The following is a 57,671-nucleotide window of genomic DNA, read 5'->3' as shown; positions in this document are numbered from 1 at the left end:
ATGTTGCTCCAACAAATCATTTTTGATTTTTAAGAAATCTACTTGTCTCCGATCTTTGTCGGTATTTAAGATGTGATCGATTAGATTGTAGCTGATAATAACGATTAGAATGATAATATATAAAATCGTAGACCAATTGATCGTTGTTTGATAGATACCTAATGCCGTTTGGATGTAAATCAAGCAATGGATAATGGCTACCAAGACGATCCAAGGTGTACAAGCTACATAAAAACGGTTATTCTTATATGCTTCGCCAATGCATGCAAGTGAAGTGACTAAAGTGCTTATAACACTAGCAATATTAGCAATCGGCATTAATTCAGGAAGTTCTGCAGGAGTAAAAGTTGCATAAAGCAGAACGCCGATAAAAATCAAAAGTTGGAACGTACAAAAAATTCCGTACCATTTTTTATAGTAAAACATTCGGCTCCAATAGTAGCAGATGATGAAAGCTGACGTTAAGATAATAAATAAATGAGATAAAAAAGAATGAACGAATGGTTCAAAAAGAATACCACTTAAAATATCTTCTGATACAGCTTCAAATCCTAATGCCAAAGCAAAGCAACTTAAGAGAATAAGTGAGTATTCAAGACGTTTTTGTTTATACATCAAGTAGATCGTATAGAAAAAGGTCCCTATAGCGATAAAAACAGCGATTATCATCGTCAATACTTGCGGCACTGATTGTGAATAAATAAAACTAATCAATGGTCCAGTTGTTCCTAGATAAACTTTCGGTGGCAGTCCAGCATAGTTCTGATAAGGAGATGAGACTGTAAGGGTCAATTTTTTTCCGATATAATTTGCTGGTAAATCTATCACAGCCAATGAGAGTCCGGGATTGCTTTCTTCCTGATAATCTTTCCGTTGGTATAAAATCTTTTCGCCTAGATATACAGTAATCCATTGATGGTTTCCTTTGATTAGTAAATTTGCTTCGTCCAACGGTTTTTCAAGTGTCGTTTCCATAATGAATGTTTCGTCTTTATCCACGGTAGGAATCGTACGAGTGTACTTGCTGTCAAACTTAAAATCAGGATCATCTTTTGTATAGAAAACCCACGAATCTTTTATTTCTTTCATTTGATTGCTGTCCGCAGGAGAAAAAATAAAATAAAAGAAATAAGCAATTCCTGTTAAAAATAACAATGATAATATAATGATTATGCTCCACTTTATACGTAAATAAAAAGATTCTTTTTTATTATATATGTTATTAAAAAAAGACATAAAGGTATTCCTTTCTAAAACTTGTAATGTTAGGGTAAACGTTTTTTAAACTAACGTCAATTATTTATAATAAAAAATGAGATAAAGATGAGGAAATAGAATTAGAAACATATAATTATTAAAGGGAAACATTTTTACAGCTATAATTTGAAAAAAATTTATCGTTATTATATGATTAAGAAGGATTGAATAAAGAAAGAAGTTGAAAACGATGCCTGATTACAAAAAAATAACTTTTATAAGTTCTATAACGTTGATTATATTTTTAATTCTTATTCTTCTCGTCGTCTTGGTTCCCCGAATTTTTGGTTTGACTCCTTATATTATTGAGGACAAAGAAATGAGTCCATATTATGCACAAGGAAATCTGATATATGTACGACCGAAAAATACAAATGAGATTTTAGTCGGAGATATTATTACATATTATGAAAATTCAGGAAAAAAAATCTCGACGCGTCGCGTAATAGCCGTTGAAAACAACCACGAAGATTTTTATACAAAAGCTGATACAAAGACTTATATTGAGCCTGGAGTAGTAAAAAAGAGAAATATTATCGGTAGTCCCATCTTTCAGATTCCATATATTGGACTAGTCCTTTCAAAAACGGCATTTGCATGGATTCAGGGGTTATTCTTTACGATTGCTTTTTGCCTAACAGGAATCACAGCATGGAATACCTTTGTAGAGTTGAAAAAGAAGCGGAGACGAACACAGAAATTTTTGTAAGAATGTTAAAAACATAAATGTATTCCAGAGATCCAACGACTCTTCTGAACATGAAACACGAGAAAACACTCATGCAGCTTGTAGATTTAGTCAGTTGTTCGTATAATGTGTGAAGAGGAGGAGTAGTATGCGCAATGAAATGATGCATCGTCCTGTAGTCAAAGAAGAACTATTGGATTTTATGCGTACCCAGCAAAAAAAATTACCGGGTGAGCTAGGCAAACTGGAAGAAGAAGCTCATGTAGCAGAAGTACCAGTTATTCCCCATGAAACAGTTGTATTTTTGAAATTTTTACTTGGACAGCTTCAGCCTGAACGAATCTTGGAGATCGGAGCAGCTATCGGTTTTTCATCAAGTGTCATGGCCACGACAATCGGAGAAAACGCTCATGTTACGACAATTGATCGTTTCGATGTCATGATCGAGAAAGCTAAAAAAAACTATGAACGTCTAGGACTGACAGATAAAGTGACTTTGCTTGAAGGTCAAGCAGCAGATATCTTGCCGGAGTTGTCTGGTCCGTATGACTTTATTTTTATGGATAGTGCAAAATCAAAATATATTGAATTTTTACCTGAATGCTTACGTTTGTTAAGAAAAGGTGGCGTTTTGATGGTAGATGACATCTTCCAAGGAGGAACGATCTTGCTCCCAGATGAAGAGATTCCCCGTGGCAAACGAGCTATCCATCGTAAATTAAATGAATTTCTTCGTGTTGTGATGGATCATCCCGATTTGACATCGACAATCTTGCCATTAGGTGATGGTGTGATCTTAATGACAAAGGAATCAGAAACAATCGAGTTGTGATACATGATTATGGCAGCCTGTAGATAATCGATTGAATTGAGGGCTCAATTCGAACTTGATGTAAAAGTTTCTATATTTGTAAGTCAATTAAAGGATACAGGAAATCTAAATAAACAGGAGTAGCATGAAGTCAATGTAGCTCCTGTTTTCAATTGATAACCTTAGAACAGCTGAAGGAGAATGTCTCGTTTTAAAAGATTGATTTAGTAGTTGGGCCAAAATAATTCATTATTTGCTAATTAAATAACTATTTCGTATTGACAGAAGCAATTTAATTATCTATAATTATTGATGTTCCGCTGATTCTTGTCATAGTAGCTCAGCTGGATAGAGCATCCGCCTTCTAAGCGGACGGTCGGGGGTTCGAATCCCTCCTGTGACGCTAAAAAACCGTTAGAAACTGAGGTTTCTAACGGTTTTTCTTTGTTTTTTGTGCCAATATTGTTTGTTTTCAAAGGCAAATAAAATAAAAAAACATCCTTATCGAGTACAATTATAAGGAGCAAAAAAATAAAACTCATCAGAAAAGAGGAAGAAGATATGACGATACTATCTAAAATTTTAGTGACTCTAGTTGCAATTGAATTTTTTTATATCATGTATATCGAAACGGTGAGAACTGATTCTGACACGACAAGTAGGGTTTTTAAAATGAGTAAAGAAGAGTTAAGCAGAAAATCTGTTCAAACATTGTTTAAGAACCAAGGAGTGTACAATGGACTATTAGGAGTGGGACTACTTTATGGAGCTTATCTTTCTTCCGCATCTAAAGAAATCACAAGTATGCTATTAATATCTATTTTTTTTGTTGCATTATATGGCAGTTTGACTAGCGATCGTTGGATTTTACTCAAACAAGGTGGGCTAGCTCTGTTGGCATTGCTTTCTATTTTCTTATAAATATAGAAAAAATAAGAATTTATCTAACAGGAAACTTTGTGAAAAATATTACTTTATCTCATGAAATATGATATTCTAATGAATGGTATTTTAGAAAATTTCATGAAAAAGGAGTTAGATAGGTGTTCAAAAATTATGTTTCCTCACTAAAAAAAGAATTTTCAGGTTATGATCTTTCAAGATTTCAGAAAGATCTTTTGGCTGGGATCACAGTAGCTGCTGTAGCATTGCCTTTAGCCTTGGCTTTTGGGGTATCAAGCGGAGCTGATGCGGCCGCAGGTTTGATTACGGCTATCATTGCCGGTATCGTTATTGGCGGTTTATCAGGCGGTTTTTATCAAATATCAGGTCCGACAGGTGCGATGGCAGCTATCTTGATGTCTATTGCGGCAACAAAGGGAATGCAAGGTGTATTGCTTGCTACTTTTTTAGCGGGTCTATTTTTACTTGCAGCAGGACTTTTCCGATTAGGAACACTGACTTCTTTTATCCCAGCACCCGTAATTACGGGGTTTACTTCAGGTATTGCTATCATTATTGCATTAGGTCAGATCGATAATTTATTTGGTGTTCACTCGGAAGGTACAAACGTTATTGAAAAACTAAGTAGTTATCAAACGATAGGATTTCCGATAAACACAGCCTCTTTGATCATGGGAGGGCTAGTCATTTTAGGGATGTTTATCTATCCAAAAAAATGGGCGAAACGAATGCCTAGTTCGCTGCTGGCTATCATTTTGGCAACAGCAGTTATGCTATTGTTCCATTTACCAGTAGCAACTGTGGGTAAGATTCCACAAACATTGATCAGTAGTAATCGTTTGAATATGGGAGATTTTAGCTTTTCTGCCTTGCAACAAGTGGCAGTTCCAGCTATTAGCATTGCTTTATTAGGAATGATTGAAAGCTTGCTATGTGGTGCTTCGGCTGGCCGAATGGCAAATAAGCCCTTAGATAGCAATCAAGAATTAATGGCGCAAGGAATTGGAAATCTGTTGCTTCCTTTCTTTGGCGGGATTCCTGCTACTGCGGCCATCGCCCGTACAAGCGTGGCCATCAAATCTGGTGCACAAACTAGATTAGCTGGTATGATACATGCAGTTGTCTTACTGCTCTCCATGCTTGTTTTTGCGCCAGTGATGTCACAGATTCCAATGCCAGCACTTGCAGGTGTTTTGATTGTGACGGCTTGGCGTATGAATGAATGGGAAACGATCAAGGAGCTATTTACTAATAAATATTGGTCAGCAGTTCTATTGTTTATCCTTACGATGATTTGTACAGTTATCTTTGATTTAAGTATTGCTATCGTGATCGGGGTGATCGGCGGCTGTGTATTTTTTGTTGTCAAAAGCGCTGCTATCACGATTTCATTAGAAACGATCGATTGGCAAAGAATGGGGCTGCCAGAAACGGAAAAGCTGAATAACTGGACAGTAGTGTATATTAGTGGTCCACTGTTTTTTATGTCTTCAGAAAAACTCAAAAATAAATTGGAAGAACTAAATCATCACGATGGTGTCATTTTCTCCATGCGAGGCGTACCAAGTATTGATTTGACGGCACGTGCAGTTTTTGATGAATTTCAAGAAAAAGCAGAGCAAAGAGGACAAACGATTATCTATACTTCCTTGCAGCCAGAAGTAGAAAAACAACTTTCTCACTTGTGGGAACATACATTCACGCATCAACATCAAACAGTTGCTCATGCGTTGACAGCTTTACATGCGAAATATACTGCAATTAGCCATTAAAACAATGAAAAAGAACAGACAAGACTGTAAACTGAAGATTTTATGGTCTTGTCTGTTCTTTTTAATATTGCTGTAAAAGTGAAGCTAGTACTTGCCAGTCTTGATGGATAACAGGTACAAGGGAGCGATTGTAGAAAATAGCTGCTGGATGAAAAAGTGGAAGAATTCGATAGTTTTTTTCTGACCATTCGTAGGCATCCTTTTGTTCTGTTAATTGTAAGACAGGCCCTGTATAGAGTTGACCATGATTTTTGGTAACCGTATATTCTTTGCCAAGTAAACGTTGAAGACCAATGTTTCCAAGTGTCGCAATTAATTTTGGCTGGACCTTCATCAGTTCGTAATCCAATATTGGTGCATGCGCAAATACTTCGGAACGAGTAGGTGTCCGATTTGGATAAACAGTTTCTGACTGTTGTGTCCGTTTATTGATCCGATGAGTCACGCGATACGGGCGGCTCCTTACAGCACTGGTGATATACACCTCTTCTCGTGTTAAGCCAGTTGAAGAAAGTGCCTGCATCAATTCTTTTCCAGCTTGACCGCTAAAAGGAACATGCGTATCAATCTCTGTTTTCCCTGGGGCTTCTCCCACGAGCATCAGTTTAGGATGAAGAGGTCCTTGCCCAGCGATAAATCCTTCTACAGGACGGCCGTTCATTCTTAAAGAAGCTTCTTGTATCAGTTCTTTTGGGTATTCCATTTATGCTCCTCCTTTTTCTTTTATTATAAGAATAAAAGAAACACAATGCGACTATTTTATTTGGTAGAACTGTGAGGATAGAAAAGCAGAAGTATTGCTTGAATTTTTGTTTTACTTTTTGATTTTAAATTTAGTTGACTAACGGTTGCTGTTCTGGTAAGCTAGTACTGTTGTAATTGTGGACTCCACAGCTACAACCGCTCAGAACAAGTAATAAGCACAGCATATGCTGTCACTTCGGATGGCGAGTCTAAGTATATCAGAAGGAGGTGCTTTATAGCATGTACGCAATTATTAAAACTGGTGGTAAACAAGTAAAAGTTGAAGTGGGACAAGCAATCTATGTTGAAAAACTTGACGTTGAAGCAGGAGAAAAAGTTGTTTTTGACGAAGTTATCTTAGTAGGCGGCGAATCTACAAAAGTAGGCGCTCCAACTGTTGCAGGTGCAACTGTTGAAGGTACTGTTGAAAAACACGGCAAACAAAAGAAAGTCGTTACTTTCAAATACAAACCTAAAAAACATTCACACCGTAAACAAGGTCATCGTCAACCATATACAAAAGTGGTTATCGACGCGATCAACGCTTAATAGCGTTTGAGAAAGAAGGCCTATATATGATCAAAGGAACATTTAAGCGAAATGACGCAGGTCAGATCGTTTCATTCACTTTGACCGGGCATGCTGATGCTGGTCCTTATGGAAGTGATATCGTTTGTGCGGGTGTTTCTGCGTTAGCGATCAGCACTGTCAACGGGATTGCCTCATTAGCCGGTTTTGAGCCGATTGTTGAAATGAATGAAGAAGAAGGCGGTTATCTTTATACCGAAGTCACTTCAGGAATGACACAAGAACAAAACAATATTGCTGAGATTCTATTAGAAAATCTTTTATTAGGATTACAATCGATAGAAGCTGAAAACTCAGAATATATCCAAATTAAAACAATTAATGATAAATAGGAGGTGCAGACCATGTTGTTATCTATGAATCTACAATTATTTGCCCACAAAAAAGGTGGCGGTTCTACATCTAACGGCCGTGACTCAGAATCAAAACGTCTAGGTGCTAAACGTGCTGATGGACAAACAGTTACAGGTGGATCAATTCTTTACCGTCAACGCGGTACAAAAATCTATCCAGGTGTAAACGTGGGTATCGGTGGAGACGACACTTTATTTGCAAAAGTTGATGGCGTAGTACGTTTCGAACGTAAAGGCCGTAACAAAAAACAAGTGTCTGTTTATCCAGTAGCTCAAGAAGCTTAATTGAATCTTATGATTAAAGAGGTTGTGACAAGACTTTTGTCACAGCCTTTTTTGTTTATAAAAATAAAAGTTGTAGTGGAGGCTACGAAGTTTACTTTGTCTTTTTACACTTAATATTTTTTTGCCAATTTGGAATCAGGATGTTTTGATAACTATCGTTTTCAATTGATGGAAGCTATATTGTTTGCTATCAGTGAAATAATTATATGGTAAACAGTGTTCTTTTTCTTGTTTCCATTATAAAAATCGTATCGGGATTTTTCGTTCTTTTAAATTGAACATTTCTATCTATCCGCGTGTTATCAACAAAACAAAATCAGGTAAATAGTTGACGAAACAGAAATAAATACATAGTATTATGTTTTGAAGCCTAAGTACAACAGTCTATAGAAAAGGAGCGATACCATTGGCAAAACGCATTGACCGAATTTATATGTATGTCAAAGAAAAAACCGCTCATTTAACAAAGGCAGAATATGATCAAGGAGTAACAACACAGGAAATTGCTGAAGTGTTAGGGATTCAGCGAACAAATAGCAGTAAAGATCTGAATCAGCTAGTGCGCGAAGGAAAACTGATAAAGACAGACGGACGACCAGCACGTTACATATATCAAACACTCGTTACGCACGTAAAGCCAGTTACAAAACATGTAGTCAGTTACAAAGAAACGCCGGTCTCTGAAGAAAAAAATACACTCCAAATAGATACTAAGGATATCTTTGCAAAAATCATTGGAGCTAACGGCAGCATGAAAAATTCAGTGGAACAGGCAAAAGCTGCGATTTTGTATCCGCCAAGAGGATTAAATTGTTTGATTACAGGACCTACCGGATCAGGAAAGACTTATTTTGCACACGCGATGTATCATTTTGCAAAAGCGCATCATGTAATAGATGAGGAAACGGAACTGATTGTTTTCAATTGTGCTGATTATGCCAATAACCCTGAGCTTTTGATGAGTCATTTATTTGGGTACGCAAAAGGTGCTTTTACAGGCGCAGATGAAGAAAAAATGGGGATTATCGATCAAGCGGATGGCGGTATGCTGTTTTTGGATGAGATTCACCGGTTGCCGCCTGAAGGTCAAGAAATGATCTTTTACTTTATGGATCATGGAACTTACAGTCGTCTTGGGGAAACAACGAAATCCCATGAAGCAAATGTACGGATCGTAGGTGCGACCACAGAAGACCCAGGTTCTTCTCTATTAGAAACTTTTGTTCGGCGTATCCCAATCAATATCAAACTTCCGGCTTTTGAAAAACGTCCTGCAAATGAGAAAGTCGATTTAGTAAAAATCATGATTGCCCACGAAGCAAACCGCACGCAGCGAAAGATTTCTTTGACAGAAGATGTAGCAAAAGCATTGATCGGCAGTGTGACCTATGGAAATATAGGACAATTGAAGTCAAATATCCAGTTAGTATGTGCACGAGGATTTCTAAATCATATGCAATCACCCGAAATCTCGATCACAATCGATGATTTGACAGAAGGGATTCGTAGCGGATTGATTCAATTAGCAAGCAACCGCGGTGCAATGGCAGAGCTTTCTAAAATATTGGAGCCAAAGATAACTGTAGCACCAAATGATACGATCATGAAAATCCAATCGGACTCCTATGAGTTACCTTATAATCTATATGATATCATCGGAGATAAAGCAGCTTTACTGAAGTCGGATGGTTTGGATCAAGAAGCAATCAATCATTTCATTTCTACAGATATCAACATCCATCTGAAGTCTTTCTATAAAGACCATGGTTTTTCTTTTAATGCAGACAGCAAATTAGCAGAATTTGTAGATCCGAAAATCATAGAAGTGACCAATCAGATTTATGTAATGGTCAAAAGATCTTTACCATATGAGTTTCAGCAAAACTTTATTTATGCTATGAGCTTGCATATCAGTTCTTTTTTGAAAAAAATCAACTTAGGAGAAGAACGGCATACGAATGATAACATCCGTGAGATGGCTTTTGATTTTCCAGATGAATATGCTGTTGCGAAAGAAGTGCGTAGTTATATCGAAACGTATTTTCAAGTGGAGATTCCAGAAAGTGAAGACTATTACTTGACCGTTCTACTCGTCTCGTTACGGGCAAATCAAGCAAGCGGCAGAATCGGTGTAGTCGTTGCAGCTCACGGAAACAGCACAGCAAGCAGTATGGTCCAAGTTGTCCAACAGTTGTTAGATGCAGAGAACGTACGAGCAGTAGACATGCCTTTGGATATGGATCCGAAAACAGCATTGGACCGAATTGAACGCAATGTACAAGAAGTAGATGAAGGAAGCGGGGTCATACTCTTAGTAGATATGGGGTCCCTTGCGTCGTTTAATTCGCAAATTCAAAGAGACACTGGAATTCCAGTACGTACTGTTGATATGGTAACAACTTCTCTAGTTTTGGAAACTGTACGAAAGGTCTCAGTATTAGGGACAGATCTAGATATGTTGCATGAATCATTGAAAAATTTTCGAGGTTACGCAGAAATATCTTCTGTAGAATCTGTTCAGGAAGCAAAACCTATTCATAAGAAAAAAGCTGTTTTGGCTATCTGCGCATCTGGCGAAGGTACAGCATAAAGAATCAAAGAATTGATCGAACGAGCGGTAAACAAGCGTCAAGAAACAGAATTAGAAGTTCTAGCTTTGTCGATTGTGGAAGTGAAAGAAGAACTGCCAGTTATCCAAAAAGAATATCAGATCATAGCTACTACTGGGATTACTGATTTGAATATCCAAGCCCCATTTATTCCTTTAGAACGTTTTATTGATCAAAATATCGAAGTCATTTTGGATCAGTTGCTGATGGAATCAGAATTGGAGGAAACTGAATTCATCTCCCTAGATGAAGAGTCAGCTAAAAATACGTGTGTTGAGTTTATCTCTGATAACTTCATCTTTATTAATGGTAGTAAGTTAATCGATCCAATGTGGCAATTTTCTACACAAATCTCTCAGACGACGGGAATCGGCGATGAAGAATATGGATTCAAAATCAACCTAGTGATGCACACAGCAGGAATGATCGAACGTATTATTCGGAATGAACCATTGACTGTGGAAGAAAACGAATTGACAAATACAACGAATGATCCTCTTTATAGCCAATTGGCAGCCTCAGTTGTTCTGTTGGAAGATCAGATAAAAGTAAAAGTGCCGATAGAAGAAATGTATTATCTGCTACGTCTAGTCCATAATCAGTTAGATAAAAAAGAATACACTGTGCCATGAATACACAAAAACGATACACTTTTATAGTGTATCGTTTTTGTGTATTGGTTAAGAATCCTTTAAATTCAATTAGTGTATCGTAAAAAAGTTGGCACGCTTTTTGCTTATAGTAGTGTGTGCTAGGAGGTGGTTGTTCACACAGAAATGATAGGGGTTTCTGTGAAGTAGTGAGGAAGAAGGAGTTTTGCAGATGGATATTCGATTGGCACGTATAGATGATCGTTTAATCCACGGGCAAGTCGCAACAGTTTGGTCGAAGCAAACAGGTGTTGAACGTATCATTGTGATCAGCGATGTAGTCGCTCAAGATAAATTGAGAAAGTTTCTACTAAAAGAAGCTGCACCGCCGGGGATCACAGCAAATGTAATAACCGTGCAGAAAATGATTCAAATCTATCATAGTGGATTATTATCACGAGCAAAAGTGATGCTTTTATTCACCAATCCCCAAGATGTTGAAGCGGTTGTCCGCTGCGGTGTACAGTTGAAGTCGTTGAATATCGGCGGTATGAGTTTTACTGAAGGCAAATCAATGATTACCAATTTTGTTTCAGTAAATCAACAAGATATTGATTCCTTTCGTTACTTGAACAGTCAAGAAGTGGAGTTAGAGATTCGAAAAGTACCTGCTGACAGGAAAATCCTTTTGATGGAACTACTAGCGAAAATCAAAAAGGTGTAGCAAGAATGGTTGTTGGAAAAGGTCAAATAATTCTGTTGTAATGGTTAGCAATTATTAATATTTTTGAATTTGTTACAACAAAAGTAAATAGGAGGTATAAATATGGTAGGGATTATCCTAGCAAGTCATGGACAATTTGCTGAAGGAATCTTACAATCCGGTTCAATGATCTTTGGCGAACAAGAAAACGTCAAAGCCGTGATTTTGAAACCAAGTGAAGGTCCAGATGACTTGAGAGCCAAATTGGAAGAAGCGGTTGCTTCTTTTGATAATCAAGACGAAGTGTTATTCTTAGTTGATTTATGGGGCGGAACACCGTTCAATCAATCAAACACATTATTCGAAGAGCACAAAGATAAATGGGCAATCGTCAGCGGTTTGAATTTACCAATGTTGATTGAAGCCTACGCATCACGCTTTTCAATGGAATCTGCTCATGAAATTGCAGCACACATCATTGAAACAGCAAAAGACGGTGTAAAAGTAAAACCGGAAGAATTAGAACCGGCAGAAGCACCGAAAGCAGCAGTTGAAGACGCACAACCTAAAGGAGCACTTCCAGAAGGAACTGTGGTCGGAGACGGAAAAATCAAATATGTATTAGCACGTGTTGACTCACGTCTGTTACATGGACAAGTTGCGACAGCTTGGACAAAAGCAGTGCAACCAAACCGTATTATCGTTGTTTCAGATGCAGTATCAAAGGATGATCTGCGTAAGAGACTAATCGAACAAGCTGCTCCTCCAGGTGTAAAAGCAAATGTTATTCCTATTAGCAAAATGATCGAAGTAGCAAAAGACCCTCGTTTTGGAAATACCAAAGCATTGCTTTTATTTGAAAATCCTGAAGACGTATTGACAGCTGTTGAAGGTGGCGTAGACATCAAAGAATTAAATGTTGGGTCAATGGCGCATTCGGTTGGTAAAGTCGTTGTAAGTAAAGTATTGTCTATGGGACAAGAAGACGTTGAAGCGTTTGAGAAGCTTGAACAAAAAGGTGTGAAATTCGATGTACGTAAAGTACCTAATGATTCACGCGATAACATGGATGATATTTTGAAAAAAGCAAAAGCTGAATTAGCAAAAGCGTAATAAATAATATTAAAATTTATAGGAGGCTTATCATGTCTATTATTTCAATAATTTTAGTCGTATTAGTTGCCTTTCTAGCTGGTATGGAAGGTATTCTTGATGAATTTCAATTTCATCAACCACTAGTGGCATGTACATTGATCGGTTTAGTTACCGGTAACCTCGAAGCTGGTATCGTACTTGGCGGTACGCTTCAGATGATCGCTTTAGGTTGGGCAAATATCGGTGCCGCTGTAGCACCAGATGCTGCATTAGCATCAGTAGCATCAGCAATTATTTTAGTTTTAGGTGGACAAGGTGTTAAAGGTGTTCCTTCTGCGATCGCGATTGCCGTTCCTTTGGCTGTTGCAGGGTTGTTCTTAACAATGATCGTACGTACAATCGCTGTTCCAATCGTTCATTTGATGGATGCGGCTGCTGAAGAAGGAAACATCCGTAAGGTTGAAATGTGGCACATCATTGCTGTATGTTTACAAGGGGTTCGTATCGCGGTCCCAGCAGCAGCGTTGCTATTTATCCCAGCACAAACTGTGCAATCATTCCTTGAATCAATGCCAGCATGGTTAACAGATGGTATGGCTATCGGTGGGGGAATGGTCGTAGCTGTAGGTTACGCTTTGGTAATCAACATGATGGCTACAAAAGAAGTATGGCCATTCTTCGTTATTGGTTTCGTTGTAGCTGCAATTTCTCAATTAACATTGATTGCTCTAGGTGCTTTAGGTGTTGCATTAGCTCTTATTTACTTGAACCTTTCTAAAATGGGTGGTTCATCAAATAATGGAGGCGGAAGCAACTCTGGTGACCCTTTAGGCGACATTTTGAATGACTATTAATCTTGAAGGAGGAAAATAAAATGGCAGAAGAAAAAATCAAATTATCAAAAAAAGATCGTTTAGCTGTTGCGTGGCGCTCTACCTTCATTCAAGGTTCATGGAACTACGAACGTATGCAAAACGGTGGCTGGGCATTTTCTATGATTCCAGCAATCAAAAAATTATACAAAACAAAAGAAGAACGTTCTGCAGCATTAAAACGTCACTTGGAATTCTTTAATACACACCCATACATTGCTTCTCCAATTTTAGGGGTTACATTGGCTCTGGAAGAAGAACGTGCGAATGGCGCGCCTGTTGATGATGTAGCGATTCAAGGGGTTAAAGTAGGTATGATGGGTCCTTTAGCTGGTGTTGGTGACCCAGTGTTCTGGTTTACAGTACGTCCAATGCTAGGTGCACTAGGTGCTTCATTAGCTATGGGAGGAAATATCCTTGGACCAATCATCTTCTTCTTAGGTTGGAACATTATTCGTTGGGCATTCATGTGGTATACACAAGAATTTGGCTACAAAGCTGGTTCTAAAATTACTGATGACCTTTCTGGCGGATTGTTACAAGACGTAACAAAAGGTGCTTCAATTTTAGGGATGTTCGTATTAGCTGCCCTTGTACAAAGATGGGTATCAATCAAATTCTTACCAGTTGTATCAACTGTAAAATTAGATAAAGGTGCTTACATCGAATGGGATAAATTGCCTTCAGGTGGTGAAGGAATCAAGAGTGCATTTGAACAAGTTAATAATGGCTTAGCCCTTTCTCCTGAAAAGGTAACAACATTACAAGACAACTTAGACCAATTGATTCCTGGTTTAGCTGCATTAGGATTAACATTGTTATGTATGTGGTTGCTTAAGAAAAAGGTTTCTCCAATCGTTATCATCCTTGGTTTATTCGTAGTCGGTGTTGTTGGACACGTCATCGGACTTTTATAATCCATAAAAATATAGCTCGGGCGTTGTCCCGAGCTTTTTTTATATAGTATACTGTTCATAAACAAATATCTGGAGGGAGAAAATGGTTCAATCAATCAATACAAAAGTAGACTTGGTAATTGATGCTACTTCGTTTACGGGTCTGACAGATTACGGGCAAATCATGATAGGTGATAATGGTTTTGAGTTTTACCATGCGCGAGATAGACGCAAATATATCCAAATTCCATGGGAAGAAGTGGATTATGTACTAGCATCAGTCATGCTAAAGGGAAAATGGATTCCTCGATATGCCATTCAAACGAAAAAAAATGGTACATACACATTTTCTTCCAAAGAACCTAAAAAAGTGCTTCGTGCGATCAGAGAATATGTAGATGAAGATAGAATGGTACAATCATTGAGTTTCTTTGATGTAGTGAAACGTGGTATTCGTAGTATGTTTAAACGCAAGTAAAAAATAAAGAAAACTTCTAAGAGGAGGTTTTCTTTATTTTTTTACTTTGCAGAAGAAAATATGAAATAGCAAAACCAATTATTTGTCCCCTTTAAATCCCATATGCTAAAATTGATTAGCAAAGAAGGAGGTTATATTATGAGTTGGTTATGGACATTGATTGTTGGAGCCGTGATCGGAGCAATTGCAGGTGCGATCACCAGTAAAGGAAATTCGATGGGCTGTGTAACGAATATCATTGCTGGACTAGTCGGTTCAAGTATTGGACAAGCGATTTTCGGCGAATGGGGACCAAAAGCTGCAGGTATGGCACTTATTCCATCTATTTTAGGCGCAGTGATTTTGGTAGCAGTTGTCTCATTTTTCTTTGGAAAACGATCATAAGTTTTTACAAAATAGTAAACTAAAAGGAGTTGCAGCGAGACTGTGACTCCTTTTTGGCTTTATTTATTTAAAATAAAAAGAAGTTTTCCGGAAATTTTTATTTAACTGTCGTGTACGAAGAAAAGTTTGCTATAATGGAAAAAAGCGTGCAAAGAAAGAGGGAGTTTCATTATGATGCTACGTGTAGAAAAATTGCGCAAAAAAATGCAAGAAGAAAATTTGGATTCATTTTTGGTTACCAGTCCGTACAATCTTCGTTACTTAACGAACTTTACAGGTACGACAGGATTAGCTGTTATTACTTTGGAAAAAGCATTTTTTATTACTGATTTTCGTTATACCGAGCAGGCGGCAGCGCAGGCTCAAGGGTTTGAAATTATTAAAAATGTCGGACCTATTTTTGATGAGGTAGCAAACTTAGTACGCAAAGAAGAACTGCACTCATTAGCTTTTGAGGAAACAACAGTCTCATTTTTAGAATATTCGGTTTTAGAAGAAATCATCGATGCGGAATTAGTACCTGTTTCACAGATGATCGAAGAACTCAGAGAAGTGAAAGATGAAGAAGAAATCGCTATTATCGAAAAAGCATGTCATATTGCGGATATGGCATATGATCACATCCTGAAAATGATCCAACCGGGCATGACTGAGATTGAAGTCGCAAATCAACTAGACTTTTATATGCGTTCTCTTGGCGCTTCAGGTGTTTCTTTTGATACGATCGTTGCTAGCGGATTGCGTTCGGCTATGCCGCATGGTGTAGCAAGCAAAAAAATCATCGAACAAGGCGACTTGATCACATTGGACTTTGGTTGCTATTACGAAGGGTACGTTTCCGATATGACACGTACATTCGCTATTGGTGATCCTGGGGAAAAATTAAAAGAAATTTATCAAATAGTCTTAGATGCTCAATTAGCAGTTATTGATGCTGCAAAACCAGGAATGACTGGTGTCCAATTAGATGCAGTTGCTAGAGATTATATTTCAAAACATGGTTACGGGGAAGCATTTGGACATTCTACAGGACATGGGATCGGTTTAGAGATCCACGAAGGACCAAACGTTTCTTCTCGTGCAGAAAAGCAATTTGTACCAGGAAATGTGATCACTGATGAACCAGGGATCTACTTACCAGGAATCGGTGGAGTACGTATTGAGGATGACTTGTTGATCACAGAAGATGGAAATCGTGTGTTGACTCGTTCACCAAAAGAATTGATCATCTTATAGTTTCATCAATAGAAGAAGTAAGCGTAAAAATCAGTGTTCACAGACTTTGTTATAGAAAATCACTCGATTTAATGATACACTATAGAAGAACTTTTAAGCTGTAAGAGATAATAAAGTTGGGTGTTTTCTCCAATTCATAGCAGTTTGCAGCTGATCGGCGGCAGTTTTCTTACCACGTGATCACTATGCCGCATCATAGAGAATTCGGATGTATCTCGTGCTTAGGCAAAGGGAGGAATAAATAAATGGCAGATGAAAAAAATTTGATTTTAAACGCAAACCAAGATTTAGGAGAGATCGTGATCGCTCCTGAAGTCATCGAAGTAATTATCGGGATTGCAGCTTCTAAAGTAGAAGGCGTATACGGAATGCGCGGAACTTTTGCCAGCAATGTCACTGAATTATTAGGACGTGCAGCTCACGGAAAAGGTGTTTACTTAGCAAACGAGGAAGATGGCTTGAAAGTAGATCTTTACTGTTATCTAGAATATGGTGTTTCAGTTCCTAAAGTAGCAATGGAAATGCAGGAACGGGTCAGCCAGCAAGTCCTTTTCATGACGGATATCGATTTATCTGAAGTCAATATCCATGTAGTAGCTGTTGTTCCTGAAAAATTAGAACAACCAACAATCGAAGAACTTTTTGAAGACGAAGAGGAAGAGAATGAATAAAGAATTATCAAGACACGAGATTCGGGAAATGGCATTGCAGGCTTTATTTCCATTAGACTTCAATGCAGACCTAACAAAAGAAGATGCGATTTTCAACGCAATCGAATTAGACCACCGCGACATGATCAACGAAGATGAATCAGAGTTTGTTCCTGTTTATCTTGATACGCTAGTTGGCGGTGTCTGTGCAAAAAAAGATGAATTGGATAAAGTGATTGAAAAACATTTAAAAAACAATTGGCACATCAATCGGATCTCAAAAATGGATTTGGTGATCTTGCGTATCGCGATTTTTGAAATGACTTATGTGACAGATGTACCAGCGGCTGTTGCTTTAAATGAAGCAATCGAGTTGGCAAAAACATTTAGTGATGACCGTTCACGTAAATTCGTCAACGGTGTTTTATCCAATGTATTGAAAGAATTAGAAGCTGGGGCGTAAGTCCTAGCTTTTTTCTATGAATCATCATAAACCTGTTATAAATCGGGAAAATTCTATGGTAGAATGAAAACACAAAAAATATCTGGGAGTGGTTAGATGGCAGAATTGATTAACGGAAAAGAATTAGCTGAAAAAATGCAGGCAGAGATTGCTGAAAAAATCCAAAAATTGAAAGATAATGGTATCCATCCCGGATTAGTCGTTTTATTGGTAGGGGAAAATCCAGCCAGCCAAATCTATGTAAGAAATAAAGAACGTGTAGCAAAAGAAATCGGAATCCATTCATTGGTAGAGCGTTATCCTGAGACGATTTCTGAAGACGAACTACTTGCAGAAATTGAAAAATACAATCAAGATCCTAGTTTTCATGGTATATTGGTCCAATTACCATTGCCAAAGCATATAGATGAAGAAAAGATCCTGTTAGCTATCCGCCCTGAAAAAGACGTAGACGGTTTTCATCCGATGAATTTAGGCAGACTCCTTGCGGGTAAACCGGACAAGATTCCTTGTACTCCATACGGCATCATGAAAATGTTTGAAGCTTATTCTATCGATCCGGCGGGTAAACGAGCAGTAGTTATCGGACGAAGCAATATCGTCGGTAAACCGATGGCTCAGCTACTCTTGATGGCAGATGCAACTGTTACTGTTGCTCATTCTAAAACCGAAAATCTGGCTGAACTGGCACAAGAAGCAGATATTTTAGTCGTAGCAATAGGACGTGGACATTTTGTCACAAAAGAATTCGTAAAACCAGGTGCTGTAGTGATAGATGTAGGGATGAACCGTGATGCTAACGGTAAGCTGATCGGTGATGTGAAATTTGATGAAGTGGAGCCTATTGCAGGCTGGATCACTCCTGTGCCAAAGGGTGTAGGGCCAATGACTATCACGATGCTGATGTATCAAACCGTAAAATCTGCCGAAGCTTTTGGAGCAGGTGAATAGATGGCACAAGAATATTTAACTGTCACTACATTAACGAAGTATTTGAAAAGAAAATTTGATGCCGATCCTTATTTAGAACGCGTATATTTAACAGGCGAAATATCGAATTTCCGTTTACGTGCCAATGCCCATCAATATTTCAGCTTAAAAGATGACCATGCAAAAATATCTGCTATTATGTTCAAAGGAGCATTCCAAAAATTACGATTCCAGCCAAAAGAAGGAATGAAAGTCCTTGTCGTTGGGCGTATTTCATTATATGAAGCGGGAGGTTCTTATCAAATCTATGTAGAGCACATGGAGCCTGATGGAATAGGTGCTTTATATCAAGAATTGGAAGAACGAAAAGAAAAGCTGATGAAGGAAGGCCTTTTTCAAGGGCCTAAAAAAATGCTGCCACGTTTCCCAAAGCGAATCGCGGTCCTTACCAGTCCAAGCGGAGCGGTTATCCGCGATATCATCACGACGGTGAAAAGAAGATATCCAATTGTCCAATTGGTTTTGTTCCCAACAGTTGTACAAGGAAACCAAGCAGCGGACAATGTTGTCAGGAATATCCAGAGAGTAGAAGAGATGGGCAATTTCGATACAATGATCATCGGTCGTGGGGGTGGTTCGATTGAGGATTTATGGCCGTTTAATGAAGAGCGGGTTGCTCGGGCGATTTATCAAGCTAATACGCCGGTGATTTCATCTGTAGGACATGAAACAGATACCACGATCGCTGATTTAGTAGCAGATGTTCGGGCTGCCACTCCAACAGCAGCTGCAGAATTAGCTGTTCCTGTTTTGTCAGAAGAGTTGATGCGCATTCAAGAACGGCAAGCTAGATTGCAGCAGGCGTTTGTACGCCAGATCCAGCGCAAACAAGAACGGTTCGAGCGTGCTCGACGTTCCTATGTATTTCGGCAGCCTGAAAGATTGTATGAAGGTCAGACCATCAAATTAGACCAGTTGAAACAGCGATTATATCAAGCTACACAGCAAATTTATCATGCGAAAGAAAAACAAACGATCGCATTAAGCCACCAATTGGAACAAGTGGCTCCGCTTTATCGAGTTAAAGCAGCTCGCCAAGAAACTGCTTATCTAGAAAAACGCTTAGAAGAGAAAATCCAACAATATATGAAACAACAGCAGCAGCGTTTTGCTCAAGCTGTTCAATCTCTTGATTTGTTGAGTCCATTGAAAATCATGGGAAGAGGCTACAGCTATACGACGTTAAATGATCAAGTAGTAAAAAGTGTCTCCGAGATTCATCAAGGGGATTTGCTGACGATCCATTATCAAGATGGAATCGTTAAAGGACAAGTACAAGAGATAGACAAAGGAGAATAAAAATATGGAAAATCCAACTTTTGAAGAGTCACTGCAAGAATTAGAAAAAATTGTCATGCAGTTAGAACAAGGAGACGTTCCATTAGAATCAGCTCTAGATTCGTTTAAACGAGGAATGGAATTAAGCAAACATTGCCAAGATACATTAGCTAAAGCAGAAGAGACCTTGACGAAAATGATGACAGAATCAAATGAAGAAGTTGATTTTGACGGAAACGAGGAAAGCTGAGATGAGATTAACTGACTTTTCAGCTATTCATCTACCTGCTGTAGAAAAAGAAATCTTGTCTTTTTTAGATGAGCATACAACGGATAGAGGACTCTATGATGCGATGAGTTATTCAGTGAAAGCAGGCGGGAAAAGAATACGTCCCTTATTACTTTTAACGGCCGTTGCTTCCTTTGATGAGCCTATTGATGTTCCCGTCTATCAAGTAGCAGCTGCTTTAGAAATGGTGCATACGTATTCCTTGATCCACGATGATTTGCCTGCGATGGACAATGATGATCTTCGTAGAGGAAAACCTACCAATCATAAAGTATTCGGCGAAGCATTAGCTATATTGGCCGGAGATGGTTTGCTTACAGGAGCATTCCAGCTAATCAGTATGGCACACTTAGGTAATTCTCCTAAGCTTCTGCTGCTTCAGCAATTAGCTGTTTGTGCGGGATCACAAGGTATGGTTGCTGGGCAAGCTGCAGATATCGAGGGCGAATCGAAAAAGCTTTCTTTAGAAGAATTAGCATTTATTCATGAAAGAAAGACAGGGCATTTGATTCGTTATGCCTTGCTGGCTGGTGGCATATTAGCGAAGCAACCTGAAGAAATCTTATTGCTACTTCAACGATTAGCCGAACATTTAGGTTTAGCTTTTCAGATAAGAGATGATCTACTCGATGTGATTGGTACAACGAAAACATTAGGGAAAACAGCTGGTAAAGATGAACGTATGGAAAAAAATACTTACCCGCGTTTATTAGGCCTAGAAAAGACACGTGAGGCGTTGGAGATTGAGCTGTTATCCGCCAACAAGATCATAGACAAATTAGAAGAGGACGTTTTTTCTTTTGATGGCGGGCTGATGCGCCAGATGATCAAGCAATTTGATGTGGAGAAATGAGGGAAAGAATGGAAAAAGAACGCGTAGATGTATTAGCGGTCAAACAAGGATTATTTGAAACAAGAGAACAAGCCAAACGTTCAGTGATGGCTGGTTTGATTTACAACGAAAAAAACGAGCGGTTTGATAAACCGGGAGAAAAAATTCCAGTGAGTAGTGAATTAAGAGTCAAAGGTAAAAAACTTCCTTATGTTTCTCGAGGGGGATTAAAATTAGAAAAAGCACTCAAAGCATTTGATCTATCTGTTGAAGGAAAAACATTGTTAGATATTGGTGCATCCACTGGCGGATTTACTGATGCAGCTTTGCAAAATGGCGCAAAAATGAGTTATGCTTTAGACGTTGGCTACAATCAGCTAGCTTGGAAAATAAGACAAGATCCTAGAGTCGTCGTAATGGAAAGAGTGAATTTTCGTTATGCAAAACCCGAAGACTTTACCTTAGGAATTCCAGAAGTTGCTGTTATCGATGTTTCTTTTATTTCACTAAAACTGATGCTGCCTCCATTACATGCTATTTTAAAAGAAGAGGGAGAAGTGATTGCTTTAATCAAACCCCAATTCGAAGCAGGCAGAGAAGCTGTAGGGAAAAACGGAATTGTTCGTGACCCTCAGACCCATCAAAAAGTTTTAGAAGACATTTTGTCATTTGCGGCACAAGGTGGATATGATGTGCTGGAATTAAGTTATTCTCCGATCACGGGGGGAGAAGGAAATATCGAGTTCTTGGCTCACTTGAGGAAAGTACCCGAAAGCGGAACAATCAATTCAGCTATTAATATGGCAGAAGTGGTTTCAAATGCACACGAACAGTTTGACCATAAATAAATTGTAACTGTGAAAATCAAGTGAGAAGTATGCGGATTCTTCTTTATTATACCAAGGAAATAAGCTATCATTGATTAAGAAGAATATGCTAAGGAGCGAAGACGTAATGAGAAAAAAAGATCGGCATCGTTTGATTACTCGATTGTTGAGTGAGCAAGATATCCGAAAGCAGGAAGAATTTGTTGAAATCCTGAAAAGCAAAGGAATATCTGTTACTCAAGCTACGATTTCCAGAGATATAAAGGAACTGAAACTGATCAAGGTACCGGCTTCAGATGGCGGCTACCGTTATAGCATACCAGCTGAAACAAACGAAGATGTAAATACTAAATTGGAAAAACTATTAAAAGACGCTTTCGTGGCAGTTGACCAAATGGAAAAATTTGTTATTTTGAAAACATTGCCGGGAAATGCTTCGGCAGCAGCAAATTTGATTGATAAACGTTACAAGAAAGAATTATTTTCGATTATCAATGATGACGATAATGTTTTGATGATTACACGAACTGAAGACCAGGCAGTTTTATTGAAGAAAGACTTCCTGCATTACCTTTAAGTTGAGGAGCGAATGTGATGCTACAAGAAATCAGTATTACTAACTTTGCGATTATTCCGGAATTGCGGCTTTCTTTTCACGAAGGAATGACCGCGCTGACCGGAGAGACTGGTGCGGGTAAATCCATTATTATCGATGCTTTAGGTCTGTTAGCAGGAGGAAGAGGTTCAAGCGATTATATACGTCAAGGAGCAGAAAAATGTGTGCTTGAAGGGTTGTTTGAACTACCAAAACAAGAAGGATTCTCTGAACTGATGGTTGAATTAGGGATCGAAACAGATGAGGACAATCTGATTGTTCGACGGGATATGTCCTTAACTGGAAAAAATGTTTGTCGAGTGAATGGTCATATTATCACATTAGCTAATCTGAGAAGAATCGGCAGTTATTTAGTAGATATCCAAGGACAAAACGAACATCAGGAACTGCTCCAGCCTGAATCACATCTTGCTTTATTGGATCGTTTTGGAGATGTAGCTTTCCAACAGAAGAAAAAGAGTTATCAGCAAGAATATATCTCTTATCGTGAGCTGGAAAAAAGGGTACGAAAAGTGCAGCAAAATGAAAAATCCTATGTTCAGAGAATAGATATGCTCCATTTCCAGCAAGAAGAAATAGCTGCTGCTGATTTGCAAGTCGGAGAAGAAGAGAAATTAAAAGAAGAAAGAGAAAAACTTAGCAATTATCAAAAAATTGCTGATGGATTAGCTGCAGGTTACGGAGCACTGACGAATAATGAACAAAACAGTGTAGATGGTGTTGGCTTGGCCGTTTCAGAACTGCAAGGGATCGCCCATCTAGATGTGGAGTATGAAGCAATTTATGAAAATATCCAAAGTGCTTACTATTTGCTGCAAGATGCAATCGGCGATATGAGTCGTCAGATTGATTTATTGGAGTTAGATGAGAGTCGTTTAGAAGAAGTTACGCAACGTTTAGAATTAATCCGACAGTTGAAACGTAAATACGGCGAATCCATTGAGTCAATATTGGCTTACTATGACGAAATCACCGAAGAGCTAGCTTCTTCTGATTTTTCAGAAGGTCAATTGGACAAAATGAAAGAGGAACTAGAGCAAAAAGAGCTTCTACTTCAGCAACAAGCCGCAGATCTTCATGAAGCGCGTAAAAAAATCGCAAAAGAATTGGAAAAATCCATTCTGCATGAATTGAAAAGTCTGTATATGGAAAACACTGAGTTTGAGGTACGTTTCTTAAAAGAAGAAAATAGACAATTGAATCATGATGGATTTGACCAAATCGAATTTTACATTACGACCAATCCAGGAGAGCCACTGAAGCCTTTGGTGAAAGTCGCTTCTGGTGGCGAACTGTCTCGGATGTTGCTTGCTTTGAAAACTATTTTTTCTTCTGAGCAAGGTGTGACAAGTATTATTTTTGATGAAGTGGATACAGGTGTGAGCGGAAGAGTTGCACAGGCCATCGCAGATAAAATTTCTCAAATATCGAAATACTCTCAAGTTTTGTGCATCACTCATCTGCCTCAAGTTGCTGCAGTCGCCGACTATCAATATTATATTGTGAAAGCAGTGATTGATGGACGTACGCAAACTTCTGTTTCAGAGTTGAAAACAAAAGAAAGAGAAGAAGAAATTGCACGTATGCTGGCTGGAAGTGAGATTACAAAACTCACACTCGAACATGCAAAAGAACTATTGAAACTCGCAAAAAGGACCTGAGCCACCTCGCAGTGGTTCAGGTCCTTTTCAGCAGCTGATAGCTATATTTTATTTTTACATGACACTCATTACAGCAGTCAATACAACAGATCCAATCGTTAAAATCAGCATTGTCCAAATGACAAATTTTGTTACTTTAGCAAAAGTACTTGTTTGTTTTTTTTCACGCATTGTTTTCAACCTCGTCATTAATTAGTTGATTCAAGTGTACAATCTTTTTTCCATTTCCACAAGAGGGCTTTTTTATAAAAACTTCCCTTTTTTTAAATAATAGGTAGTTACGATACAAATAAATAATGTTAATAGAACTAGCCATATAAAGGCATCATCCCTTTCAGCAATAGGTAACTTAATGTTCATTCCATAGATACTGCCGACGATTGTCGGTATAGTTAAAATAATCGTTAAAGAAGTTAAAATTTTCATAATATTATTCAGATTATTCGATACGATTGCTGAAAAAGTCTGATTCATTTGTTCTACTAGTTTTAATTGAATGCGAGAAGTAGTCATTGCCTGCTCTGTTTCCACCAATACATCACGTAAATGATTTTTCAAAGCATGATTTTCTTGGAAAAGTTTATTTTGCGCTAGTTCTTTCAATGCATCTAAATTAGCAGAAGTCGCTTCTCTGAAATAAACGAGGCTTTTTTGGATATCCATGATTTGATAAAGTTGTTTGTTTTCAGTGGATACTTGAAGTTTGGCTTCCAAAGTATCGCATTGAGATTGAAGCGTAGCTAAATAACTGTTGTAAGAGAGTGTGACCTGCCAAATGAATTGAAAGAAGATATTGAGATTAGGCGAAATATCACTTTTTGGAAAGGTCTGGCTAAAGACTTTCTTTAAAAACAGTGGTTCATGATTCGTAATTGTGATAAGCTTCTTTTTGGGCGTCAAAATAATAGAGAGCGGGTATGTATCCACTTGAAAATAACCGCTAGGACTTGTTTTAGCAAAAGGATATTGTAACAATAATAACGCTGGCTTTGTCAACTTTGATTGATTGAATTCTTCTGTACGGGAATTTTCTGCATCGTCCAATATGGAAGTGATGTAATCTGACGGAATTTCAAATTGATGTGTCAGCTGATGAATCTCTTCTTGATTAGGACGTTCTACACAATACCAGATCGTTTGGTCAGTTTCCTTTCCGGTATTACGCAGTTTCTCATTATCTAATGTAAAATATTTGATCATGATTTTCCTCCTGTTGCCTGTTTCTTTTATTATAACGGATAGGGAATTGGAATACATGGAATGTGTTTGTAAGATATAGAATATAACTGCATAATTTTAAATAAAATGAAACAGTTGTGTAAAGTATATACAGTATACTTGAAGCAACGATAAAAAAGGAGTTTACGTTCATGGGCACATTCACACCACTTATCTTGTTTTGGTATATTTACCCGGTAATCGTTTTGTTTGGTTGCCAATTTCTTGTAAAATTATTTTCGTTAAATCGTCGTTTTAAAATAAAAGCCCCTGATTTGGCGATTCCTTTTTTGTGGGGCGGTATGCATGCATTGTCTAGAAATACAGGGACAATTTCTATCTTACCGTTTTTCTTTATTTCTGTTTTGCTAATGGGAATTTGTATTGCTGTTTTCCAAGCATATTATTATGAAGAAATTATTTATCCGCGTTATTTCAAGATGACTTGGCGTTTGGTTTTTCTGTTGACAATCGTCTTGTACGCTGTCTTGATCATTGTGAACATACTTTCTTACCTATGAAAAAAATAGAAAAGCTGTAAAAAGTCTTTTAAAAGGCTTTTTGCAGCTTGATTTTTAAAAAAATGTTTATGAATAAAAAAAGTTGTTCCCGGATTTCCCAGAAAAGGTGGTAGAAAGTGGGGGATTGTGGTAGACTAATTTTAGTTAGTGGAGGAATGGGGGGCTTTCAATGTTGATGGGTGAATTCCAACATAATATTGATGCAAAAGGACGTTTAATCGTGCCCTCAAAACTTCGTGAAGAACTTGGCGAAAAGTTTGTTCTGACACGCGGATTGGATGGCTGTCTTTTCGGCTATCCGATGAGCGAATGGGAAAATCTGGAAGCTAAACTGAACGAAATGCCGTTGGCTAAAAAAGACGCACGTACTTTTGTGCGATTCTTCTATTCGGCTGCCACTGAATGCGAACTTGATAAACAAGGACGAATCAATATACCCAGCACGTTAAGAAATTATGCAGCTTTGACAAAAGGTTGCGTAGTCATCGGTGTATCTAACCGAATTGAAATTTGGGATGAGACACGATGGCAAGATTTTTCTGCAGCAGCAGAAGAGAACTTTGACGAAATTGCTGAAAGTATGATTGATTTCGGACTATAAGAATAGGAAGAGGCTGACTAATGACTGAAACATTTCAACACTATACAGTCATGTTGAAAGAAACGGTAGATGGATTGAACATCAAACCGGATGGCGTTTATGTAGACTGTACACTCGGCGGTGCCGGACATAGTGAATATTTATTAAGCCAACTAAGTTCTAAAGGGCATCTGTATGCGTTTGACCAAGATCAAAAAGCAATCGATCACGCCAAGCTGCGTTTAGCTTCTTATGTCGAACAAGGTATGGTCACATTTATCAAAGCGAATTTCAGAGAATTAGAAGAACGCTTGAGTGAGCATGTAGATAAGGTAGACGGCATTTTGTATGATCTAGGGGTTTCCTCTCCTCAGCTAGATGAAGCAGAACGTGGATTTAGTTATCATCAAGATGCACCGTTGGATATGCGCATGGATCAGTCAGCTCCTTTATCCGCTTATCACGTAATTAATGAATATTCCTACCATGAATTAGTAAAGATTTTCTTCCGCTATGGCGAGGAGAAATTTTCCAAACAAATTGCTCGTGAAATCGAACGAGTACGAAAAACAAAACCAATCCAAACAACTGGTGAGCTTGTCGAAATCATTAAACAAGTCATCCCAGCTCCCGCAAGAAGAAAAGGCGGGCATCCTGCAAAAAGAATTTTTCAAGCTGTGCGGATTGCAGTAAATGACGAACTCGGTGCCGAAGAGGCCTCTTTAGAACAGGCAATCCGGTTATTGAAAGTCAATGGAAGAATCAGCGTAATCACATTCCATTCATTGGAAGACAGAATTGTCAAAAGTATGTTTAAAGAATATAGTACGGTACAAGATCTACCACCGGGACTTCCTGTCATACCTGACGAATTCCAACCAGAACTGAAAGTCATTACTCGTAAACCAATCCTTCCTTCAGAGGAAGAGCTAACAGAAAACAATCGATCACGCAGTGCAAAGTTACGTATTGCAGAAAAAATAAGAATGAAAGAGGAGTAGAATGATGGCAGAATTAAAGAAAATGCAAGATTACGAATATGATTTACCTGAATTGGTGGATCAGCCGGAACAACAAATGCCTGATTCTTCTTCGAATCAAGAAATCATTCTTCCACAATCACCGGCAAAACGATTAAAGCAGATTTCTGCTTTGGAAAAAATTGCTGTGGCAAGCGTGGCGATTGCTATTGTTGCTTTATGTGTTTTAACAGTTATGCTGCGCACAAATATCAGCGGAGCTGAAAAAGAAATCACGTCAATACAAACAGAAATCAATGATAAAAAGCAAGAAAAAACGAGTTTAGAACAAGAAAAAAACGAACTTTCTCGTACTGAACGGATTAAACAAATCGCAGAAGAAAAAGGATTGTCTATTAATGACGACAATTTAAGGAAAGTGAAGTAAATGAGTCTTAAAAATAAAATTCGGCGGTTTATGGAAAAGAAAAATCTAAATCCGATGAACAATCGCAAAAAAGTAGGTATCATTTTATTTGCTACGAGTATTGGATTGTTCTTTTTATTTGCCGTCCGTTTCTCGTATATCGTTATTGGAGGTCATGTTGCTGGTACCTCATTAGCTGAAAAAACAAAACAGTTGTACCAAGGAAGTGAAGTAGTAAAAGCAAAAAGAGGAACGATTTATGATCGTAACGGTGTGGCGCTCGCAGAAGATGCCTCCTCTTATTCAATTAAAGCGATACTCTCAAAAACATATACCTCTGGGGATAAAAAACTGTATGTTGAAGAAAAGAATTTTGATAAAATAGCAGAAATCCTGCATAAGAATCTTTCTATAGACAAAAAAGATGCACTGAATATTTTAGAGGACGGCGCAAAAAAAGAGCTGTATCAAGTTGAATTTGGTAGCTATGGGAAAAATATCTCCCAAGAAACCAAGCAAAACATCGAAGCGGACATGAAAAAAGAAGGTGTCGCTGGTCTTTACTTTGTCGACCATCAGGCTCGGATGTATCCAAATGGCGTCTTTTCTTCTCATTTTATTGGATACGCAGTTCCAGACAAAGATGAGAATGGCTTAGTTGGTAAACTAGGTTTGGAGTCTGCTTACAATGATATCTTGAGCGGTAAAGATGGTAAGATTATTTATCAAAAAGATAATTTTCAAAATCCTCTGCCAGGTACAGTGGCAGAAGAAGAAAAAGCTGTCGACGGACAAGATATCTACACGACTTTAGACAGCAGACTACAAAGTTATTTAGAAACACTGATGGATCAAGTAAATGAAGAATATCAGCCAGAAGAATTGACAGCAGTCCTGATGAAAGCAAAAACCGGAGAAATCTTGGCAATGGGACAACGACCTACTTTCAATCCTGAAACAATGGAAGGATTGACTGGAAAAGATGCTATCTGGCGTAATTTCTTGGTACAAGATAGTTATGAACCAGGATCAACCATGAAAGTTTTCACTACTGCAGCTGCTATCGAAGAAGGAGAATTCAACGAGAATGAAACCTTCCAATCTGGAAAAATCCAAGTAGAAGATGCTACGATCAATGACCATGACTTTGGTGAAAAAGGTGTGCTGACCATGCGTCAAGCTCTTTCATGGTCAAGTAACGTCGGGATGGTCATACTGGAGCAGCGATTAGGCGGACGATGGTATAACTATTTACAAAAACTGGGATTTGGACAAAGTACTCATTCTGGATTAGATGATGAAGTAAACGGTGCTTTACCTACATCAAATATTGTCGACCGAGCAATGAGTGCTTATGGACAAGCGGTAGGTGTGACGAATTTCCAAATGATGAAAGCTTTCACTTCTATTGCGAATAACGGTACAATGATTCAACCTCGATATATCAGCAAAGTGGTGGATCCCCAAACTGGAGAAGAGCGAACAACTCAAACAGAAGTTCTAGGGCAACCTTTTTCAAAAGAAACAACAGAAAAAGTCCGTGAATATATGAGAGATGTTGTCGAAAGCGAAAACTACGGTAGTGCTTATGGTGTATATAGTGTACCTGGATACAATGTATCGGCAAAAACCGGAACAGCCCAAATCGCTTCTGATACAGGGGGATATCAAACAGGAGATACAGCCTACCTGTATTCGATTGTGGAGATGGTTCCTTCTGAAGATCCAGACTATGTCTTGTATCTAACAATGAAACACCCTAAGACATATGATCGAATGGCATTGGCTAAAATCGCAAATCCATTGATGAAACGGGCAATGGATTTTAAAGAAACTGAAGAAGATTCAGATACAGAAACAAAAACAGAAAAAGTATCCGTAGCCGATTATCGTAATCTTGAAGCGGACGTTGCAGCAGCTGATGCTCAAAAAAGTGGACTGCAACCTGTAGTGATCGGTAATGGTAAAAAAGTACAAAAACAATCTACTGCCAACGGTGATCAGTTGATCTCTGGAGAAAAACTGATCCTATATACTGGTGGTGATAAGCTGATGCCTGACGTAACAGGATGGTCAAAAGCAGATATCATGAAGCTGGGGAAAATCCTCGGTATTGAAGTTAGTTTTGATGGAGATGGTTATTGTGTCAAACAAGAACTTGCTCCATATGAAAAAATCACTGAAGACAAACTTAGTTTTACTTTAGAAGAATAAGAAGAGAAATAGGAGAGAAAAGAGCATGGAATGGACACAAGCATTGATTCCCATTGTCAGCAGTTGTGCAATGACAATTGCCGCAATGCCGCTATTTATTGGTTATTTTCAAATGAAAAAGCAAGGTCAGGCGATTCGTGAGGAGGGACCAAAGTGGCACAATAGCAAAGCCGGAACTCCTACAATGGGCGGCTTAGTGTTTCTGATCGGCTCTATTTTGACAGGAATTTGGGTTGGAGCTTGGCAAAAACAGCTAACTCCTACTCTTTTCATCTTGCTTTTTGTATTAGCGTTATACGGAGTAATCGGCTTTCTTGATGATTTTATAAAAATATTCAAGAAAAGAAACATGGGACTGAACTCGAAGCAGAAATTGATTGGACAGATTCTAGGGGGAATCATCTTTTATCTTGTTTACCGTTCTGAAGGTTATCCAGGTGTATTGAATTTCTTCGGACTAGATCTACCTTTAGGAATCATTTATGGTATTTTCGCTCTCTTCTGGCTTGTTGGATTTTCAAATGCAGTAAATCTGACAGATGGCATCGATGGATTAGTTGCTGGCTTAGGAAGTATCTCTTTTGCAGCTTACGGTCTAATTGCTTGGCATCAGCATCAGTATGATGTATTAATCATTTGCTTAAGTGTTTTAGGAGGTTTACTGGGTTTCTTCGTCTACAACAGAAAACCTGCCAAGATTTTTATGGGAGATGTCGGTTCATTAGCGTTGGGCGGACTTTTAGCGGCAATTTCTATAATGCTAAACCAAGAATGGACATTGCTTTTGATTGGTTTGATCTATGTTATGGAAACAGCAAGTGTGATGCTTCAAGTTACTTCCTTTAAGCTTACAGGAAAACGAATTTTTAAAATGTCTCCAATTCATCATCACTTTGAAATGTGCGGATGGTCGGAGTGGAAGATTGATACAGTTTTTTGGTTGATCAGCATTGTGACTTCGTTGATCACATTATGGATCGTTTGGTAGGAGATGACGGGAAATGAAAAAAATATCAACATATGAAAATAAGAAAGTGCTTGTCTTAGGACTCGCAAAAAGCGGAGTAAGTGCGGCCAAATTATTACATGAATTGGGCGCACTTGTCACCGTTAATGATGGAAAACCTTTTGACGAAAATCCGGAAGCACAAGAGCTGCTTTCTTTAGGGATAAAAGTAATAACAGGTAGTCATCCAATCGAATTGTTGGATGAAGAATTTTCATTGATGGTCAAAAATCCAGGGATTCCCTACAGTCATCCTTTAGTAGCAAAAGCCCAAGAAATGGGTATTCCGGTAATTACGGAAGTTGAGCTAGCTTACGAAGTAGCGGAATGCCCAATTATTGGGATTACAGGAACGAACGGAAAAACAACGACAACAACGATGACAGGACTACTACTGAATGCAGGAGCAGATCAAGGAATTGCACGTTTAGCGGGTAATATTGGGTATCCAGCAAGTGGTGTAGCGCAAGAAGCAAAATCAGAAGATAAAATTGTGATGGAATTGTCTAGCTTCCAACTCATGGGAATCACAGATTTCCGCCCTCATATAGCGGTGATTACCAATATCTATGAAGCACATATTGATTATCATGGTACAAGAAAAGAATATGTCAAAGCTAAATGGAACCTTCAAAAAAACATGACAGAAAAAGATTATCTGATCCTTAACTGGAATCAGTCAGAACTACAAGAATTAGCGCAAAGAACAAAAGCACGCGTACTGCCTTTCTCGACAAAAGAAGTGTTGGAAGACGGTGTGTATGCTGACGATTACTCAATATACTATAAAAAAGAAAAAATAATGGAAATATCTGAACTTGGCGTACCAGGTAAGCATAATGTAGAAAATGCACTAGCTGCTATTTCTGTAGCAAAATTGTATGGTATATCAAATGAAGCTATACGAGAAACGTTGCATTTTTTCCATGGCGTACCACATCGTACGCAATATGTAGGAGAAATCCAAGGCAGAAAATTTTATAATGATTCAAAAGCAACCAATATTTTAGCGACTAAAATGGCTCTAAGTGGATTTGAAACGTCTAAGGTCGTGTTATTGGCTGGCGGATTAGACAGAGGAAATACATTTGATGAATTAATTCCTTCATTAAAAGGAATCAAAGCAATGGTCGTATTTGGCCAAACAAAAGAAAAGTTGATGGATGCTGGAAAAAAAGCAGGCATCGAGACAATAGTAACAGCCGATTCTGTAGAACAAGCAGTTCCTTTAGCATTAGAAAACAGTACAGATGGTGATGTAGTTTTATTATCACCAGCGAATGCCAGCTGGGATCAATACCCAAATTTTGAAACTAGAGGAAACAGATTCATGGAAGCTGTGAACCGATTAAAATAGAAAAAGTAGAAGCGAGCGATAAAAAATGAAAATTTTGGTTACAGGCGGAGGAACAGGGGGACATATTTATCCAGCTCTTGCCTTTGTCAATTATGTAAAGACTCAAGAACCGAATGCTGAATTCATGTATGTGGGAGCAAAACGAGGTCTAGAAAACAAAATCGTCCCTGATACAGGAATGCCTTTCCATACCTTGGAGATTCAAGGATTTAAACGAAAAATTTCCATGCATAACATCAAGACGGTCCGATTGTTTCTTAAGAGTATCCGTCAAGCAAAAAAAATCCTCAGTGATTTTCAACCAGATATCGTTATCGGTACTGGAGGATATGTTTCCGGAGCGGTAGTGTACGCTGCAGCCAAAATGGGTATTCCAACAGTTATCCATGAACAAAACAGTGTACCAGGTGTTACCAATAAATTTTTAAGCCGATATGTGGATCGGATCGCTCTTTCATTTAAAGATGCGGCTTCCTTTTTTCCTGAAAACAAAGCAGTTCTTGTAGGTAATCCTCGAGCACAAGAAGTAGCAGATACTAAAAAATCAGATATTTTGAAAACATTTGATTTGGATCCAGAAAAGAAAACAGTCTTGATTTTTGGCGGTAGTCAAGGAGCACTTAAAATCAATCAAGCAGTATCAGTTTTTTTAAGTGAATATATTCCTTCTTCTTACCAAGTTTTGTATGCTTCAGGAGATAGATATTATGAAGAGATCCTAAATAAAATAAATCCTGAAATACAAAATATTAGTGTCCAGCCTTATATCAAAAATATGGCAGAGGTCATGGCTTCCAGTGATCTGCTGGTGGGGCGTGCTGGTGCAACTTCGATCGCAGAATTCACAGCTCTGGGGTTACCGGCAGTGTTGGTTCCCAGCCCATATGTTACGAATGATCATCAGACTAAAAATGCAATGAGTCTTGTTCACGCAGGAGCAGCAAAAATGATTGCAGATAATGAACTAACAGGTGAATCACTAAGTCAGACAGTCAACGAAATCATGGGTGATGAAGAATTGCAAAAGCAAATGTGCCGAGCTTCTAAAGAACAAGGAATCCCTGATGCTTCAAAACGTCTTTATGACTTAGTAAAACAAATAATCAAAAAATAAAGGCGGTGGTCTTAGTGAGTAAGAAAAAAGAACCAAAAAAATTGTCTCATCCGTCTTCTGATGAAAACAATTTGACTCCTTGGCAAAAGGCTAACCGAAAATATCTGGCAGAACAAGAGATGAAAAACCAAGAGCCAAAAAAAGAAGACATAACATTAGATACACCCCTTTCAGATTCTGAAGAAGAAAAAACGGTTCAAGAGGAACAGCAAGAAGAAAGCCAGTCCGAGAAAAAAATCGAATTTTTTGAAGAGATCAAGCAAAAGAAAAACGGTGGACCATATAACGGTTCTTTTTTGAACCGGCTGCCCAATTTAAAAAGTCAACGGCACAAAGTACTATTTCGTCGGTTAGCTTTGATCATCACTGTATTGGGTATACCGCTGATTTTTTTGATCTATTATGTTTCTCCTTATAGCAAATTACAAGCAGTTGCAGTATCAGGCAATAAGACAGTCAACAGCCAAGAAATCATCTCTGATACAAAATTGTCATTAGGAGAAAATGTTTGGGGACAGTATTTTCATCGATCTACTTATATCGATCGCCTTAAAAAAGCACAGCCAAGAATCGAAACAGCAAATATACATTTCAAAGGGATGAATGAATTCGATTTGGATGTAACAGAATATAAAGAGATTGCTTTGATCGCAAAAAACAATCAATACTACCCAGTGATTGAAAATGGAACAGTATTAGATGAAAAAGTAGCAAATCCTACAAAAAATCTCCCTATCTTGGAAGAGTTCAAAGACTCTGCAAAAATCAAAGAATTAACAAAGCAATACAATCAGTTATCATCAGAATTACAAAAAGCAATTTCTGAAATCAAGTACACGCCAAGAGCAAGCAATAAAAATCTGATCCAATTGAATATGAATGACGGCAATCAAGTTATTGTAAATATCAATAATCTTGCGAACCAAATGAAATATTATTCGCAAGTAGCCAAAGATATGGATGAAAAAGGTGTGATCGACATGGAAGTTGGTATCTTCTCGCATCCTTACGGTAGCACTCAAGAAACGGAAGAATCGGGCCAATCGGAAGAAACAACTGAAAGTGAAGAAAATGCGGATCAAACAAACGAATCAAGTGAAGAGGCAGAAACGCAAAAAGCACAAACACCTGGATCGTCTAGCACAAACGGATCATCTGATTCAAATGATTCAAGTGAAACAAGTCAAATAGAAGATAATCCAAGTACAACTCCGTCAAGTTTAAATGAAAATTGATAAAACAACTTTAAAAAGTAAGAATGTACTTTCTAAAAACCAGTAATTTATGGTAGAATTGGAAGCAGTGAATATATCTATTAATAAGTATATTTTAAAACGGACGCTAGTTGTTCGCTTGTATATGGAATAGTAAGTAGGAGGGAATCCCATTCATGGCAAAAACAGGAATGTATGTAGGCCTTGATATTGGAACGACATCTGTTAAAGTTGTCGTGGCTGAATATATCGACAGCCAAATGAATATTATTGGAGTAGGAAACGCAAAATCAGAAGGGATTAACCGAGGCATTATCGTTGATATCGATAAAACGGTCCAAGCGATACAACGAGCAGTACGACAAGCAGAAGAAAAAGCAGGTATCCAGATCAAAGGCGTAAGTGTCGGTTTGCCAGCAAACATGCTTGAAGTAGAAAATTGCCAGGGAATGATTGCAGTTAACGGAGATTCAAAGGAAATCACCGATGAAGATGTCAGAAATGTGGCTTCAGCTGCCCTTGTTCGTTCAATACCTCCTGAACGTCAAATCGTGTCAATATTGCCACAAGATTTTACTGTCGATGGGTTCGAGGGAATCAAAGATCCTCGTGGAATGATCGGCGTAAGATTAGAAATGTACGGTCTGTTGTTTACAGGACCTAAAACGATCATCCATAACATACGTAAATGCGTGGAAAATGCCGGATTAATCGTCAACGAAATGGTGATTACTCCTTTAGCGCTGACTGAATCAATTCTTTCTGACGGAGAAAAAGATTTTGGTACGATCGTCATTGATATGGGTGGCGGCCAAACAACAACGGCTGTTATGCATGATAAGCAATTGAAGTTTACCAATCTTGACCAAGAAGGTGGCGAATTTGTCACTAAAGATATCTCTATTGTATTAAATACGTCATTTAACAATGCAGAAGCGTTGAAAATAAACTACGGGGATGCATACCCAGAACGGACATCACCAGATGAAGAATTTCCAGTAGATGTGATTGGTCAGTCAGAACCAGTGAAAGTCGATGAACGCTACTTGTCAGAAATTATTTCAGCTCGAATGGAACAGATTTTCAACAAAGCAAAAGATGCATTGGACCAAATCGAAGCATTAGAGTTGCCAGGTGGCGTCGTATTGACAGGCGGAGCTGCTAGTCTTCCTGGTGTTGTGGACTTGGCACAAGAAATCTTCGGCGTAAATGTAAAATTGTATGTTCCAAATCACATGGGGCTGAGAAACCCGGTATTTACAAATGTAATAAGTATCGTGGATTATTCAGCAAACTTGAGTGAAGTGTATCAATTGGCAAAAATTGCTGTTACGGGTGAAACCTCAGCAGCTCGTCAAATGGTAGTTGAACAAGAAACAACAAACACATATGAGAGCTATGAAGCACCTGAAGAAACAATCTACGATGAGCCGGAACCAAAAGAGTCCGGAGAAAATGTAAAAAATAAAATCAAGGGTTTCTTTACAAATATTTTTGATTAATTCATCCTGGGAGGAATAAGATATGGAATTCTCAATTGATAATAATATCAATGACGGCGCAGTAATCAAAGTCATCGGAGTCGGTGGTGGCGGTGGAAATGCTGTAAACCGAATGATTGAAGAAAACGTTAAAGGTGTTGAATTCATTACAGCCAACACAGACGTGCAAGCATTAAAAAATTCAAAAGCGGAAACAGTTATCCAATTAGGCCCCAAATATACTCGTGGTTTAGGTGCTGGTTCTCAGCCAGAAGTTGGACAAAAAGCGGCAGAAGAAAGTGAACAATCCTTACGCGAAGCTTTAGACGGTGCAGATATGATTTTCATCACTGCAGGAATGGGTGGAGGAACCGGTACAGGTGCTGCACCAATCGTTGCAGGTATCGCGAAAGAATTGGGCGCATTGACTGTTGGTGTCGTGACACGTCCATTCACTTTTGAAGGACCGAAACGTGGCCGTTTTGCTGCAGAAGGTATCGCTCGTTTGAAAGAAAATGTGGATACATTATTAATTATCTCAAATAACCGTTTATTAGAAGTTGTAGATAAAAAGACACCGATGCTTGAAGCTTTCCGTGAAGCAGATAATGTTTTACGACAAGGTGTACAAGGTATCTCTGATTTGATCACAGCGCCAGGTTACGTTAACCTTGACTTTGCTGACGTGAAAACAGTGATGGAAAACCAAGGTACAGCATTGATGGGGATCGGTGTGGCTAGTGGAGAAGATCGCGTAGTAGAAGCAACGAAAAAAGCAATCTCCTCTCCATTGCTTGAAACATCTATTGATGGAGCTGAACAAGTACTTCTTAACATCACAGGCGGTTTGGATATGACATTGTTCGAAGCACAAGATGCTTCAGATATCGTAGCAAATGCAGCAACTGGCGATGTAAATATCATTCTAGGTACATCTATCAATGAAGAAATGGGCGATGAAATCCGTGTGACGGTCATCGCAACAGGTATCGATGAATCAAAAAAGGAACGCAAGTCTAGCCGACCAGCTAGACAAGCACAAATGCAATCACCTGCTCAAAAGACTGTATTAGATATGGATCAAGCTAAACCAACTTCTTCAGAAGAAGAAAACAGTTTTGGCGATTGGGATATCAGACGTGAACAAAATGTTCGTCCTAGAGTTGATGATTCCAATTTTGACAATATCGAAAAAAAAGAATTTGATACATTCAACCGCGAAGAAACAAAATCTCATGGCGATGATGAATTAAATACGCCACCGTTTTTCCGTCGTAAAAAATAAAGGAGAGGAAGAGCACATGATTGCTGACAACTTGCAGAAAATCAAGCAAGAAATTCAGGATTCGTGTGCTCTTGTTCATCGTGATCCGAAAGAAGTTACATTAGTAGCTGTAACAAAATCTGTTGAATCCGCTCAAGCTGAAGAATTGGTTAGAGCTGGCGTTATGAATTGTGCAGAAAACCGAGTAGATAAATTATTAGAAAAGAAACAAGATTTATTTGATTTTCCTGAAATAAAGTGGCATTTAATTGGTAATTTACAGCGCAGAAAGGTAAAATTGATTGTAAATGAAATTGATTACTTTCATGCGTTGGACAGTTTAAGATTAGCAGAAGAAATCCAGAAGCGGTTAGAGAAAGAATTATCCTGTTTTATTGAAGTAAATGTTTCTGGTGAGGAATCAAAACATGGAATTTCACCAGATGAGCTTTTACCGTTTGTGGAATCTTTAGCTGCCTGCACAAAAATCAAGGTTGTTGGGTTGATGACTATGGCGCCTAAAGAAGCTTCTGATGAGCAAATCCATAAAGTGTTTGGTACGCTGAAAGAATTGCGTGATCTTGTTCAAGCAAAAGGTTATGCCCATGCACCATGTAGTGAATTAAGTATGGGGATGAGTCAAGACTTTCAAATTGCGATTGAAGAAGGTGCAACATTTATCCGTGTAGGAACAGCGCTATTCAAAGACGAATAAAGGAGGAACAAAAATGCCGCTTTTAAACAGAGGAGCAATTGCTAATTTTTTCGGATTAGCTGATGAGGAAGAGTACGAATACCAAGATTATCCTGAAACAACAAAAAAGGCTGTACAGCCAACTAAAAAAAATACAACACAGAATCAATCAACTCATTCTGTATCTGCTGCGAATACTCATGAAAAACAAAAAACGGCGACTTCACGTCCTGTAACGCATGAAAGTATTCAGCCGGCTGAAAAGAAAAAAGTAATTGAACTACATCAATCACCTACAAAAACTGTAGCGAAAGAAAGAACAGCTTCAAGAACCTCTACACAACCTAAAGCAAATCTTGCTGGAAAAATCACTGTAATGGAACCAAGAGCTTATTCTGAAGCTATGGCGATTGCTAAACGAATCATTGCTGGAGAAGCAACCTTAGTGAATTTTCATTTAGTAGAAGAAAAACAAGCGAGAAGAATCGTTGATTTTCTAACAGGAACAGTTTATGCACTAGATGGAGATATCAAACGTGTTGGAGATGAGATTTTTCTTTGTACACCGACTGGGATGGAGATTGACAGTTCAACCGCTCAATCTTTTGCAGATGCGAATTTGTTTGATCTGTAAGAGGAGGAACTACGATTTATACTATTGCACTATTACTTCATTTACTTCAACGGGCAGCCTATTTCTATAGCATTATCTTGATGGTATATGCATTGCTCTCTTGGTTTCCAGGCGGGTATCAATCAGGGCTAGGACGATTATTAGCTAAGATCTGCGAACCGTATATCAGTTTGTTCGATCGTCTGCCTTTGAGGATTGGACCCTTGGATTTCACAATTTTAGGGGCAATCCTGATCTTGAACTTAGCCGTACAAGGTTTAGCACAGATCGTTATATGGATAACTGTCCATTTAGTTTATTGATTGAAGCAACAAAATCTTTATTCTCAGAATAGATAGGAGGGGAAAATTTTGGATGCAAATGTATACCAGCACTTTCGGGCAGATGAACGTACATTTATCGATTCGGTAGGCGATTGGATTGAACAGGTTCAAGGACAATATGCACCCTATCTGACCGAATTTCTTGACCCAAGACAATCCTATATTTTAGAAACACTGATTCGACAAAGCAGTGATTTGCGTTTCATGTTTTATGGCGGATATGAACAGGCAGAAAGAAAAAGATGTTTGATTTTCCCCGATTATTACGAACCTGTAGAGGAAGATTTTGAAACAGCATTGTATGAAATCCATTATCCTAGCAAATTTGCCAGCCTAAGTCATGGGAAAATCCTTGGAACTTTAGTGGGAACGGGGATCAAACGCTCTTACTTTGGCGATATCATCTCGGACGGTGATCGCTGGCAAGTATTTATTGCAAATGAGGTGGATCATTTTGTTGCTGCACAAGTAACAAAGATTGGAAAGGTTGCTGTACGCTTGGAACCAATCAAATACACAGAAATGATTATGCCGAAAGATAGCTGGACACAAGAAAGAGGAACAGTTAGTTCCATGCGACTAGACAGTGTGATCTCTGAGATTTATAATATTTCCAGACAGCGGTCCAAGCAGCTGATCGAAGCTGGTAAAGTAAAAGTGAACTGGACAGAAAATACAAGACCTGATTTTGTACTTGAACTATTAGATATTATTTCAGTCAGAGGTTATGGCAGAGTCCAGATCCAAGAACTTGAGGGGAAGACGAAAAAAGAAAAGTACAGGGTACTGTTCGGTGTATTACGTAAATAAAATAAAAAGGTGGTTTACTCATGGCTTTAACTCCATTAGATATCCAAAATAAGACATTCCCGACAAAAATGCGGGGATATAATCAAGACGAAGTAGATGATTTCTTAGATTTAGTTGTTCGTGACTATGAGGAATTGACTCAAAGAAATCGAGAATTAGAAAAAGCAGTCAAACATTCTGAAGAAAAACTTGAGTACTTCAATGAATTAAAAGATGCTTTGAACCAATCAATCATCGTAGCTCAAGATACGGCTGATAAAGTAAAAACAAGTGCAAGCAAGGAATCCGAAGTGATCGTTACTTCTGCACAAAACAAAGCAGATGAGTTAGTTGCGAACGCTGAAAAACGTGCACATCAATTAACAACTGATGCAGAAGAAAAAGCAAGAAAAATCTTGACAGATGCAACAGAAAAAGCAAGACAGCTTGCGACAGAAACTGAAGATCTTAAGAAAAAAACACGAGTATTCCATCAACGTATCAGCTTGATGCTTGAGTCTCAATTAGAACAAGTGAAAAGTCCGGAATGGGATGAAATTTTACAACCATTCTCCAGCTACGTGACTGACAGCCATGAAGTGATCAAAGAAGTTTTAGCAAAACAGCTTGACAATGAAAATGATACTGATGTAAACTCAGACACAGGAGTCATAGAAGCACCTATGACGGCATTTGATACACAGGCTATTGATATCTCGATCGTGCCTGGTGAAAATGAAAACGAGTAGAACAGAAAAGCACTTTGTTATTCTTAAAGCGAGCCGATGAGAGTGGAAGTTCGGTAAGACACTGCATGGTGAAAGATCCTCTACTTGAGACCTGCTTTTCCGAAATTAGAGTAAGAAGCAGCGGCTGACCTCGTTATTGGTCACAGAGAGTTTGCACTAGATAGATGCAACTAAATTTGGGTGGTACCACGGCATGTTCGTCCCTTGCGGCTGAACATGCTTTTTTGTGTCCGGAAAACAAATAAAGGAGTGTATGGTTGAATGAAAATGAAAGAAACCTTGCAATTAGGAAAAACAAAATTCCCTATGCGTGGTAATTTGCCAAACCGAGAAGGCGAGTGGCAAAAAGAATGGGAAGAAAATCGAATCTACCAAAAAAGACAAGAGTTGAACGAAGGAAAACCTAGCTTTGTTCTTCATGATGGACCTCCATATGCCAATGGTAATATCCATTTAGGACATTCATTGAATAAAATCAGTAAAGACATTATCATTCGTTCAAAATCAATGTCTGGCTATCGTGCACCATATGTTCCAGGATGGGATACACATGGATTGCCGATTGAACAAGTATTGGCTAATAAAGGCGTGAAACGTAAAGAAATGTCCATGGCAGAATACTTGGAAAAATGTCGTGAATATGCACTTTCCCAAGTAGATAAGCAACGAGCAGATTTCAAACGCCTAGGAGTTGCAGGAGATTGGGAACATCCTTATGTTACATTAGATCCTTCTTATGAAGCTGCACAAGTACGCGTATTTGGTAAAATGGCTGAAAAAGGCTATATTTACAAAGGATTGAAACCAATTTACTGGTCTCCGTCAAGTGAGTCTTCTTTAGCGGAAGCTGAAATTGAATATAAAGATGTAAAATCTCCATCTATTTTTGTAGCTTTCAATGTCAAAGACGGCAAAGATATTCTTGATGAAGATACAGCTTTTGTCATTTGGACGACAACACCATGGACATTGCCAGCAAACCAAGGTATTGCTGTAAATCCAAAATTTACGTATGTATTGGTGGAAGCCGATGGCCGTAAGTTTGTCGTAGCGAAAGATTTGCTAGAAACAGTCCAATCAGAAATCGGTTGGGAAAATGTAACAGTTCTAAAAGAATTTGCTGGACAAGAAATGGAATATATGACTGCAAGTCATCCATTCTATGAACGTGAATCACTTGTGATTTTAGGCGATCATGTTACTTTAGACGCTGGTACTGGATTAGTCCATACTGCTCCAGGACATGGGGAAGATGACTATATCGCTGGTAGCAAATATAAACTATCTGTAGTGTCACCTGTAGACTCAAAAGGATTGTTTACAGAAGAAGCACCTGGATTTGAAGGTATCTTTTATGACAAAGCAAATCCTATGATCACTGATCTATTAAAAGAAAAAGGAGCTTTGCTGAAGCTAGATTTCTTTACTCATAGTTATCCTCACGATTGGCGGACGAAAAAGCCTGTGATCTATCGGGCAACTCCACAATGGTTTGCATCTATCGATAAATTCCGTCAGAATATTTTGGATGAAGTAGAAAAAGTAGAGTGGGTTATCCCATGGGGTAAAACACGTTTGTATAATATGATCCGTGACCGCGGCGATTGGGTAATTTCCCGTCAGCGTGCATGGGGAGTACCACTTCCGATTTTCTATGCTGAAAATGGAGAAGCAATCATCACACCAGAAACAATCGAACATGTGGCAAAATTATTTGCTGAACATGGATCAATTATCTGGTTTGAAAAAGAAGCGAAAGAACTTCTTCCTGAAGGATTTACCCACCCAGGTTCTCCTAATGGCGAATTTACAAAAGAAAAAGATATCATGGATGTCTGGTTTGATTCTGGTTCTTCTCATGAAGCTGTTTTACGTCAGCGACCAGAATTATCATTCCCAGCAGATATGTATTTAGAAGGATCAGACCAATATCGTGGCTGGTTCAACTCAAGTATCACGACTAGTGTGGCTATCAATGGTGTAGCACCATACAAATCAGTTATTTCTCAAGGATTTGCTTTAGATGGTGAAGGCCGTAAGATGAGTAAATCTTTAGGAAACATCATTGCACCAGAAAAAGTGATCAAACAATTTGGTGCAGATATCCTTCGCTTATGGGTATCTAGTGTAGATTATGAAGCAGATGTTCGTGTTTCTATGGATATCTTAAGTCAAGTGGCAGAAGTATATCGTAAAATCAGAAATACGATGCGTTTCTTATTAGCGAATACAGAAGATTTCGATCCTAAAAAAGATACTGTTTCGTACAATGATTTACGTTCTGTAGACAAATATATGACCGTTCGATTGAACCAAGTAATCAAAGAAATCCGAGAAGAAGGGTACGACAAATATAACTTCATGCATATTTACCGTACAGTTATGAACTTTTTGACGGTTGATCTATCGTCATTCTACCTGGATTTTGCTAAAGATGTAGTTTATATTGAAGCAGAAGATGATTATCAACGTCGTTGCATGCAAACTGTTTTCTATCAAACAGCTGTAGCTTTGACAAAATTATTGACTCCTATCATTCCGCATACAGCAGAAGAAATCTGGTCATTCCTGAAAGAAGAAGAGGAGTACGTTCAGTTAAGCGAGTTTCCTGGTTATGAAGAGTTTGCAAACCAAGAAGAATTGATGGATACCTGGACTGCTTTCATGGACTTCCGTGATAATGTCTTAAAAGCATTGGAAGAAGCAAGAAACAGCAAATTGATTGGTAAATCTTTGGAAGCAAAACTAACTGTTTATCCAAAACAACAAGTTCGTGAAATGTTAAAAGCTTTGGATGCAGATATTGCACAATTATTGATCGTTTCACCAGACTACTTTGAAGTTATGGCAGCAGATGAACAAGTGCCAGATAACGCTATGGTATTTGATGATGTTGCTATTACAGTGGAAAAAGCAGACGGGGAAACTTGCGATCGCTGTCGCCAAGTTCGTAAAGATGTAGGAGTAGATGAAAAACTTCCTCATCTATGCGGTCGTTGTGCAAAAATCGTTGAAGACTTCTATCCTGAAGCTGTAGCTGAAGGATTCGAAGAAAAGTAAAAGGGAAAAGGGGGTGTGACATGTTCTTTGTCACACCCCCTTTTGTTATCAATCGTTTAATTTTCCACGTTCACGATACCAGTTATCTGGTTGCCAGATCCATTCGAATCCGTCTTTTTCAAGTAGTTCGAAAGCTGCTTTAGGTCCCATTGATCCAGCTTTGTAGTTGGGAAAATCCGGTTGTGTTTGGTCCCAAGCTTTTCGAATGACATCCACGATATGCCAAGATTGAGCGACTTCTTCCCAATGAGAGAAGTTCGTTCCATCACCATTCAACGCATCTAATAGTAATTTTTCGTAAGCTTCTGGGCTATTTTCAACCATTTCTGCACTATTTCTAAATTCCAATTTGATTGGTTCCGTTTCAAATCCTTGCCCTACTTCTTTCCCATTCAAGGATAAAGAAAATCCTTCAGTTGGCTGAATATAGATCGTTAGAACATTAGGTGGAAGTGTCGTATCGTCACATGGTTCATCGACAGATGTTTTGAATACATTAACAGGAACTTGTTTGAATACGATGTTGATCCGAGTCCCTTTTTCAGTCAAACGTTTGCCTGTACGTACATAGAAAGGAACACCTGACCAACGGAAGTTATCGATAGTGAATTTGCCTGCGACGAATGTTTCAGTCTCTGATTGAGCATCCACTTTGTCTTCTTCGCGATAGCCCTTGAATTGTACACCATCCAATTCACCTTGAGCATATTGCCCGCGAACGAAGTTTTCTAACACTTCTTCTTCGTTATAAATGCGGATAGCTTTCAATGCTTTGATCTTTTCTGTACGGATTTCTTTTTCGGAAAATGCTACTGGCGGTTCCATTGCAAGTAATGCTACAACCTGTAAAATATGATTTTGCACCATGTCTTTAAGTGCGCCACTATGATCGTAGTAGCCCCCGCGATCTTCTACACCGAGGTTTTCGCCAAAAGTAATTTGGATATTGTCGATATAGCGATTGTTCCATTGAGCCTCAAAAATATTATTGGCAAAACGGATAGCTGAGATGTTTTGGATCATTTCTTTTCCTAAATAATGATCAATCCTGAAAATATCTTGTTCTGGGAATACTTCTCTGATTTGCTGGTTCAATTCAAAAGCAGACTGGTAATCAGAACCGAACGGTTTTTCTATGATCAAACGATTGAAGCCATTTTTTGTCATAATATTTTGTGATTTCAAATGAGAAACGATCGTTCCAAAAAATTGAGGTGCCATAGCCAAATAATAGACACGGTTACCGTTTAATTGATAGTGTCCATCTAATCGGTCAGACAATTCTTTTAATGTCTGATAATGCGTTGAATCATTTACATCATGGGATTGATAGTAAAAATGGCTTGCAAAGGTAGTTGCTTCTTCATCTGAAGGATTCAATGCACGGATTGTTTCTTTGACAACTTCACGGTAGTGCTCATCGCTCCAGGGACGGCGAGCGGTTCCGATTACAGCAAAATGCTCGCCTAAATTTCCTTTTCTGTAAAGGCGGAACAAAGACGGGTACAATTTACGCTGGGCTAGGTCACCTGTACCGCCGAATATCGTAAACAATACATTTTTTTCATTAGACATGTGGATACACTCCTTTATATTTTATCGACAAAAATCGTGCTGGCCGCCTTAAAGCTGACGGGGATTTTCTTTCTATCATTTTGGATAGTGATCGGTCCTTCATAAGCTGCGATGTCAACGATCTCATATTCTTCGTTGATATTCAGGTCAATAGTGACTAAGTAATCCAACAATTCTTTTTCATCAAGCACTCGTGCGATACGCACTTTTGTACCGACAGGATAGGACTCCAATGTTTGTCGGCGTTCTTCATGGACAACTTCCTCTTTTTTAGGAATCGATCCTCCATGAGGACAATGTTCAGGATGATTCAAATAGTTTTCTAAATGATCTGCAAGATGTTCCGAAGTCACATGTTCCAATACTTCAGCATCATCATGGACTTCATTCCAGCTATAGTCTAAATGTTCAACTAAAAAAACTTCCCATAAGCGATGTTTGCGAATCAGACTGCTAGCTTTTTGCAGTCCGCTTGCAGTCAATTGTACACCTTGATAAGGGGAATGTTCTACAAGCTCTTCTTTCACAAGTTTAGAAATCATTTCACTGACAGATGCAGCTGAGACATCTAGACTAGATACGATTTGTTTATTGTTGACTTTCGTTGTATCTCCACCTAGTTCTAAAATGATTTTCAAATAATCTTCTCGATTTGGTGTCATATTCGATCATCCTTTCATGGTAAAAAACCATCATTAGTAAGTGTAACAAAAAAAACGTTAATTGACTATTTTTCTAAATAAAAAACAAAGGATTTTTAGACGTTTTTACAACAAAAAACGAAAGATGATAGAGAAGACTCATTCTTTCGTTTATAAAGGATATATATATACATTGGGAGGGATCTATTTTTCAGATAACAACTTATATGAAGTGTCTGCAGATTCGTCATAAAGAGTTTGTTCGGGATAAGAAAAGATAAGATAAAAACCATACTGATCACGTACGACTAAACGATATTCATCTATTTCTACCACAGATGTGCCAAGAGACTGACCGTTGATCAAAAACGTGTAATCAGATGTAATCTGTAATTGTTGTTTTTGCTGGCTATCACTAAAGAACCATGTACCTTGATACTTTGAGAGTCCTTCTGACTTTTCCGCTTGTTTTTTCTTTTTCAAGTAAATAAAACTTGAGAGAACGGTAATGAGTGAACCAAGAAAATAGATCATTTTTTTTATCACCAAATCACTCCTTTATGAGAAAATAATCGCATAGACATATTCTTTCTTCTTTATTTCATTGTACCGAATAAAAGCTAAAATTTCTCTAAGACTTTCGACTGGTTTTTTTACTGTTTTTCTACAAATTATGATAGGATACATAGTAGGAAGAAAGGTGACATAATTTGAAGTATCAGCAAGTGGAAATAGCTTTTTTTATTGACCGCCCGAATCGGTTTATAGCACATTGTATGAAAAAAGACGGAGAAATAATTATTGCGCATGTCAAAAATACAGGTAGAGGAAAAGAGGTCCTGATACCAGGCGCTGAAGTGGCTATTGTATTTGCTCCTGGACCTAAACGGAAAACCGCCTATGATCTGATTGCTGTAAAAAAGAAGGGTGACTGGTTTAATATCGATAGTCAATTGCCTAATCGGCTGGCAATTGATGGTATTTTAGACGGCACGATCCTTTTACCAGGATTAACTGGTCCATTTACGGTATACAAGCGTGAAGTAACTTATCTTCACTCCAAATTTGATATTTATTTAGAGACGGTGGTCGGACAAAAAGCATTTGTTGAAGTCAAAGGTATGACACTTGAAAATAAAGCGATTGGTGCTTTTCCTGATGCGCCCACACTCAGAGGATTGAAACATATAGGAGAATTAACGTATGCCGCACAAGATGGTTATGCCGCTTATGTCTTGTTTATTGCTCAGTTCGAACATCTTCATCTGGCAACGATCCATGAAGAAATGCAACCAGCACTAGCTGATATGGTTCGACATGCGCAGCAAAGCGGAGTTCAAATCCTCGCCTATAATTGTCAAGTATCGGCAGATGAGGTAACTGTCAAGCAGGCCATTCCATTTGATGTAGATATCCCTTTTGAAGATCCTATACAATAGAAAGAAGGTAAAATAATGATCAACTTAGGTATTATCGGAACAAATTGGATTACTCATCAATTTGTCCAAGCAGCTTTAAGCACAAAAAAATATGAATTGACAGCGGTATATTCTAGACATTTGGAAAAAGCACAGGAATTTGGTTCTCATTATGAAGGGGATATCGAATTCGCAACAGATTTGAAGACTTTTTTCAATATTACTCATATGGACACCATTTATATTGCTTCTCCGAATAGTCTTCACTTTAGTCAAGCTAAGCAAGCAATTTTGGCAGGAAAAAATGTGATAGTTGAAAAGCCAGCTTTTTCGACGCCAAAAGAAATGGATGAAATCATCCATTTGGCAAATGAACACAATGTGTATTTTTTTGAAGCAGCAAGAAATATCCATGAATCAGGTTTTAAAAAGATTGCCGATTACTTACCATTAAAAGACGAGATAATCGGTGCAAATTTCAGCTATATGAAATATTCTTCGCGCTATGACCAAGTATTAGATGGAGAAGAACCGAATATCTTCTCGACTCATTTCTCAGGTGGTGCATTGATGGATTTAGGTGTTTACCTTGTATATGCAGCTGTTGCTTGGTTTGGAATGCCAAAAGAAGTCCATTATTTCCCAAGAAAGATTTCTACTGGTGTAGATGGCCTTGGATGGGGGATCTTACGTTATGAGAATTTTGATGTATCGATCCAGCCAGGTAAAATCGGTGATTCTTATTTACCGTCAGAGATTTATTTTGACTCAGGAACGCTAGTGATGAATGGAGTCAATGCAATTGAACAAGCACAATTTCATGATCGCGCGCATAAAGAAATCATTGATTTGGCGGTAACAGCTGCAGAAAATCCAATGGCAGATGAAGCAGAGGATTTTGCCAATGTCATGGCTCATCCGAAAGATCCAGCTTGGGGATTGTTGTATGAAGAGTGGATCGAGCTAGCTAGAAATGTGAACCAAGTGATTTATGATTTAAGAAAAAATGGCGGCATCAAATTCGATGCAGATAATGAGGAAGATTTTTAATGAACGAATTTGTACAAGTATTTCCCGAAAATTGGCAGAAAAAATATGAGGATAAAGGGTTTATCTCACCTTCTCTTATTCAACGAGCAGTTTTTCAGCCACTAAGTAATAAACAAAGTATAGTAGCGGTTTCTCCTACAGGTTCAGGTAAAACACTGGCTTATCTTTGGCCTCTACTACTAAACGTGGAACCAGGTGAAGCAAGTGCGTTGGTCATTTTTGCTTCTTCTCAAGAACTAGCTATTCAAGTAGCAGATGTTGCACGTGAATGGGGAAAAGACAAAGAGTTGAAAGTCCAATCTTTGGTGGGCGGAGCCAACGTCAAACGTCAGATTGAGGGTTTGAAGAAAAAACCAGAAATCTTGATTGGTACACCAGGAAGAATATTGGAATTGATGAAAGCAAAAAAAATAAAAGCACATCAAGTGAAAACAATGGTATTTGATGAAGCAGACCAGCTATTTGACGCTGGGAACAGCCAAATCATTGATCAAATTCTTCATCAAGCTCCAACAGAGTATCAGCTAGCTTTTTTTTCAGCGACAGCAGATCGTTCCCTTGAAAGCATTGAAAAAATCACTGGGAAAACGTTTGAGACAATTGACGTGACAGCAGAGGACGATTCTCGAAAAGGACTGAGACATTACTTTTTACGTGTACCGATACGAAAGAAAGATGACTACTTGAGACGTCTCACGCATATAGAAGATTTTCATGGTCTGATTTTCTTTAATCAACTGACTGAATTAGGCGTAATGGAAGAAAAATTGCTGTATAGAGGTGTACCGGTAGGAAGTCTGGCCTCTGATCAGAACAAGCTACTCCGAAAAGCAGCGCTAGAACAATTCAAAAAGAAAATGGTCAGAGCACTTTTGACCACAGATGTGGCGGCTAGAGGTTTAGATATTACAGGTCTTCCTTATGTAGTGAATGCAGAAGTTCCGTTAAGTGAAGAAGCTTATTTGCATCGTTCGGGAAGAACTGGTCGAATGGGTAATGAAGGAATAGTAATTACACTCGTACAAGATAATAATCTAAGAGATTTAAAACGGCTTTTACGTCCATCAAATATAACACTTGAAGAGATTTTTTTATACGGAGGTAAGCTGCAAACTGAGCAGCCAACCAAAGAAGATGCAGCTCCTGCAGTAAATAAAAAGTATGCGAAAACTTTTTCTGGAAAGGAGCAGAACCCAGAATATAACAAAGAAAAAATAAGAAAAAAAGTTAAAAATAAATCAAAAAAAGAGAGAAATAAAGGAGCAAGGCGCAAATAAGCGCCTTTTTATGCTATGATTATGAAAACGGGAACAAAATTGGTTGCCAGAGGAGGGGTTATGTGAAAGAACGTCAAGAAGAGATCTTGCAGCTATTGACAGAAAACCAACAAGGATTGACAGCAAGTGATGTAGCTGAGCGCTTAACTATCGATCGAAGCAATGCAAGCCGATATTTAAGTGAACTATACAAGGCCCATCATATTGTAAAAACCGCTGGCCGACCAGTCGTTTACTCTTTGCCAACGGAAAAGTCAAAATCTGATGAAGTGCATGTCGACTCTTCTACGCAAGTGACTTTTGAAACACTCGTTGGAGAAAATGATTCTTTAAAAGTCAGCATACAGCAGGCAAAAGCTGCGATTCTTTATCCACCGCGGGGGTTGCATACGATTATTTTTGGAGAAACTGGTACAGGGAAGTCGATGTTTGCTGAATGTATGTATCATTTTGCAATCGATTCAGAGATGCTTTCTGCAGATGCGCCATTTGTTTCTTTCAATTGTGCGGATTATGCTCAAAATCCGCAACTGCTCTTTGGACACATCTTTGGGATCAAAAAAGGGGCTTACACAGGAGCAGCTCAAGATAGTCCCGGTCTAATAGCCAAAGCAGACGGCGGTATATTGTTTTTAGATGAGATCCACCGTTTACCGCCGGAAGGGCAGGAAATGCTGTTTACTTTCATTGATAAAGGTATTTACCGTCCGCTTGGAGAAAGTGCACAAGTACATGAAGCATCTGTTCAGATCATTGGGGCGACGACTGAATCTTCAGAAAGTTTCTTATCTACGTTCAATCGACGGATTCCTATGGCAATCACCTTGCCGAATCTTGCTTCACGTTCACTGGATGAGCGTTATGAAATCATCTCTCTTTTTATCAAACAAGAAGCGAATCGTTTGAATCAACGTATCGATATCGAAAAAGAAGCGATTCTTGCCTTCATGCTTTATGATGCGGAAGGAAATATCGGTCAAGTGAAACGAGACTTGAAACTAGTCTGTGCAAAATCTTTTTTACATTACCGTACTCATCATGAGAAAAAGCTAATCATTCGAAAAGAAGAACTTTCCCTTCAAGTACAAAAAGGATTACTGAAAATCAAGGAAATACCGGAACGTCTCGACCGATTCATGGACAGCAAAAGTCAGTATTTGACATTTGAACCAGGATTTGCTGATGTTGTCTGGTCACAAGATCCAGAACGAAACATGCAGGTCTATAACGATATTGAGGAAAAAGTCACTTCTCTTTCCGAAACCGGTGTGGAGAACATTGATCTAGAGACCCTCATTTCAAAAGATGTGGATGCTTATTTCCAGACATATGTCAAAGAATTGACTAAAAGTTCGATTCCCAAAGATCTTTTGCCAGATGAAATCTGGCGGTTAACCAATCAATTGTATGATGTGGCTGAAAAACGGTTAGACCGTATTTATAATGAAAAAGCTCGTTTTGCTTTTGCTTTGCATCTGCAAAGTACATTGGATCGTGTGAGAGAAGGTCATATGATCGTCCACCCAGATTTGAATAACGTACGGAAAAATTTTAAGAGGGAATTCCAGGTAGCAATCGATCTTTCAACGATCATTGAAGAAGAAGAACAAGTTGAGATTCCTTTTGATGAAATCGGCTTTATTAGTATGTTTCTTTCTATCAATCTAGGAGAAAGTGAGCCTGTTAAAGAAAACAAAGTAGATGTTCTCATATTGATGCACGGCAGACAGACTGCTTCAAGCATGTTGGAGATGGCACAAGAACTATTAGGAACAAAAGTAGGGAAAGCTTTTAATATGCCACTGGTTATGGAAGTTCAAACAATGTATGAAGAAGTGTTACAATATGTCAAAAACTATCAAGAGCATTTGACGAATGGCCTACTCTTGTTAACAGATATGGGATCATTAAACACCTTCAGTGATTTGATTTATGAAGAGACTGGCATTCGGACGAAAGCTATCACGATGACAAGTACCATGATTGTGATAGAAGCGATACGGATGGCAAGTGTTGGAAGAAGCTTAGAAGATATTTATCAAAATATCCAGCTTTCCTTTGAATCGATCGTACGTGATCAGTTCAAAGCGGAAAAGTCTGAAACTTTACAGCGTAAAAAAGCCGTAATCGTGACATGCTTTACTGGTGAAGGAGTAGCTGCCAAATTATATCAGCGTATTATGCCAGTGATTAATCAAAATAAGGTAGAACTGATCCAGATGCAGTTTTTAGAACGTGAATCATTCAAAAAACACATCGATGCCTTATTGGAAGAATATGAGATCAAAGCAATTGCGGGAACAGTTGATGTTGATTATCAAAATATCCCATTTTTTTCAGCCTATGACGTTTTTGATGATGAAAAACTAAATATTTTAAAGCGTATAGCTGATGATGAGATCCCGACAGCTAAAATTGTCGATTCACTTGCTGGATCATTAAGCGATGTCTTTTCTATTGATGAACTGATCCGTTCATTGCAAAAGACAGTTCAGCAGATCCAGACCGATTTGTCGATTATCGTGGAACCTGGAGTAGATACTGGAATCGTTATCCATTTAGCCTTCATGTTAGACGGATTGATCAAACAAGAAAGCCATCGGCAATTTGAGAAACTGTCTATTTTCTCAAAAATTTATCGTTTGGAAATGGATATCGTTCGGGCAAACTTGATGGCACTAGAACGAAAATATCAGGTAAAAATTCCAGAAGATGATATCGCATTTCTTACACAAATGTTTCTTGAAAATAAAATAAAAAAATGAACACACTAATCATACTGTTTACACACTAAACATCTGTGTGCGCACTATAAAAAAGAGCTAAAAAGCATGAAAACGCTATTTCAGCTCTTTTTTTTATTGGCATGCTTCTTGCGTTATATAAAAGTGTAAAAAAATAAAAGGAGTGTTAAAAATGGCAAAAAAAACAATCATGTTAGTTTGTTCAGCAGGGATGAGTACGAGTTTATTGGTCACAAAAATGCAAAAAGCAGCAGAAGAAAAAGGGATGGAAGCCGATATTTTTGCGGTCTCTGCCTCAGATGCAGATAATAATTTAGAATCTAAGAATGTCGATGTATTATTATTAGGTCCTCAAGTACGTTTCATGAAAGCTCAATTTGAACAAAAACTTGCGCCTAAAGGTATTCCATTAGATGTCATCAATATGCAAGACTATGGCATGATGAACGGAGAAAAAGTTCTTGCACAAGCAGAAAATCTAATGAAATAAATCAAGTATGCAGTTGGGGGTATAACAACGTGGAAGATCAACAAAATCTAGAAGCCATCATGGGGTTAATCATGTTTGGCGGTAATGCAAAGAGCGATGCAATGGAAGCGATTGCGGCTGCTAAAATCGGTGATTTTGAGTTAGCGGATAGGAAAATCGCTGATGCAGAAGAATCACTTATACAAGCGCATCATGCACAAACAGACATGTTGACACAAGAAGCACAAGGAAATCATATGCAAGTGACATTATTGACTGTTCACAGTCAAGATCACTTAATGACATCTATTGCGTTTACTGATTTAGCAAAAGAAATCATCGAACTTTATCGTCGCGTATACAGCGAATAAATACAACTTCTTTTTTGAACGGAAGAAGAAAAATTTTTGAACGGATTTTTTATTTTGTTATAAGGAGAACTCTCTTTATATAAAAAACTTATAGGAGGAAGTAAAAAATGAACGGACTATCAAGTTGGATGGAGAAATACATCCTGCCGGTTGCCGCAAAAATCGGAGCGCAAAAACATTTAGTTGCTTTGCGTGATGCTTTTATCGGCACACTGCCCGCAACAATGGCGGGATCAGTCGCTGTAATGATCAATGCAATTATTCGTGATTTACCGCAACAGTTTAACAGTACCTATGCTGACAGTTTAGCAGCAGACAAAGGAATCTTTGCCGTATTGAATGTCATCATCGGAATCAATGGTTTTGTCTGGAACGGTACACTAGCAATCGCCGGATTGATCTTTGCCTTTTCTTGGGGGTATAATCTTGCCCGAGCTTATGGAGTAAATGATCTAGCTGGGGGGATCGTTGGTTTAGCTACCTTGATTCAAGGTATTTCCTTTGGTCCAGCATTATCAGCAGCATTAGATGTGAATGTTCCTTCAAATGTCGCAGATGCAATCAATAGTTCTGAGATTGGTGCAACGATTGCAGATGGCACACTGTCAGTTGGATTATGGGGTTGGCTAAAACTAGATCATTTGAATGGAAACGCTTATTTTACAGTTATGATCATGGGAGCTATTTCAGTCATTATTTTTTGTAAATTGATGCTTGCCAACATTACGATCAAAATGCCTGATTCAGTACCACCAGCAGTATCTAAAGCATTTGCAGCCATTTTACCAGCGACGATCGCTTTATACGTCATTGCTATTATCAATTATATCGTAGGTCGTGTAGCTGATGGGCAACTGATCATTGATTTGGTGCAAAAATATATTGCAGAACCATTCCTAGGATTATCTCAAGGGTTGGGAGCAGTATTGATCGTCACAGTATTTGTTCAAGTATTCTGGTTCTTTGGTATTCATGGACCAAATGTATTGGCACCAGTGCTAGAGGGAATCTGGGGACAAGCACAACTAATCAATATTGATATTTTCCAAAAAGGTTATAACGGAAAAACTGGTACACCAGCCGTGTTAGATGCAATCGAAGATGGAAAAGCTTATATGTGGGTCCGCGGATCGTTCGATGCTTTTGCATGGTTTGGCGGATCAGGCGGAACGATCGTCTTACTGATAGCTATCTTGATTTTCTCTAAACGTGCAGATTATCTAACAGTAGCTAAATTATCCATTGGGCCTGGTATCTTCAATATCAACGAACCAGTGATGTTTGGTCTGCCAATCGTATTGAATGCAATCATGTTTATCCCATTCTTGATTGCTCCAGTAGTAGCAACAGCAATTGGATGGACAGCTACTTATCTTGGCCTAGTCGCTCCGGTATCGCAGCAAGTCACATGGGTAGTACCGCCGTTCTTATTGTCATTCTTAGCAACAGGAGCGGATTGGCGGGCACCGATCGTAACATTAGTATGTATGGTCGTGACTTTCTTGATTTGGGCACCATTTGTCATCTCTGCAAACAAAATGGACCCTGCCGCAGGCGAACAACAATAAGATGAACGTGAGGAGCGGGACGCTTTAAGTTTCGTTCCTCATAATGAATTTTCGAGGAGGAACTGAAATGATTACAATTGCCAGTGCAATGCAACAAGATGAAATCAAAGAATTGTTAGAAGGATACAATGAAGAAGGAATGACTTTTACATTTAAAGAAAAACAAGGAATCAAGCTGTTCTTTGAAACAAGTGCAGAAGATCCGGAAGTTGCGGCTAAAAAAGCAAAGGAACTAATCAAAGCACAGCCTTGGGGAACAGTCCTTTATTTTCAATCAACAGCTGTTTAGAAAATGGTTTAAAAAGATAGGATGGTTGAGATGATAAAAAACGGTTTATTTTTATGTAGTATTGGTTCTTTGATCGTGTTGTATAGTTTGAATCCACATTCGCAAAGGTATGATTTGTATAGTATGGTCACAGGTCTTTTTCTAACAGGATTAGGAATCTATTTCTTCATGAAGGGGAAAAAAAGAGAAGAAGCAAAGGAGAAAAATAACTAATGGAAATCACGAAAAAATTAAATATTCCAGCATCGTTTTTTTACGATAAAGTTATGGACTCTGTCCTTTTCGATGTACGTAAAGCGACCGGCAAATCAGTAACTAGAAAACAGCTGAAAAATTTGGAGTACGTCAAACAATTCTCGCAAAATAACCGGGCTCGCATAAAAATCGAAGAAGTCATTGAAAACCAGTCTTATAAGTTTCGTACATCGACAACGAAGAATGAATTCGTCGTTCATTATCAAATCAAACCATTGGACGATTCGACCTGTGAGGTTCATTACACAGAAAAAATGGAGTCTTATGGCATGCTTCAAAAGTTGAATGATATGCTTTTAGGAACAATCTTGATGTATTTTAAACGGAGACGTTTCAAAAAAATGCTAGATATGATCGAAGCAACGTATTAAATCAATGAAACATGGTACTATTTAGTTATTGAAAAATGAAGTAAGCTAGAAGGAATTTTTCATAGGAAGATAGATCTTTCCTGCGAATCCTCACTAGCTTTTTTGTAGGAAGGGGCAGCAAAATGACAAACAAAGTAAGAGAGCTAGGTGTATCTTCGATTGAGGAAATGTTTGATTTAGCCACTTATGCATTTAATGGGGCAGATACACCTGAAAGGCGAGAACGTTTTCGTACACTTGCGGAGAATTCTTGGAATTACGGATTTTTTGATGAGGAGGATCGGCTAACAAGTCAAGTCATGGCGACCCCTTTTCCAGTGAATTTTTACGGACAAGAGTACCTAATGGCCGGCATTGGCTATGTTGCTTCTTATCCAGAAGCAAGGGGACAAGGCGGGATCAATCAGATCATGGAAAAGATCCTTGAAGATTGCCGTGATCGTAAAGTAAGCTTATCTTATCTGGCGCCATTCTCCTATCCCTTCTATCGGCGCTATGGCTATGAACAATCATTTGATAAAATCAGTTATCAACTAAACAGTCGTGATGTGCCGTTTATCAAAAAAAAATCTGGAAAAATAAAGCGTATGGATTTTGAAGATGCAAAAGCTGCAATCAGAAGAATTTATGAACAGATGCCGGAAAACCAACGAGCTGGTCTGAAGCGCGAAGACTGGTGGTATACGTATAAATTCAAGCAAAAAGGCAATTACCAGTTTGCTTTGCATTTTGATGATAATGAGGAAGCAACGGGATATATCGTTTATCAGCTTGCAACGTCTTCCTTTATTATTGCGGAGTGGGGATTTTTGGATCATGATGCTTTTTGCAGCCTTGTTCGCTTCGTAAGTTCTCACAATGGTGCTTTTGAAACATTTGAATATTCATGCGGCTACGGCGGTAATGATCAAAATTATCTATTAGAAAATCCATTTGCTTCTGTAATGATCACACCTTATATGATGGCGAGGATCGTAGATATTTCTTTGTTTTTGGAAAATTATCCATTTAAAAAGAGACAAGCTGCATTTGCCCTACAAATAGAAGAAGATCATTATGCGAAATGGAATGAAGGAATCGTGGAAGTAACAATCGAAAATGGAAAAAATCATCTCTCAAAAGTAGAACAAACAAAACTCCCAATCGTTCGAGGAAGTATCCAACATATCACGCAGCTATTATTAGGGTATCGTAAAGTGGAAGAGTTGGTATTCCAAGAAAGAATACAGGTGACAAAAGAATATGAAGAAACGTTAAGCTCAATCTTGCCACAGCAACAGCCAATTCTTAATGACTATTTTTGATAAAAAACGGGTGATGACAATATTTTTGTCACCACCCTTTTGTTTTTCATTTGGCATTTGAAGGAAAATGTTAAAGTAAATCCTCTTTTTTCGTAAATTTGAATTTTTTGTTTTCTTTTGTTTTAGGGTTTTCTTTTTTGTGGTCTTGGATTGCTTCTTTCGTAATCTTTTCCCGATTTTTTTTAGATGAATCTAAGCGTTCTGCGTATACTTTTTCTTTTGGCTTATCATTCATTGGAAAGAACCTCCCTACATTATTTCATTCTACCTCTAGTTTATCATCTGTTAAGGACTAGTGGAAACGTTTTGCCTAACTTATAAGCTGATTTTTTTAGCAGATAAGCTTGCAAGTAAAAAACAAACAAGCTACAATTGATTTATTGAAATTGTTCCTGTAGCTCAGTAGGATAGAGCAATCGCCTCCTAAGCGATAGGTCGCTGGTTCAATTCCAGTCAGGAACGTACAAATAACCCCTGTATCCTTTGCGGTACAGGGGGTTATTTTGTATAAGTAGACATTGTAGTTTCTAAACTGCTATGTCCTAAACGTTTCGATACGCTAAGTATATTTACTCCTTGATAAAGTAAAATAGATGCATGCGTATGTCTTAGTCCATCAATAAACAGTCGAAGAGAAAATAGGGAAAAATTGATTACTAAAGAAAAACTTACTAGGTCGACGGTGTAGTTGATTTTCATACTTCAATAGATTCGAATTAAACGATTTCGATTGGCTTATACCAGTCCTATCCAACGAAAGATATATCGTTCTTAACTCTAGCGGTATAACTTGAAGCTTTACGTAAAGCCAATGGGAATGAACTGAAGATGACTTTTTATTATTTTTAGTAATAGCTGATGGGTT

General features: G+C 38.3%; 59 protein-coding genes, 2 tRNA genes, 2 pseudogenes and 1 other annotated feature (1 of these 64 running past the window's edge). Of the genes and pseudogenes, 54 read left to right on the top strand and 9 right to left on the bottom strand.

What is annotated here, in order from left to right; genetic code table 11:
• Positions 1-1,236: the 5' portion of a hypothetical protein gene (locus PYW34_RS09155; RefSeq protein ID WP_002333275.1), read on the bottom strand. The gene continues 609 nt to the left of window position 1, outside the view; the window shows 1,236 of its 1,845 coding nt (coding positions 1-1,236); it begins with the start codon at positions 1,234-1,236; its stop codon lies beyond the left edge, outside the window.
• 211 nt (positions 1,237-1,447) lie between these two features.
• On the opposite strand from PYW34_RS09155, the gene PYW34_RS09150 reads away from it, so the two are divergent.
• The 5 genes from PYW34_RS09150 (at position 1,448) to PYW34_RS09130 (ending at position 5,431) form a co-directional block, all read left to right on the top strand.
• The gene (locus tag PYW34_RS09150; protein WP_002299609.1) at positions 1,448-1,966 is read left to right on the top strand and encodes a signal peptidase I; all 519 of its coding nucleotides are present in this window, start codon (positions 1,448-1,450) and stop codon (positions 1,964-1,966) included.
• A gap of 127 nt (positions 1,967-2,093) precedes the next feature.
• The gene (locus PYW34_RS09145) at positions 2,094-2,777 is read left to right on the top strand and encodes an O-methyltransferase (protein ID WP_002288107.1); all 684 of its coding nucleotides are present in this window, start codon (positions 2,094-2,096) and stop codon (positions 2,775-2,777) included.
• A 308-nt stretch (positions 2,778-3,085) separates the two neighbouring features.
• A tRNA-Arg gene (locus PYW34_RS09140) sits at positions 3,086-3,159 on the top strand.
• A 158-nt stretch (positions 3,160-3,317) separates the two neighbouring features.
• Positions 3,318-3,677 (top strand): DUF1304 domain-containing protein, encoded by a 360-nt coding sequence (locus PYW34_RS09135; RefSeq protein WP_002323271.1) that lies wholly within the window; start codon positions 3,318-3,320, stop codon positions 3,675-3,677.
• Between the two features lie 122 nt (positions 3,678-3,799).
• Positions 3,800-5,431: a SulP family inorganic anion transporter gene (locus PYW34_RS09130; RefSeq protein ID WP_002294025.1), complete on the top strand. Its 1,632-nt coding sequence runs from the start codon at positions 3,800-3,802 to the stop codon at positions 5,429-5,431.
• A 61-nt stretch (positions 5,432-5,492) separates the two neighbouring features.
• Here PYW34_RS09130 and PYW34_RS09125 read toward each other — a convergent pair whose 3' ends face one another.
• Complete coding sequence (locus PYW34_RS09125) at positions 5,493-6,134, bottom strand: uracil-DNA glycosylase (protein ID WP_002289449.1); 642 nt, start codon at positions 6,132-6,134, stop codon at positions 5,493-5,495.
• Between the two features lie 185 nt (positions 6,135-6,319).
• Positions 6,320-6,396: a sequence feature (ribosomal protein L21 leader region), on the top strand.
• Between the two features lie 19 nt (positions 6,397-6,415).
• On the opposite strand from PYW34_RS09125, the gene rplU reads away from it, so the two are divergent.
• The 20 genes and pseudogenes from rplU (at position 6,416) to recN (ending at position 23,870) form a co-directional block, all read left to right on the top strand.
• Complete coding sequence (rplU, locus tag PYW34_RS09120) at positions 6,416-6,724, top strand: 50S ribosomal protein L21 (RefSeq protein WP_002289450.1); 309 nt, start codon at positions 6,416-6,418, stop codon at positions 6,722-6,724.
• A 26-nt stretch (positions 6,725-6,750) separates the two neighbouring features.
• A complete protein-coding gene (locus tag PYW34_RS09115; protein ID WP_002289451.1) occupies positions 6,751-7,095 on the top strand; it encodes a ribosomal-processing cysteine protease Prp in 345 nt (114 codons plus the stop codon).
• Positions 7,096-7,107: 12 nt separating this feature from the next.
• Positions 7,108-7,401 carry a 50S ribosomal protein L27 gene (rpmA, locus tag PYW34_RS09110; RefSeq protein ID WP_002289452.1) on the top strand — a complete coding sequence of 98 codons (294 nt, stop codon included), beginning with the start codon at positions 7,108-7,110 and terminating at the stop codon, positions 7,399-7,401.
• 433 nt (positions 7,402-7,834) lie between these two features.
• Positions 7,835-10,642, top strand: a pseudogene (locus PYW34_RS09105) (sigma 54-interacting transcriptional regulator).
• Between the two features lie 190 nt (positions 10,643-10,832).
• On the top strand, positions 10,833-11,324 hold the full coding sequence (locus PYW34_RS09100; RefSeq protein WP_002289455.1) for a mannose/fructose/sorbose PTS transporter subunit IIB: 492 nt from the start codon (positions 10,833-10,835) through the stop codon (positions 11,322-11,324).
• A 102-nt stretch (positions 11,325-11,426) separates the two neighbouring features.
• Complete coding sequence (locus tag PYW34_RS09095; protein WP_002289456.1) at positions 11,427-12,416, top strand: mannose/fructose/sorbose PTS transporter subunit IIB; 990 nt, start codon at positions 11,427-11,429, stop codon at positions 12,414-12,416.
• A gap of 32 nt (positions 12,417-12,448) precedes the next feature.
• Positions 12,449-13,252: a PTS mannose/fructose/sorbose transporter subunit IIC gene (locus tag PYW34_RS09090; protein WP_002294546.1), complete on the top strand. Its 804-nt coding sequence runs from the start codon at positions 12,449-12,451 to the stop codon at positions 13,250-13,252.
• Between the two features lie 20 nt (positions 13,253-13,272).
• Positions 13,273-14,187 (top strand): PTS system mannose/fructose/sorbose family transporter subunit IID, encoded by a 915-nt coding sequence (locus PYW34_RS09085; protein ID WP_002286670.1) that lies wholly within the window; start codon positions 13,273-13,275, stop codon positions 14,185-14,187.
• An 82-nt stretch (positions 14,188-14,269) separates the two neighbouring features.
• Positions 14,270-14,644 (top strand): DUF956 family protein, encoded by a 375-nt coding sequence (locus PYW34_RS09080; RefSeq protein WP_002286668.1) that lies wholly within the window; start codon positions 14,270-14,272, stop codon positions 14,642-14,644.
• A gap of 138 nt (positions 14,645-14,782) precedes the next feature.
• Complete coding sequence (locus PYW34_RS09075; protein WP_002286666.1) at positions 14,783-15,028, top strand: GlsB/YeaQ/YmgE family stress response membrane protein; 246 nt, start codon at positions 14,783-14,785, stop codon at positions 15,026-15,028.
• A 171-nt stretch (positions 15,029-15,199) separates the two neighbouring features.
• Entirely contained in the window at positions 15,200-16,264 is a 1,065-nt protein-coding gene (locus PYW34_RS09070) for a M24 family metallopeptidase (RefSeq protein ID WP_002286665.1), read from the top strand.
• Between the two features lie 245 nt (positions 16,265-16,509).
• Entirely contained in the window at positions 16,510-16,935 is a 426-nt protein-coding gene (locus tag PYW34_RS09065) for an Asp23/Gls24 family envelope stress response protein (protein WP_002286664.1), read from the top strand.
• A complete protein-coding gene (nusB, locus tag PYW34_RS09060) occupies positions 16,928-17,377 on the top strand; it encodes a transcription antitermination factor NusB (RefSeq protein ID WP_002286662.1) in 450 nt (149 codons plus the stop codon). Before PYW34_RS09065 ends, nusB begins: the two co-directional genes overlap by 8 nt.
• A gap of 96 nt (positions 17,378-17,473) precedes the next feature.
• On the top strand, positions 17,474-18,328 hold the full coding sequence (locus PYW34_RS09055; RefSeq protein WP_002286660.1) for a bifunctional methylenetetrahydrofolate dehydrogenase/methenyltetrahydrofolate cyclohydrolase: 855 nt from the start codon (positions 17,474-17,476) through the stop codon (positions 18,326-18,328).
• Positions 18,329-19,666, top strand: a complete 1,338-nt coding sequence (gene xseA / locus PYW34_RS09050) for an exodeoxyribonuclease VII large subunit (RefSeq protein WP_002294545.1) — start codon at positions 18,329-18,331, stop codon at positions 19,664-19,666. It begins immediately after the preceding gene.
• A gap of 4 nt (positions 19,667-19,670) precedes the next feature.
• Complete coding sequence (locus PYW34_RS09045) at positions 19,671-19,895, top strand: exodeoxyribonuclease VII small subunit (protein WP_002286657.1); 225 nt, start codon at positions 19,671-19,673, stop codon at positions 19,893-19,895.
• A gap of 1 nt (position 19,896) precedes the next feature.
• Positions 19,897-20,787 (top strand): polyprenyl synthetase family protein, encoded by an 891-nt coding sequence (locus PYW34_RS09040; protein ID WP_002286656.1) that lies wholly within the window; start codon positions 19,897-19,899, stop codon positions 20,785-20,787.
• An 8-nt stretch (positions 20,788-20,795) separates the two neighbouring features.
• Complete coding sequence (locus PYW34_RS09035) at positions 20,796-21,614, top strand: TlyA family RNA methyltransferase (RefSeq protein WP_002286655.1); 819 nt, start codon at positions 20,796-20,798, stop codon at positions 21,612-21,614.
• A gap of 106 nt (positions 21,615-21,720) precedes the next feature.
• On the top strand, positions 21,721-22,170 hold the full coding sequence (locus PYW34_RS09030; RefSeq protein WP_002286653.1) for an arginine repressor: 450 nt from the start codon (positions 21,721-21,723) through the stop codon (positions 22,168-22,170).
• 17 nt (positions 22,171-22,187) lie between these two features.
• Entirely contained in the window at positions 22,188-23,870 is a 1,683-nt protein-coding gene (gene recN / locus PYW34_RS09025; protein ID WP_002286651.1) for a DNA repair protein RecN, read from the top strand.
• 54 nt (positions 23,871-23,924) lie between these two features.
• Here the strand turns inward: recN and PYW34_RS09020 are convergent, their stop codons facing one another.
• Both PYW34_RS09020 and PYW34_RS09015 read right to left on the bottom strand, forming a co-directional pair.
• Complete coding sequence (locus PYW34_RS09020) at positions 23,925-24,041, bottom strand: DUF4044 domain-containing protein (RefSeq protein WP_002291876.1); 117 nt, start codon at positions 24,039-24,041, stop codon at positions 23,925-23,927.
• Between the two features lie 72 nt (positions 24,042-24,113).
• The gene (locus PYW34_RS09015) at positions 24,114-25,070 is read right to left on the bottom strand and encodes a magnesium transporter CorA family protein (RefSeq protein ID WP_002286649.1); all 957 of its coding nucleotides are present in this window, start codon (positions 25,068-25,070) and stop codon (positions 24,114-24,116) included.
• Between the two features lie 170 nt (positions 25,071-25,240).
• On the opposite strand from PYW34_RS09015, the gene PYW34_RS09010 reads away from it, so the two are divergent.
• The 17 genes from PYW34_RS09010 (at position 25,241) to ileS (ending at position 43,474) form a co-directional block, all read left to right on the top strand.
• Positions 25,241-25,609: a DUF3397 domain-containing protein gene (locus PYW34_RS09010; protein ID WP_002286647.1), complete on the top strand. Its 369-nt coding sequence runs from the start codon at positions 25,241-25,243 to the stop codon at positions 25,607-25,609.
• A 169-nt stretch (positions 25,610-25,778) separates the two neighbouring features.
• Positions 25,779-26,210, top strand: coding sequence for a division/cell wall cluster transcriptional repressor MraZ (gene mraZ / locus PYW34_RS09005; RefSeq protein WP_002286645.1), 432 nt, complete (start codon positions 25,779-25,781; stop codon positions 26,208-26,210).
• Between the two features lie 20 nt (positions 26,211-26,230).
• Entirely contained in the window at positions 26,231-27,190 is a 960-nt protein-coding gene (gene rsmH, locus PYW34_RS09000) for a 16S rRNA (cytosine(1402)-N(4))-methyltransferase RsmH (protein WP_002286642.1), read from the top strand.
• 4 nt (positions 27,191-27,194) lie between these two features.
• The gene (ftsL, locus tag PYW34_RS08995) at positions 27,195-27,596 is read left to right on the top strand and encodes a cell division protein FtsL (protein ID WP_002294542.1); all 402 of its coding nucleotides are present in this window, start codon (positions 27,195-27,197) and stop codon (positions 27,594-27,596) included.
• The gene (locus PYW34_RS08990) at positions 27,597-29,789 is read left to right on the top strand and encodes a penicillin-binding transpeptidase domain-containing protein (RefSeq protein ID WP_002286640.1); all 2,193 of its coding nucleotides are present in this window, start codon (positions 27,597-27,599) and stop codon (positions 29,787-29,789) included.
• A gap of 25 nt (positions 29,790-29,814) precedes the next feature.
• Positions 29,815-30,777 carry a phospho-N-acetylmuramoyl-pentapeptide-transferase gene (gene mraY, locus PYW34_RS08985; RefSeq protein WP_002286639.1) on the top strand — a complete coding sequence of 321 codons (963 nt, stop codon included), beginning with the start codon at positions 29,815-29,817 and terminating at the stop codon, positions 30,775-30,777.
• Positions 30,778-30,790: 13 nt separating this feature from the next.
• Positions 30,791-32,152 (top strand): UDP-N-acetylmuramoyl-L-alanine--D-glutamate ligase, encoded by a 1,362-nt coding sequence (murD, locus tag PYW34_RS08980; protein WP_002286638.1) that lies wholly within the window; start codon positions 30,791-30,793, stop codon positions 32,150-32,152.
• 25 nt (positions 32,153-32,177) lie between these two features.
• Positions 32,178-33,266, top strand: coding sequence for an undecaprenyldiphospho-muramoylpentapeptide beta-N-acetylglucosaminyltransferase (murG, locus tag PYW34_RS08975; RefSeq protein WP_002286637.1), 1,089 nt, complete (start codon positions 32,178-32,180; stop codon positions 33,264-33,266).
• 14 nt (positions 33,267-33,280) lie between these two features.
• The gene (locus tag PYW34_RS08970) at positions 33,281-34,501 is read left to right on the top strand and encodes a cell division protein FtsQ/DivIB (RefSeq protein ID WP_002286633.1); all 1,221 of its coding nucleotides are present in this window, start codon (positions 33,281-33,283) and stop codon (positions 34,499-34,501) included.
• Between the two features lie 155 nt (positions 34,502-34,656).
• Positions 34,657-35,982, top strand: a complete 1,326-nt coding sequence (ftsA, locus tag PYW34_RS08965; RefSeq protein ID WP_002286631.1) for a cell division protein FtsA — start codon at positions 34,657-34,659, stop codon at positions 35,980-35,982.
• A gap of 22 nt (positions 35,983-36,004) precedes the next feature.
• On the top strand, positions 36,005-37,246 hold the full coding sequence (gene ftsZ, locus PYW34_RS08960) for a cell division protein FtsZ (protein WP_002286629.1): 1,242 nt from the start codon (positions 36,005-36,007) through the stop codon (positions 37,244-37,246).
• A gap of 16 nt (positions 37,247-37,262) precedes the next feature.
• A complete protein-coding gene (locus PYW34_RS08955) occupies positions 37,263-37,940 on the top strand; it encodes a YggS family pyridoxal phosphate-dependent enzyme (protein ID WP_002286628.1) in 678 nt (225 codons plus the stop codon).
• A 13-nt stretch (positions 37,941-37,953) separates the two neighbouring features.
• Positions 37,954-38,553 (top strand): cell division protein SepF, encoded by a 600-nt coding sequence (locus tag PYW34_RS08950; protein ID WP_002286627.1) that lies wholly within the window; start codon positions 37,954-37,956, stop codon positions 38,551-38,553.
• A 23-nt stretch (positions 38,554-38,576) separates the two neighbouring features.
• Complete coding sequence (locus PYW34_RS08945) at positions 38,577-38,855, top strand: YggT family protein (RefSeq protein ID WP_033582058.1); 279 nt, start codon at positions 38,577-38,579, stop codon at positions 38,853-38,855.
• A gap of 48 nt (positions 38,856-38,903) precedes the next feature.
• Positions 38,904-39,686: an RNA-binding protein gene (locus PYW34_RS08940; protein ID WP_002286624.1), complete on the top strand. Its 783-nt coding sequence runs from the start codon at positions 38,904-38,906 to the stop codon at positions 39,684-39,686.
• 20 nt (positions 39,687-39,706) lie between these two features.
• Entirely contained in the window at positions 39,707-40,414 is a 708-nt protein-coding gene (locus tag PYW34_RS08935; protein WP_002286622.1) for a DivIVA domain-containing protein, read from the top strand.
• Positions 40,415-40,675: 261 nt separating this feature from the next.
• Positions 40,676-43,474, top strand: a complete 2,799-nt coding sequence (gene ileS, locus PYW34_RS08930; protein ID WP_002286621.1) for an isoleucine--tRNA ligase — start codon at positions 40,676-40,678, stop codon at positions 43,472-43,474.
• Positions 43,475-43,522: 48 nt separating this feature from the next.
• Here ileS and zwf read toward each other — a convergent pair whose 3' ends face one another.
• From zwf to PYW34_RS08915, 3 genes are all read right to left on the bottom strand, one after another.
• Positions 43,523-45,049 (bottom strand): glucose-6-phosphate dehydrogenase, encoded by a 1,527-nt coding sequence (gene zwf / locus PYW34_RS08925; RefSeq protein WP_002286618.1) that lies wholly within the window; start codon positions 45,047-45,049, stop codon positions 43,523-43,525.
• Between the two features lie 14 nt (positions 45,050-45,063).
• Positions 45,064-45,711: a metal-dependent transcriptional regulator gene (locus PYW34_RS08920; protein ID WP_002286616.1), complete on the bottom strand. Its 648-nt coding sequence runs from the start codon at positions 45,709-45,711 to the stop codon at positions 45,064-45,066.
• Positions 45,712-45,894: 183 nt separating this feature from the next.
• Positions 45,895-46,236: a DUF4828 domain-containing protein gene (locus PYW34_RS08915; RefSeq protein ID WP_002294538.1), complete on the bottom strand. Its 342-nt coding sequence runs from the start codon at positions 46,234-46,236 to the stop codon at positions 45,895-45,897.
• A 164-nt stretch (positions 46,237-46,400) separates the two neighbouring features.
• On the opposite strand from PYW34_RS08915, the gene sfsA reads away from it, so the two are divergent.
• The 11 genes from sfsA to PYW34_RS08860 all read left to right on the top strand — a co-directional run bounded on the left by sfsA (position 46,401) and on the right by PYW34_RS08860 (position 56,806).
• Positions 46,401-47,129: a DNA/RNA nuclease SfsA gene (gene sfsA / locus PYW34_RS08910; protein ID WP_002286614.1), complete on the top strand. Its 729-nt coding sequence runs from the start codon at positions 46,401-46,403 to the stop codon at positions 47,127-47,129.
• A gap of 15 nt (positions 47,130-47,144) precedes the next feature.
• Complete coding sequence (locus tag PYW34_RS08905) at positions 47,145-48,158, top strand: Gfo/Idh/MocA family protein (protein WP_002286612.1); 1,014 nt, start codon at positions 47,145-47,147, stop codon at positions 48,156-48,158.
• Positions 48,158-49,435, top strand: coding sequence for a DEAD/DEAH box helicase (locus PYW34_RS08900; protein WP_002294535.1), 1,278 nt, complete (start codon positions 48,158-48,160; stop codon positions 49,433-49,435). The genes PYW34_RS08905 and PYW34_RS08900 overlap by 1 nt, the downstream gene beginning before the upstream one ends.
• 62 nt (positions 49,436-49,497) lie before the next feature.
• The gene (locus PYW34_RS08895; protein WP_002286607.1) at positions 49,498-52,200 is read left to right on the top strand and encodes a sigma 54-interacting transcriptional regulator; all 2,703 of its coding nucleotides are present in this window, start codon (positions 49,498-49,500) and stop codon (positions 52,198-52,200) included.
• A gap of 151 nt (positions 52,201-52,351) precedes the next feature.
• A complete protein-coding gene (locus tag PYW34_RS08890) occupies positions 52,352-52,669 on the top strand; it encodes a PTS sugar transporter subunit IIB (protein WP_002286606.1) in 318 nt (105 codons plus the stop codon).
• A gap of 29 nt (positions 52,670-52,698) precedes the next feature.
• Positions 52,699-53,019: a PTS lactose/cellobiose transporter subunit IIA gene (locus tag PYW34_RS08885; RefSeq protein WP_002286604.1), complete on the top strand. Its 321-nt coding sequence runs from the start codon at positions 52,699-52,701 to the stop codon at positions 53,017-53,019.
• Positions 53,020-53,126: 107 nt separating this feature from the next.
• The gene (locus PYW34_RS08880; RefSeq protein WP_002286601.1) at positions 53,127-54,587 is read left to right on the top strand and encodes a PTS sugar transporter subunit IIC; all 1,461 of its coding nucleotides are present in this window, start codon (positions 53,127-53,129) and stop codon (positions 54,585-54,587) included.
• A 67-nt stretch (positions 54,588-54,654) separates the two neighbouring features.
• Positions 54,655-54,876 carry a hypothetical protein gene (locus PYW34_RS08875; protein WP_002286598.1) on the top strand — a complete coding sequence of 74 codons (222 nt, stop codon included), beginning with the start codon at positions 54,655-54,657 and terminating at the stop codon, positions 54,874-54,876.
• Between the two features lie 30 nt (positions 54,877-54,906).
• A complete protein-coding gene (locus PYW34_RS08870; protein ID WP_002286596.1) occupies positions 54,907-55,089 on the top strand; it encodes a DUF3188 domain-containing protein in 183 nt (60 codons plus the stop codon).
• On the top strand, positions 55,089-55,502 hold the full coding sequence (locus PYW34_RS08865; protein WP_002286592.1) for a DUF3284 domain-containing protein: 414 nt from the start codon (positions 55,089-55,091) through the stop codon (positions 55,500-55,502). Before PYW34_RS08870 ends, PYW34_RS08865 begins: the two co-directional genes overlap by 1 nt.
• A 122-nt stretch (positions 55,503-55,624) precedes the next feature.
• The gene (locus PYW34_RS08860) at positions 55,625-56,806 is read left to right on the top strand and encodes a GNAT family N-acetyltransferase (RefSeq protein WP_002286589.1); all 1,182 of its coding nucleotides are present in this window, start codon (positions 55,625-55,627) and stop codon (positions 56,804-56,806) included.
• Between the two features lie 70 nt (positions 56,807-56,876).
• Here PYW34_RS08860 and PYW34_RS08855 read toward each other — a convergent pair whose 3' ends face one another.
• Positions 56,877-57,041 (bottom strand): hypothetical protein, encoded by a 165-nt coding sequence (locus PYW34_RS08855; protein ID WP_002286676.1) that lies wholly within the window; start codon positions 57,039-57,041, stop codon positions 56,877-56,879.
• A 153-nt stretch (positions 57,042-57,194) separates the two neighbouring features.
• On the opposite strand from PYW34_RS08855, the gene PYW34_RS08850 reads away from it, so the two are divergent.
• A tRNA-Arg gene (locus PYW34_RS08850) sits at positions 57,195-57,268 on the top strand.
• A gap of 45 nt (positions 57,269-57,313) precedes the next feature.
• Here the strand turns inward: PYW34_RS08850 and PYW34_RS08845 are convergent.
• Positions 57,314-57,427: pseudogene (locus PYW34_RS08845) on the bottom strand (tyrosine-type recombinase/integrase); the annotation flags it as partial.
• Between the last annotated feature and the right edge of the window lie 244 nt (positions 57,428-57,671).

It is taken from the genome of Enterococcus faecium, assembly GCF_029023785.1.
GTDB classification, from domain to species: domain Bacteria; phylum Bacillota; class Bacilli; order Lactobacillales; family Enterococcaceae; genus Enterococcus_B; species Enterococcus_B faecium.
The sequence above is the reverse complement of the archived record's forward strand: the minus strand, read 5'-3'. Positions and strand labels throughout refer to the sequence as shown.

What these genes read in the sequence shown, in the direction of transcription:
- PYW34_RS09150 (WP_002299609.1), top strand. Translation starts at nt 1,448, where the DNA reads ATGCCTGATTACAAAAAAATAACTTTTATAAGTTCTATAACGTTGATT.
- PYW34_RS09145 (WP_002288107.1), top strand. Translation starts at nt 2,094, where the DNA reads ATGCGCAATGAAATGATGCATCGTCCTGTAGTCAAAGAAGAACTATTG.
- PYW34_RS09135 (WP_002323271.1), top strand. Translation starts at nt 3,318, where the DNA reads ATGACGATACTATCTAAAATTTTAGTGACTCTAGTTGCAATTGAATTT.
- PYW34_RS09125 (WP_002289449.1), bottom strand. Translation starts at nt 6,134, where the DNA reads ATGGAATACCCAAAAGAACTGATACAAGAAGCTTCTTTAAGAATGAAC.
- rplU (WP_002289450.1), top strand. Translation starts at nt 6,416, where the DNA reads ATGTACGCAATTATTAAAACTGGTGGTAAACAAGTAAAAGTTGAAGTG.
- PYW34_RS09115 (WP_002289451.1), top strand. Translation starts at nt 6,751, where the DNA reads ATGATCAAAGGAACATTTAAGCGAAATGACGCAGGTCAGATCGTTTCA.
- rpmA (WP_002289452.1), top strand. Translation starts at nt 7,108, where the DNA reads ATGTTGTTATCTATGAATCTACAATTATTTGCCCACAAAAAAGGTGGC.
- PYW34_RS09100 (WP_002289455.1), top strand. Translation starts at nt 10,833, where the DNA reads ATGGATATTCGATTGGCACGTATAGATGATCGTTTAATCCACGGGCAA.
- PYW34_RS09095 (WP_002289456.1), top strand. Translation starts at nt 11,427, where the DNA reads ATGGTAGGGATTATCCTAGCAAGTCATGGACAATTTGCTGAAGGAATC.
- PYW34_RS09090 (WP_002294546.1), top strand. Translation starts at nt 12,449, where the DNA reads ATGTCTATTATTTCAATAATTTTAGTCGTATTAGTTGCCTTTCTAGCT.
- PYW34_RS09085 (WP_002286670.1), top strand. Translation starts at nt 13,273, where the DNA reads ATGGCAGAAGAAAAAATCAAATTATCAAAAAAAGATCGTTTAGCTGTT.
- PYW34_RS09080 (WP_002286668.1), top strand. Translation starts at nt 14,270, where the DNA reads ATGGTTCAATCAATCAATACAAAAGTAGACTTGGTAATTGATGCTACT.
- PYW34_RS09075 (WP_002286666.1), top strand. Translation starts at nt 14,783, where the DNA reads ATGAGTTGGTTATGGACATTGATTGTTGGAGCCGTGATCGGAGCAATT.
- PYW34_RS09070 (WP_002286665.1), top strand. Translation starts at nt 15,200, where the DNA reads ATGATGCTACGTGTAGAAAAATTGCGCAAAAAAATGCAAGAAGAAAAT.
- PYW34_RS09065 (WP_002286664.1), top strand. Translation starts at nt 16,510, where the DNA reads ATGGCAGATGAAAAAAATTTGATTTTAAACGCAAACCAAGATTTAGGA.
- nusB (WP_002286662.1), top strand. Translation starts at nt 16,928, where the DNA reads ATGAATAAAGAATTATCAAGACACGAGATTCGGGAAATGGCATTGCAG.
- PYW34_RS09055 (WP_002286660.1), top strand. Translation starts at nt 17,474, where the DNA reads ATGGCAGAATTGATTAACGGAAAAGAATTAGCTGAAAAAATGCAGGCA.
- xseA (WP_002294545.1), top strand. Translation starts at nt 18,329, where the DNA reads ATGGCACAAGAATATTTAACTGTCACTACATTAACGAAGTATTTGAAA.
- PYW34_RS09045 (WP_002286657.1), top strand. Translation starts at nt 19,671, where the DNA reads ATGGAAAATCCAACTTTTGAAGAGTCACTGCAAGAATTAGAAAAAATT.
- PYW34_RS09040 (WP_002286656.1), top strand. Translation starts at nt 19,897, where the DNA reads ATGAGATTAACTGACTTTTCAGCTATTCATCTACCTGCTGTAGAAAAA.
- PYW34_RS09035 (WP_002286655.1), top strand. Translation starts at nt 20,796, where the DNA reads ATGGAAAAAGAACGCGTAGATGTATTAGCGGTCAAACAAGGATTATTT.
- PYW34_RS09030 (WP_002286653.1), top strand. Translation starts at nt 21,721, where the DNA reads ATGAGAAAAAAAGATCGGCATCGTTTGATTACTCGATTGTTGAGTGAG.
- recN (WP_002286651.1), top strand. Translation starts at nt 22,188, where the DNA reads ATGCTACAAGAAATCAGTATTACTAACTTTGCGATTATTCCGGAATTG.
- PYW34_RS09020 (WP_002291876.1), bottom strand. Translation starts at nt 24,041, where the DNA reads ATGCGTGAAAAAAAACAAACAAGTACTTTTGCTAAAGTAACAAAATTT.
- PYW34_RS09015 (WP_002286649.1), bottom strand. Translation starts at nt 25,070, where the DNA reads ATGATCAAATATTTTACATTAGATAATGAGAAACTGCGTAATACCGGA.
- PYW34_RS09010 (WP_002286647.1), top strand. Translation starts at nt 25,241, where the DNA reads ATGGGCACATTCACACCACTTATCTTGTTTTGGTATATTTACCCGGTA.
- mraZ (WP_002286645.1), top strand. Translation starts at nt 25,779, where the DNA reads ATGTTGATGGGTGAATTCCAACATAATATTGATGCAAAAGGACGTTTA.
- rsmH (WP_002286642.1), top strand. Translation starts at nt 26,231, where the DNA reads ATGACTGAAACATTTCAACACTATACAGTCATGTTGAAAGAAACGGTA.
- ftsL (WP_002294542.1), top strand. Translation starts at nt 27,195, where the DNA reads ATGGCAGAATTAAAGAAAATGCAAGATTACGAATATGATTTACCTGAA.
- PYW34_RS08990 (WP_002286640.1), top strand. Translation starts at nt 27,597, where the DNA reads ATGAGTCTTAAAAATAAAATTCGGCGGTTTATGGAAAAGAAAAATCTA.
- mraY (WP_002286639.1), top strand. Translation starts at nt 29,815, where the DNA reads ATGGAATGGACACAAGCATTGATTCCCATTGTCAGCAGTTGTGCAATG.
- murD (WP_002286638.1), top strand. Translation starts at nt 30,791, where the DNA reads ATGAAAAAAATATCAACATATGAAAATAAGAAAGTGCTTGTCTTAGGA.
- murG (WP_002286637.1), top strand. Translation starts at nt 32,178, where the DNA reads ATGAAAATTTTGGTTACAGGCGGAGGAACAGGGGGACATATTTATCCA.
- ftsA (WP_002286631.1), top strand. Translation starts at nt 34,657, where the DNA reads ATGGCAAAAACAGGAATGTATGTAGGCCTTGATATTGGAACGACATCT.
- ftsZ (WP_002286629.1), top strand. Translation starts at nt 36,005, where the DNA reads ATGGAATTCTCAATTGATAATAATATCAATGACGGCGCAGTAATCAAA.
- PYW34_RS08955 (WP_002286628.1), top strand. Translation starts at nt 37,263, where the DNA reads ATGATTGCTGACAACTTGCAGAAAATCAAGCAAGAAATTCAGGATTCG.
- PYW34_RS08950 (WP_002286627.1), top strand. Translation starts at nt 37,954, where the DNA reads ATGCCGCTTTTAAACAGAGGAGCAATTGCTAATTTTTTCGGATTAGCT.
- PYW34_RS08935 (WP_002286622.1), top strand. Translation starts at nt 39,707, where the DNA reads ATGGCTTTAACTCCATTAGATATCCAAAATAAGACATTCCCGACAAAA.
- ileS (WP_002286621.1), top strand. Translation starts at nt 40,676, where the DNA reads ATGAAAATGAAAGAAACCTTGCAATTAGGAAAAACAAAATTCCCTATG.
- zwf (WP_002286618.1), bottom strand. Translation starts at nt 45,049, where the DNA reads ATGTCTAATGAAAAAAATGTATTGTTTACGATATTCGGCGGTACAGGT.
- PYW34_RS08920 (WP_002286616.1), bottom strand. Translation starts at nt 45,711, where the DNA reads ATGACACCAAATCGAGAAGATTATTTGAAAATCATTTTAGAACTAGGT.
- PYW34_RS08905 (WP_002286612.1), top strand. Translation starts at nt 47,145, where the DNA reads ATGATCAACTTAGGTATTATCGGAACAAATTGGATTACTCATCAATTT.
- PYW34_RS08900 (WP_002294535.1), top strand. Translation starts at nt 48,158, where the DNA reads ATGAACGAATTTGTACAAGTATTTCCCGAAAATTGGCAGAAAAAATAT.
- PYW34_RS08890 (WP_002286606.1), top strand. Translation starts at nt 52,352, where the DNA reads ATGGCAAAAAAAACAATCATGTTAGTTTGTTCAGCAGGGATGAGTACG.
- PYW34_RS08880 (WP_002286601.1), top strand. Translation starts at nt 53,127, where the DNA reads ATGAACGGACTATCAAGTTGGATGGAGAAATACATCCTGCCGGTTGCC.
- PYW34_RS08875 (WP_002286598.1), top strand. Translation starts at nt 54,655, where the DNA reads ATGATTACAATTGCCAGTGCAATGCAACAAGATGAAATCAAAGAATTG.
- PYW34_RS08870 (WP_002286596.1), top strand. Translation starts at nt 54,907, where the DNA reads ATGATAAAAAACGGTTTATTTTTATGTAGTATTGGTTCTTTGATCGTG.
- PYW34_RS08865 (WP_002286592.1), top strand. Translation starts at nt 55,089, where the DNA reads ATGGAAATCACGAAAAAATTAAATATTCCAGCATCGTTTTTTTACGAT.
- PYW34_RS08860 (WP_002286589.1), top strand. Translation starts at nt 55,625, where the DNA reads ATGACAAACAAAGTAAGAGAGCTAGGTGTATCTTCGATTGAGGAAATG.
- PYW34_RS08855 (WP_002286676.1), bottom strand. Translation starts at nt 57,041, where the DNA reads ATGAATGATAAGCCAAAAGAAAAAGTATACGCAGAACGCTTAGATTCA.